This window comes from Burkholderia sp. Bp9140, assembly GCF_003853425.1.
In the GTDB taxonomy this organism is placed as follows: domain Bacteria; phylum Pseudomonadota; class Gammaproteobacteria; order Burkholderiales; family Burkholderiaceae; genus Burkholderia.
Genome location: NZ_QTPQ01000054.1, coordinates 1 through 49,290 on the forward strand (window position 1 = coordinate 1; position 49,290 = coordinate 49,290).

41 protein-coding genes, 1 tRNA gene, 1 pseudogene and 2 riboswitches are annotated in these 49,290 nt (G+C 65.2%); of the genes and pseudogenes, 21 read left to right on the plus strand and 22 right to left on the minus strand.

From position 1 onward, the window contains the following. Positions 1 to 209: 209 nt before the first annotated feature. The 3 genes from eat to eutC all read left to right on the plus strand — a co-directional run bounded on the left by eat (position 210) and on the right by eutC (position 3,922). On the plus strand, positions 210 to 1,622 hold the full coding sequence (gene eat / locus DIE21_RS32840; RefSeq protein ID WP_124501580.1) for an ethanolamine permease: 1,413 nt from the start codon (positions 210 to 212) through the stop codon (positions 1,620 to 1,622). Between the two features lie 111 nt (positions 1,623 to 1,733). Beyond that, positions 1,734 to 3,131, plus strand: a complete 1,398-nt coding sequence (locus DIE21_RS32845; protein ID WP_124501581.1) for an ethanolamine ammonia-lyase subunit EutB — start codon at positions 1,734 to 1,736, stop codon at positions 3,129 to 3,131. Further along, positions 3,128 to 3,922, plus strand: a complete 795-nt coding sequence (gene eutC / locus DIE21_RS32850) for an ethanolamine ammonia-lyase subunit EutC (RefSeq protein WP_124501582.1) — start codon at positions 3,128 to 3,130, stop codon at positions 3,920 to 3,922. Before DIE21_RS32845 ends, eutC begins: the two co-directional genes overlap by 4 nt. Before the next feature lie 30 nt (positions 3,923 to 3,952). On the opposite strand, the gene DIE21_RS32855 is transcribed toward eutC, so the two are convergent. Continuing rightward, entirely contained in the window at positions 3,953 to 4,837 is an 885-nt protein-coding gene (locus DIE21_RS32855; RefSeq protein WP_124501583.1) for a LysR family transcriptional regulator, read from the minus strand. Positions 4,838 to 4,983: 146 nt separating this feature from the next. Between DIE21_RS32855 and DIE21_RS32860 the strand changes: the two genes are divergently transcribed. Further along, on the plus strand, positions 4,984 to 6,591 hold the full coding sequence (locus DIE21_RS32860) for an MFS transporter (protein ID WP_124501584.1): 1,608 nt from the start codon (positions 4,984 to 4,986) through the stop codon (positions 6,589 to 6,591). 247 nt (positions 6,592 to 6,838) lie between these two features. Here DIE21_RS32860 and DIE21_RS32865 read toward each other — a convergent pair whose 3' ends face one another. Further along, the gene (locus DIE21_RS32865; RefSeq protein WP_124501585.1) at positions 6,839 to 7,267 is read right to left on the minus strand and encodes a pyridoxamine 5'-phosphate oxidase family protein; all 429 of its coding nucleotides are present in this window, start codon (positions 7,265 to 7,267) and stop codon (positions 6,839 to 6,841) included. Positions 7,268 to 7,585: 318 nt separating this feature from the next. Here DIE21_RS32865 and DIE21_RS32870 point away from each other — a divergent pair, with 318 nt between their 5' ends. The 3 genes from DIE21_RS32870 to DIE21_RS32885 all read left to right on the plus strand — a co-directional run bounded on the left by DIE21_RS32870 (position 7,586) and on the right by DIE21_RS32885 (position 11,207). Next, entirely contained in the window at positions 7,586 to 9,112 is a 1,527-nt protein-coding gene (locus DIE21_RS32870) for an aldehyde dehydrogenase family protein (RefSeq protein WP_124501586.1), read from the plus strand. Between the two features lie 333 nt (positions 9,113 to 9,445). After that, positions 9,446 to 9,988, plus strand: coding sequence for a hypothetical protein (locus DIE21_RS32875; protein WP_124501587.1), 543 nt, complete (start codon positions 9,446 to 9,448; stop codon positions 9,986 to 9,988). Positions 9,989 to 10,172: 184 nt separating this feature from the next. Next, entirely contained in the window at positions 10,173 to 11,207 is a 1,035-nt protein-coding gene (locus DIE21_RS32885; RefSeq protein WP_124501588.1) for a helix-turn-helix domain-containing protein, read from the plus strand. 60 nt (positions 11,208 to 11,267) lie between these two features. On the opposite strand, the gene DIE21_RS32890 is transcribed toward DIE21_RS32885, so the two are convergent. Both DIE21_RS32890 and DIE21_RS32895 read right to left on the minus strand, forming a co-directional pair. Then, positions 11,268 to 12,362: a glycosyltransferase family 9 protein gene (locus tag DIE21_RS32890; protein ID WP_124501589.1), complete on the minus strand. Its 1,095-nt coding sequence runs from the start codon at positions 12,360 to 12,362 to the stop codon at positions 11,268 to 11,270. Then, positions 12,359 to 14,062: a thiamine pyrophosphate-binding protein gene (locus DIE21_RS32895; RefSeq protein WP_124501590.1), complete on the minus strand. Its 1,704-nt coding sequence runs from the start codon at positions 14,060 to 14,062 to the stop codon at positions 12,359 to 12,361. The genes DIE21_RS32890 and DIE21_RS32895 overlap by 4 nt, the downstream gene beginning before the upstream one ends. A 408-nt stretch (positions 14,063 to 14,470) precedes the next feature. On the opposite strand from DIE21_RS32895, the gene vapB reads away from it, so the two are divergent. Continuing rightward, on the plus strand, positions 14,471 to 14,707 hold the full coding sequence (vapB, locus tag DIE21_RS32900; protein WP_124501591.1) for a type II toxin-antitoxin system VapB family antitoxin: 237 nt from the start codon (positions 14,471 to 14,473) through the stop codon (positions 14,705 to 14,707). Next, positions 14,707 to 15,108: a type II toxin-antitoxin system VapC family toxin gene (locus DIE21_RS32905; protein WP_124501592.1), complete on the plus strand. Its 402-nt coding sequence runs from the start codon at positions 14,707 to 14,709 to the stop codon at positions 15,106 to 15,108. The genes vapB and DIE21_RS32905 overlap by 1 nt, the downstream gene beginning before the upstream one ends. A gap of 67 nt (positions 15,109 to 15,175) precedes the next feature. On the opposite strand, the gene DIE21_RS32910 is transcribed toward DIE21_RS32905, so the two are convergent. The 7 genes from DIE21_RS32910 to DIE21_RS32940 form a co-directional block, all read right to left on the minus strand. Next, on the minus strand, positions 15,176 to 16,564 hold the full coding sequence (locus DIE21_RS32910; protein WP_124501593.1) for an L-serine ammonia-lyase: 1,389 nt from the start codon (positions 16,562 to 16,564) through the stop codon (positions 15,176 to 15,178). A 30-nt stretch (positions 16,565 to 16,594) separates the two neighbouring features. Next, positions 16,595 to 17,731, minus strand: a complete 1,137-nt coding sequence (locus tag DIE21_RS32915; protein WP_124501594.1) for an alginate lyase family protein — start codon at positions 17,729 to 17,731, stop codon at positions 16,595 to 16,597. Positions 17,732 to 17,883: 152 nt separating this feature from the next. Next, a complete protein-coding gene (gene gcvP, locus DIE21_RS32920) occupies positions 17,884 to 20,811 on the minus strand; it encodes an aminomethyl-transferring glycine dehydrogenase (RefSeq protein ID WP_124501595.1) in 2,928 nt (975 codons plus the stop codon). A gap of 61 nt (positions 20,812 to 20,872) precedes the next feature. Continuing rightward, positions 20,873 to 21,253, minus strand: coding sequence for a glycine cleavage system protein GcvH (gcvH, locus tag DIE21_RS32925; RefSeq protein WP_124501596.1), 381 nt, complete (start codon positions 21,251 to 21,253; stop codon positions 20,873 to 20,875). 114 nt (positions 21,254 to 21,367) lie between these two features. After that, the gene (gcvT, locus tag DIE21_RS32930; RefSeq protein ID WP_124501597.1) at positions 21,368 to 22,486 is read right to left on the minus strand and encodes a glycine cleavage system aminomethyltransferase GcvT; all 1,119 of its coding nucleotides are present in this window, start codon (positions 22,484 to 22,486) and stop codon (positions 21,368 to 21,370) included. Between the two features lie 84 nt (positions 22,487 to 22,570). After that, positions 22,571 to 22,703, minus strand: a riboswitch (glycine riboswitch). 31 nt (positions 22,704 to 22,734) lie between these two features. After that, a riboswitch (glycine riboswitch) is annotated at positions 22,735 to 22,839 on the minus strand. Between the two features lie 120 nt (positions 22,840 to 22,959). Then, positions 22,960 to 23,331, minus strand: coding sequence for a hypothetical protein (locus DIE21_RS32935; protein WP_124501598.1), 372 nt, complete (start codon positions 23,329 to 23,331; stop codon positions 22,960 to 22,962). A gap of 215 nt (positions 23,332 to 23,546) precedes the next feature. Then, the gene (locus tag DIE21_RS32940) at positions 23,547 to 24,599 is read right to left on the minus strand and encodes an oxidoreductase (protein ID WP_124501599.1); all 1,053 of its coding nucleotides are present in this window, start codon (positions 24,597 to 24,599) and stop codon (positions 23,547 to 23,549) included. Positions 24,600 to 25,039: 440 nt separating this feature from the next. Between DIE21_RS32940 and DIE21_RS32945 the strand changes: the two genes are divergently transcribed. Further along, positions 25,040 to 27,127, plus strand: coding sequence for a UvrD-helicase domain-containing protein (locus DIE21_RS32945; RefSeq protein ID WP_124501600.1), 2,088 nt, complete (start codon positions 25,040 to 25,042; stop codon positions 27,125 to 27,127). 97 nt (positions 27,128 to 27,224) lie between these two features. Here the strand turns inward: DIE21_RS32945 and DIE21_RS32950 are convergent, their stop codons facing one another. After that, complete coding sequence (locus DIE21_RS32950) at positions 27,225 to 28,124, minus strand: cytochrome c5 family protein (RefSeq protein WP_124501601.1); 900 nt, start codon at positions 28,122 to 28,124, stop codon at positions 27,225 to 27,227. Between the two features lie 261 nt (positions 28,125 to 28,385). Here DIE21_RS32950 and DIE21_RS32955 point away from each other — a divergent pair. The 8 genes and pseudogenes from DIE21_RS32955 to DIE21_RS32990 all read left to right on the plus strand — a co-directional run bounded on the left by DIE21_RS32955 (position 28,386) and on the right by DIE21_RS32990 (position 37,019). Then, a tRNA-Arg gene (locus tag DIE21_RS32955) sits at positions 28,386 to 28,461 on the plus strand. A gap of 141 nt (positions 28,462 to 28,602) precedes the next feature. Continuing rightward, positions 28,603 to 29,610, plus strand: a complete 1,008-nt coding sequence (locus tag DIE21_RS32960) for a site-specific integrase (protein ID WP_124501602.1) — start codon at positions 28,603 to 28,605, stop codon at positions 29,608 to 29,610. A 442-nt stretch (positions 29,611 to 30,052) separates the two neighbouring features. Then, positions 30,053 to 30,463 (plus strand): hypothetical protein, encoded by a 411-nt coding sequence (locus tag DIE21_RS32965; protein WP_124501603.1) that lies wholly within the window; start codon positions 30,053 to 30,055, stop codon positions 30,461 to 30,463. A 1,162-nt stretch (positions 30,464 to 31,625) separates the two neighbouring features. Further along, entirely contained in the window at positions 31,626 to 32,255 is a 630-nt protein-coding gene (locus DIE21_RS32970; protein WP_124501604.1) for a hypothetical protein, read from the plus strand. Between the two features lie 2 nt (positions 32,256 to 32,257). Beyond that, a pseudogene (locus tag DIE21_RS32975) lies at positions 32,258 to 32,439 on the plus strand (transposase); the annotation flags it as partial. Between the two features lie 199 nt (positions 32,440 to 32,638). Next, a complete protein-coding gene (locus DIE21_RS32980; RefSeq protein WP_124501605.1) occupies positions 32,639 to 34,360 on the plus strand; it encodes a VPA1262 family N-terminal domain-containing protein in 1,722 nt (573 codons plus the stop codon). A 164-nt stretch (positions 34,361 to 34,524) separates the two neighbouring features. Continuing rightward, positions 34,525 to 35,022, plus strand: a complete 498-nt coding sequence (locus DIE21_RS32985; protein WP_124501606.1) for a hypothetical protein — start codon at positions 34,525 to 34,527, stop codon at positions 35,020 to 35,022. Next, complete coding sequence (locus DIE21_RS32990; protein WP_124501607.1) at positions 35,019 to 37,019, plus strand: hypothetical protein; 2,001 nt, start codon at positions 35,019 to 35,021, stop codon at positions 37,017 to 37,019. The genes DIE21_RS32985 and DIE21_RS32990 overlap by 4 nt, the downstream gene beginning before the upstream one ends. On the opposite strand, the gene DIE21_RS32995 is transcribed toward DIE21_RS32990, so the two are convergent. Next, positions 37,013 to 37,633 (minus strand): recombinase family protein, encoded by a 621-nt coding sequence (locus DIE21_RS32995; protein WP_124501608.1) that lies wholly within the window; start codon positions 37,631 to 37,633, stop codon positions 37,013 to 37,015. The genes DIE21_RS32990 and DIE21_RS32995 overlap by 7 nt on opposite strands. Before the next feature lie 415 nt (positions 37,634 to 38,048). Between DIE21_RS32995 and DIE21_RS33000 the strand changes: the two genes are divergently transcribed. The 3 genes from DIE21_RS33000 to DIE21_RS33010 are packed head-to-tail and all read left to right on the plus strand — an operon-like array spanning position 38,049 to position 41,425. After that, complete coding sequence (locus DIE21_RS33000) at positions 38,049 to 38,723, plus strand: VWA domain-containing protein (RefSeq protein ID WP_124501609.1); 675 nt, start codon at positions 38,049 to 38,051, stop codon at positions 38,721 to 38,723. Then, positions 38,720 to 39,481 (plus strand): PP2C family serine/threonine-protein phosphatase, encoded by a 762-nt coding sequence (locus tag DIE21_RS33005; RefSeq protein ID WP_185642892.1) that lies wholly within the window; start codon positions 38,720 to 38,722, stop codon positions 39,479 to 39,481. Before DIE21_RS33000 ends, DIE21_RS33005 begins: the two co-directional genes overlap by 4 nt. Further along, positions 39,482 to 41,425, plus strand: coding sequence for a helix-hairpin-helix domain-containing protein (locus tag DIE21_RS33010; protein ID WP_124501611.1), 1,944 nt, complete (start codon positions 39,482 to 39,484; stop codon positions 41,423 to 41,425). 22 nt (positions 41,426 to 41,447) lie between these two features. On the opposite strand, the gene DIE21_RS33015 is transcribed toward DIE21_RS33010, so the two are convergent. The 9 genes from DIE21_RS33015 to DIE21_RS37435 form a co-directional block, all read right to left on the minus strand. Then, positions 41,448 to 42,020, minus strand: coding sequence for a hypothetical protein (locus tag DIE21_RS33015; protein WP_124501612.1), 573 nt, complete (start codon positions 42,018 to 42,020; stop codon positions 41,448 to 41,450). Between the two features lie 437 nt (positions 42,021 to 42,457). Beyond that, the gene (locus DIE21_RS33020; RefSeq protein WP_124501613.1) at positions 42,458 to 43,930 is read right to left on the minus strand and encodes a J domain-containing protein; all 1,473 of its coding nucleotides are present in this window, start codon (positions 43,928 to 43,930) and stop codon (positions 42,458 to 42,460) included. Between the two features lie 538 nt (positions 43,931 to 44,468). Continuing rightward, positions 44,469 to 44,915, minus strand: coding sequence for a hypothetical protein (locus DIE21_RS33025; protein ID WP_148092768.1), 447 nt, complete (start codon positions 44,913 to 44,915; stop codon positions 44,469 to 44,471). A gap of 215 nt (positions 44,916 to 45,130) precedes the next feature. Beyond that, positions 45,131 to 45,307, minus strand: a complete 177-nt coding sequence (locus tag DIE21_RS37430; RefSeq protein ID WP_185642894.1) for a hypothetical protein — start codon at positions 45,305 to 45,307, stop codon at positions 45,131 to 45,133. An 85-nt stretch (positions 45,308 to 45,392) separates the two neighbouring features. Continuing rightward, entirely contained in the window at positions 45,393 to 45,686 is a 294-nt protein-coding gene (locus DIE21_RS33030; protein WP_124501615.1) for a hypothetical protein, read from the minus strand. A 12-nt stretch (positions 45,687 to 45,698) separates the two neighbouring features. Next, a complete protein-coding gene (locus tag DIE21_RS33035; RefSeq protein ID WP_124501616.1) occupies positions 45,699 to 46,541 on the minus strand; it encodes a hypothetical protein in 843 nt (280 codons plus the stop codon). Positions 46,542 to 46,731: 190 nt separating this feature from the next. Continuing rightward, positions 46,732 to 47,289, minus strand: a complete 558-nt coding sequence (locus DIE21_RS33040; protein ID WP_260432578.1) for an inovirus Gp2 family protein — start codon at positions 47,287 to 47,289, stop codon at positions 46,732 to 46,734. A gap of 400 nt (positions 47,290 to 47,689) precedes the next feature. Then, entirely contained in the window at positions 47,690 to 47,962 is a 273-nt protein-coding gene (locus DIE21_RS33045; protein WP_124501618.1) for an AlpA family transcriptional regulator, read from the minus strand. A gap of 541 nt (positions 47,963 to 48,503) precedes the next feature. Further along, complete coding sequence (locus tag DIE21_RS37435; RefSeq protein ID WP_185642895.1) at positions 48,504 to 48,650, minus strand: hypothetical protein; 147 nt, start codon at positions 48,648 to 48,650, stop codon at positions 48,504 to 48,506. Between the last annotated feature and the right edge of the window lie 640 nt (positions 48,651 to 49,290).

Sequence of the window (49,290 nt, forward strand, 5' to 3'; positions counted from 1 at the left end):
CCGCACACCGCACACCGCACACCGCACACCGCACACCGCACACCGCACACCGCACGCCGACCGCCGACCGCCGACCGCGGCCGGCGTTGCGGTCAGCGAAACGTCAGTCGTCATCTTTGCCGAATTTCGATAACACGTCGTTTAATGACTCTCTAGCATCGATTCTCAGTCGCGCGGGCCGGCAGGCCGGCGCCTTTCAGGAGAATCCGATGAAAGCAGAGTCGAATGGCCGGCCCGCCGCCGGCGCCAAGTCGTCCGGCCAGCCCGTGCTGCAGCAGACGCTCGGGACCTGGCAACTGTGGGGCATCGCGGTCGGCCTCGTGATTTCCGGCGAATACTTCGGCTGGAGCTACGGCTGGGCGAGCGCGGGCACGCTGGGTTTCGTGATCACCGCGCTGTTCGTCGCGGCGATGTACACCACCTTCATCTTCAGCTTCACCGAACTGACGACGTCGATCCCGCACGCGGGCGGCCCGTTCGCGTATGCGCGCCGTGCGTTCGGCCCGACGGGCGGCTACCTGGCCGGCGCCGCGACGCTCGTCGAGTTCGTGTTCGCGCCGCCCGCGATCGCGCTCGCGATCGGCGCGTACCTGCACGTGCAGTTTCCGGGGCTCGAACCGAAACACGCGGCGATGGGCGCGTATCTCGTGTTCATGGCGCTGAACATCGTCGGCGTGCAGATCGCCGCGACGTTCGAGCTGGTCGTCACGCTGTTTGCGATCTTCGAGCTGCTGGTGTTCATGGGCGTCGTGTCGCCGGGCTTCGCGTGGAGCAACTTCATGAAGGGCGGCTGGTCGGGTGCCGATCATTTCAGCGTCGGCGCATTCCACGGGATGTTCGCGGCGATTCCGTTCGCGATCTGGTTCTTCCTCGCGATCGAAGGCGTCGCGATGGCCGCCGAGGAGGCGAAGAACCCGAAGCGCTCGATCCCGATCGCGTACGTGGCCGGCATCCTGACCCTCGTCGTGCTGGCGGTCGGCGTGATGGTGTTCGCCGGCGGCGCGGGCGACTGGACCAAGCTCGCGAACATCAACGACCCGCTGCCGCAGGCGATGAAGTACATCGTCGGCGCGAACAGCGGCTGGATGCACATGCTCGTGTGGCTCGGGCTGTTCGGGCTCGTCGCGTCGTTCCACGGGATCATCCTCGGCTATTCGCGCCAGATCTTCGCGCTGGCCCGCGAAGGCTACCTGCCCGAATGGCTCGCGAAGGTGCATCCGCGCTTCAAGACGCCTTACCGCGCGATCCTCGCGGGCGGCGTGGTCGGGATTGCCGCGATCTACAGCGACGAGCTGATCCAGTTCGGCGGCCAGACGCTCACCGCGAACATCGTGACGATGTCGGTGTTCGGCGCGATCGTGATGTATATCGTAAGCATGGCGGCACTGTTCAAGCTGCGCCGTTCGCAGCCGAACATGGCGCGGCCGTTCCGCGCGCCGCTGTACCCGTTCTTCCCGGCATTCGCGATCGTCGCGGCCCTCGTTTGCCTCGGGACGATGGTGGTTTTCAACGGGCTGGTGGCGATGGTGTTCGTCGCGTTCCTCGCGCTCGGCTACGCGTACTTCCTCGCGACCCGTTCGCAGCGCGCGAGCGCGCCGGCCGACGTGCTGCTCGAGGAATGAGCCTGGCGAACCCGAACGGCCGTTCCTGACGGCATCCGGCGCGCCCCGTCGAACGGGCGCGCCGTCGGCGTTCGGCAAGGATGGGAAAGGACTGGCAAGGAGATTCGAACGATGTCCTATACGGAGACGATCGGCCCGCGCACGTACCGCTTCGCGGACCTGAAGACGCTGCTCGCGAAGGCGAGCCCGCTGCGCTCCGGCGACCAGCTCGCCGGCGTCGCGGCGGCGAGCGAGGAGGAGCGCGTCGCCGCGAAGATCGCGCTCGCGGGCGTGCCGCTGAAGGCGTTCCTGAACGAAGCGGTGATTCCGTACGAACACGACGAGGTCACGCGCCTGATCCTCGACGATCACGACGCGGCCGCGTTCGCGGAAATCTCGCACCTGACGGTCGGCGACTTCCGCAACTGGCTGCTGTCGCCCGCGGCCGACGGCGCCGCGCTCGAGCGGATCGCGCCGGGCCTCACGCCCGAGATGGTCGCGGCCGTGTCGAAGCTGATGCGCAACCAGGACCTGATCGCGGCCGCGAGGAAGCGTCGCGTCGTCACGCGCTTTCGCAACACGGTCGGGCTCGCCGGCCGGATGTCGGTGCGGCTGCAGCCGAACCACCCGACCGACGACGTGAAGGGCATCGCCGCGTCGATGCTCGACGGGCTGATGTACGGCTGCGGCGACGCGATGATCGGCATCAACCCGGCGACCGACAGCCTCGCGGCGATCGTGAAGCTGCTCGCGATGATCGACGCGTTCCGCGAGCGCTACGGCGTGCCGACGCAGTCGTGTGTGCTCACTCACGTGACCAACACGATCGCGGCGATCGAGAAGGGCGCGCCGGTCGACCTGGTGTTCCAGTCGATCGCGGGCACCGAGAAGGCGAACGCGAGCTTCGGGATCTCGCTCGCGCTGCTCGGCGAGGCGCGCGAGGCCGCGTTGTCGCTCGGGCGCGGCACCGTCGGCAACAACCTGATGTACTTCGAGACGGGCCAGGGCAGCGCGCTGTCGGCGAACGCGCACTTCGGCGTCGACCAGCAGACCTGCGAGGTGCGTGCGTATGCGGTGGCGCGCAAGTTCGACCCGTTCCTCGTGAACACGGTGGTCGGCTTCATCGGGCCCGAATACCTGTACGACGGCAAGCAGATCATCCGCGCGGGGCTCGAGGATCATTTCTGCGGCAAGCTGCTCGGCGTGCCGATGGGCTGCGACATCTGCTACACGAATCACGCGGAAGCCGATCAGGACGACATGGACACGCTGCTCACGCTGCTGGGTGCGGCCGGCATCAACTTCATCATGGGCATTCCGGGCGCGGACGACGTGATGCTGAACTACCAGAGCACGTCGTTTCACGACCAGCTCTACGTGCGCGAGGTGCTCGGCCTGCGCCGCGCGCCCGAGTTCGAGGAATGGCTCGAGACGATGGAAATCGCCGACGCGCACGGCGCGCTGCGCGCGGCAACGTCGCGCGTGCCGCTGCTCGCGGGCGCGAACGACTGGATGGGGATTTCCGCATGAGCGACGCCGTGGAAAAGAACCCGTGGGCGCAGCTGAAGTCGTTCACGAATGCGCGGATCGCGCTCGGCCGCGCGGGCAACAGCCTGCCGACCGCGCCGCTGCTCGCGTTCAACCTGTCGCACGCGCAGGCGCGCGACGCCGTGCACCAGCCGCTCGACGCGGACGCGCTGCGGCGCGAGATCGAGGCGGCCGGCCTGCTGCCGACGCTCGGCGTGCAGAGCGCCGCGCCGGACCGCGACCACTATCTGCGCCGGCCCGATCTCGGCCGCAAGCTGTCGGACGACAGCCGCGGGCTGCTGGCCGGCTACGGCGCGGCGCTCGACGATGCGCCGGACGTCGTGTTCGTGGTCGGCGACGGGCTGTCGGCGTTCGCGGCCGCGAAACAGGCGCTGCCGCTGCTGCGGGCCGTGTGCCCGCGGCTCGACGCGGACGGCTGGCGGATCGGGCCGGTGGTGGTCGCGACGCAGGCGCGCGTCGCGCTCGGCGACGAGATCGGCGAGCTGCTGCGCGCGCAGGTCGTCGCGATGCTGATCGGCGAGCGGCCGGGGCTCAGTTCGCCGGACAGCCTCGGCGTGTACCTGACCTGGGCGCCGAAGGTCGGCTGCCACGACGCACTGCGCAACTGCATCTCGAACGTGCGGCCCGAAGGGCTGCCGCATGCCGCCGCCGCGCACAAGCTGCATTACCTGATGACGCATGCGCGCCGGCTCGGCCTGACGGGCGTCGGGCTGAAGGACGACAGCGATGCGCTGTTGCCGCAGGCGGAAGCGGAGCGGATCGGCACGGAATGACGGGGCGACCGTGCGGCGCGCGCCGTTCGTCTACTTGAACAGCCGCTCGCACAGGAAGTCGACGAACACGCGCAGCTTCGGCGACAACTGCCGGCTCGACGGCCACACGATCGAGAACTGCCCCGGCGCGATCCGGTAGTCGTCGAGCACGGTGACGAGCGCGCCCGTGTCCAGCGCGTCGCGCGCGAGGAAGTCGGGCATGTAGCCGATGCCGAGCCCCGCCATGACCGCGCCGCGCAGCGCTTCCATGTTGTTGCAGGTCATCGCGGTGCGCAGCTTCAGCGGCGTGCCGTCGTCGGCGGCGAGCGCCCAGTCCTGCAGCTTCCCCGTGGTCGGAAAGCAGTAGCGCACGCAATCGTGCGCTTCGAGATCGTGCGGCGCCCGCGGCGTGCCGGCCTGCGCGAGATACGCGGGCGTTGCGCACAGCACGAACGCGAACGGGCCGAGCCGCCGCGACATCAGGCTCGAATCCGACAGCGGACCGCTGCGGATCACCGCGTCGAAACCGCCTTCGACGACATCGACCATCCGGTCGTTGAAATCCAGGTCGAGTTCCACATCCGGATAGCGCTGCCTGAATTCGGGCAGCACCGGCAGCAGGAACCGGTAGCCGATCACCGGCAGGCTCACGCGCAGCTTGCCGCGCGGGCGTTGCGCGGATGCCGTCACGGTCGCTTCCGCGTCGCGAAAATCCTCGAGGATCCGCTGGCAGCGTTCGTAGAAATGGCGGCCTTCGTCGGTCAGCGTGACGCGCCGCGTCGTGCGGTTGAACAGGCGCACGCCGAGTGACTGCTCGAGCCGCGCGATCGTCTTGCCGACGGCGGAGGCGGAAATGCCGAGCGCACGGCCGGCCGCGACGAAGCTGAGCGCTTCGGCGGTGCGGACGAAGGCGGCGATGCCGTTCAGGTTTTCCATCGACGGGAGTGGGTTGGCAGGAGGCGGGTCATTGCGGAATTCTAGTTCGTTATATCCGGAGTCTTGCGTGGTTTTTCGATAATTGAATCGGATTTATCTTTTATCGCGCTTGAGGCGCATCCGCGCCCCCTTTTCGAGGAGCGATGATGGATCACCCGTTTTCAGCTGATTCAGCCCGGTCGGCGCACCGGCGCGCATGGGTGCTGGCTGCCGTCTGCATGGCCGCCGTCGCGCTGCCGCTGTCGTTTTCGGGCGGCGCGGTCGCGACGCCCGCGATCGGGCGCGACCTGCACGGCGGCACGGTCGCGATGAACTGGATCACCAACGCGTTCATGCTCGCGTTCGGCAGTTTCCTGATGGCGGCGGGCGCGCTGGCCGACCAGTTCGGCCGCAAGCGCGTGTTCGCGATCGGCGTCGGCGGTTTCACGCTGATGTCGGTCGCACTCGCGTTCGCGCCGTCGATGCGCGCGGTCGACCTGCTGCGCGCCGCGCAGGGGCTCGCGGCGGCCGCGGCGCTCGCGGGCGGCACGGCCGCGCTCGCGCAGGAGTTCGACGGCGCGGCGCGCACGCGCGCGTTCAGCCTGCTCGGCACGACCTTCGGGATCGGGCTCGCGTTCGGGCCCGTGCTCGCCGGCGCCCTGATCGCGCACTACGGCTGGCGCGCGATCTTCGTCACGGGCGCGGCGGCCGGCGCCTTGTCACTCGCGGTCGGGCTGCCGCGCATGCACGAGTCGCGCGATCCGCACGCGACGGGGCTCGACTGGCCCGGCACGGCCGCGTTCACCGCCGCGCTCACGTTGTTCACGTTCGGCGTGATCGAGGCGCCCGCGCGCGGCTGGACGCATCCGCTCGTCGTCATGCTGCTGGCGGGCGCGGCGCTCGGCGCATGCGCGTTCGTCGCGATCGAGACGCGCGTCGCGCGGCCGATGCTCGACCTGTCGCTGTTCCGGATTCCGCGCTTCGTCGGCGTGCAGGTGCTGCCGGTGTCGACCTGCTGCTGCTACATCGTGCTGCTCGTCGTGCTGCCGCTGCGCTTCATCGGCATCGACGGCTTCAGCGAGATCGGCGCGGGCTGGCTGATGCTCGCGATCTCCGCGCCGATGCTCGTCGTGCCGCTCGTCGCGGCGACGCTCACGCGCTGGCTGTCGGCCGGCGTGATCTCGGGGCTCGGGCTCCTGCTCGCGGCGGCGGGCCTCGTGTGGCTGGGCGCCGCGCTGCGCGGCGGCGCGGGGCCGGCGGCGATCGCGCCGATGCTCGCGATCGGCGTCGGAGCCGGCATGCCGTGGGGGCTGATGGACGGGCTGTCGGTCAGCGTCGTGCCGAAAGAGCGCGCGGGGATGGCGACCGGGATCTTCAGCACGACGCGCGTGGCGGGCGAGGGGATCGCGCTCGCGATCGTCGGCGCGGTGCTGGCGACGCTTGCGCACGCCGATTTGCGGCAGGCGGTGGCGGGCACGTCCGATGCGACGCTGCGGGCGGCCGCGCGGCTCGCGACCGGCGACCTCGGCGGCGCGGCGGCCGTGTTGCCGGGCGTCGAGCGTGCGGCGCTGCTCGCGAGCTATACGCACGCGTTCGATCGGCTGCTGATCGGGCTTGCGGTTGTCACGGTGCTGTGCGCGGGCGTGGTGTTCGCGTTTCTCGGTGCGCGGCCGGCGGTTGCGGAAGGGCGCGGCGATGACGGTGCGCCGCCGCATGGCGAAGCGCCGGCGCGACGCCGCAACGAACCGGCGTGTGCGCAGGCAAACGGGCGGTGAGCTGTGTATCGGAAATTGCAGACAGCGCCCGCCTATCCTGCGATCACGCGTATTCGCGTACTGACGATCGGCCCCGCGCGTGGATGATCGTTGAGCGTTGAATTGCCGCGCATGCGTCTATCGGCGATGGCGTTGAAGTGCGCCTGTATCGACGACCCGCCCGGCGTATCACGCGGCACAAGCGGCCGCAGCGTCGCGCCGGCTCGTGCATGCCCGCTCTACTGCTGCGACGGCATGGCGCCGCGTATCACGCCAGCGCGAGCGGCGGCAGCGCCGCATCGGCCCGGGCCTGCACGCTGTCCACTTCAACGACCACATGGCGCAGCGCATCCGGCCACAGATGCGCATGGCTTCCCGCCGCCTCGTCGATCGTCGCGCGCCCCTGCACGAGCCACGTCGTCTGCCCGACGAAATCGACGAACAGCAGCGCGATCGCCGGATTCACGAGCAGGTTGCCGATCGTGTTGAACAGGTTGTTGCCCGCGAAGTCGGGCAGCACGAGCGTACGGCGATCGGGCAGGTCGACGAGCGGGGCGAACGAACCGTCCGCGCGCGGCTGCCGGCCGCGATACGAGCAATCGCTGTCGCCCGCCGCGTTCGCGGTCGCGACGATCAGGAATGCCTGTGCGCGGATGAACGCGACGGCGTCGTCGCTGAGGGGGCCGGGGTCGTTCATGGTGTCGGTCGGCGCGTGGCCGCTGCGTGCGGATCCGCGTTCCGCACGCAAGCGACATGCCACGCGGCGCGCGGGGCGCGCAGCGACGCGTGCACGGGTGCGCTGTGAAAAAACCGAACACCCGCCGCGCCGCTGTGCCGTCGCGGTGTTCAGAATCGGTACACTCGTTGCCCGTGCGCGGGTACCGCGCCCGGCGGGCGGCCGGACGCACCGCTCCTGTTCCATTCTCGCCCGGTGTGGCACGCATGTTGCGTAAACCGAGGCAGCGCGATCCAACCGGCGCTGCATTCACACAAGCACGATGAACAGGAGACATGTATGAACCCGTTTGACCTGAAGCAACTGGGCCTCGACGTCGAATATCCGTATCGTCAGCAGTACGACAACTACATCGGCGGCAAGTGGGTTCCGCCGGTGAAGGGCGAGTATTTCGAGAACGTGTCGCCGATCAACGGCAAGCCGTTCTGCCGCGTGCCGCGCTCGGGCGCCGACGACATCGAGCTCGCGCTCGATGCCGCGCACGCCGCGCGCCGCAAGTGGGGCAAGACGTCGGTCGCCGAGCGCGCCAACCTGCTGCTCGCCGCCGCCGACCGGATGGAAAAGAGCCTGAAGCTGCTGGCCGTGGCCGAGACGATCGACAACGGCAAGCCGCTGCGCGAGACGATGGCGGCCGACCTGCCGCTCGCGGTCGACCACTTCCGCTATTTCGCGGGCTGCATCCGCGCGCAGGAAGGCGGCATTTCCGAGATCGACGACAACACCGTCGCCTATCACTTCCACGAGCCGCTCGGCGTCGTCGGCCAGATCATCCCGTGGAACTTCCCGCTGCTGATGGCCGCGTGGAAGCTCGCGCCGGCGCTCGCGGCCGGCTGCTGCGTGGTGATGAAGCCGGCCGAGCAGACGCCCGCGTCGGTGCTGGTGCTGATGGAGCTGATCGGCGACCTGTTCCCGGCCGGCACGATCAACATCGTGAACGGCTTCGGCAAGGAAGCGGGCGAGGCGCTCGCGACCAGCAAGCGGATCGCGAAGATCGCGTTCACCGGCTCGACGCCGGTCGGCAAGCACATCCTGCGCACGGCGGCCGAGAACCTGATCCCGTCGACGGTCGAACTCGGCGGCAAGAGCCCGAACATCTTCTTCGCCGACGTGCTCGACCAGGACGACGCGTTCCTCGACAAGACGCTCGAAGGCCTCGCGATGTTCGCGCTGAACCAGGGCGAAGTGTGCACGTGCCCGTCGCGGATCCTGATCCAGGAGTCGATCTACGAGAAGTTCATCGAGAAGGCCGTCGCGCGCGTCGAGCGCATCAAGGCCGGCCACCCGCTCGACCTGCAGACGATGATCGGCGCGCAGGCGTCGCAGCAGCAGCTCGACAAGATCCTGTCGTACATCGACATCGGCCGCGGCGAAGGCGCGCAATGCCTGACGGGCGGCGAGCGCACGGCACCGGCGGCCGACCTCGGCACGGGCTACTACGTGAAGCCGACGATGCTGCTCGGCAACAACAAGATGCGCGTGTTCCAGGAAGAGATCTTCGGGCCGGTCGCGTCGGTGATGACGTTCAAGGACGAGCAGGAAGCGATCGAACTCGCGAACGACACGTTCTACGGGCTCGGCGCGGGCGTGTGGACGCGCAACGGCACGCGTGCGTACCGGATGGGCCGCGAGATCGAGGCCGGCCGCGTGTGGACCAACTGCTACCACCTGTACCCGGCGCACGCGGCGTTCGGCGGCTACAAGCAGTCGGGCATCGGTCGCGAGACGCACAAGATGGCGCTGTCGAACTATCAGCAGACGAAGTGCCTGCTGGTCAGCTACCAGGCCGAGGCGCTCGGGTTCTTCTGATCGCCGGAGCAGGTGGCGAAGTGCCGGGGCCGGCCGGGCGGCAGCGCAACGCTGCCCGGTATGGCGGCCGGTTCCGGACGGCGGCGACGCGTCCTGCGCCGGCTTTCCGCGGAAGGTGCGACGGCCGGGCGATGGCTGTCCGGCCGCCGGGCGGTGTCCGCGGCGAGGCGGCAATGTGCTGACGACCGTTCGTCCGGTACTTCGCCGTGTTCGCGTTTCGAGATTCGATACGAGGCGTCGGCCGTGCGTCGCTGGCGGCCGGCCTCGGCAACCGCTCCGGCCGTCGCGCGTTCGCGGCCGCATTGCGCACCGATGGCCCCGACGGAAACCCGCATGGCAGAACCGCCCCGATCCATTTCGCGTCACCCGGTGTTTCACGCGGGCGAACTCGACGCCCATCACCGGTTCGGCGTCGCCGACGAAGCCGAGCGGATGAGCGACGTCGTGACGACGCGGCTGAGCATCGGCGTGCGCCAGTTCGTCGAATCGCAGCCGTTCATGTTCGTCGGCACGACGTGCGGCGGCGCGGCGCGCGTGACCTGCGACATCGTGCAGGGCCTGCGCGACGCGAACGGCGATCTGTGGCCGGTCGTGCGCGTGATCGACACGAAGACGCTGCGCTTCGCGCTGCCGACGCACGGCGACGGCAACCGGATCGATGCGCTCGCGTGCGACGGCAGCGGCGTCGGGCTGCTGTTCATCGATTTCGTGCGCGGCATCCGCTACCGGATCAACGGCCTCGCGACGTTGCGGACCGATCTGCAGGAAGCGGACGCGGCGCCCTGGCGGGCGGGCAGTCCGATCGTCGAACTGGCGGTCGCGCAGGCGTACGGCAACTGCGGCACGCGGGTCGTGCGGTTGAGGCCGGGCGCGTAGCGCGTGGCCGGGCCCCCCGGCGGCGCAGGCCGCACCCGCGCGGTGCGCGGAACGCCGCCCCCGGGTGCGCCCGCATGGCGCGCATCGGCCGCACGGCGTGGAATGACGGGCTTGTCGCCGGACCGCGCGGTTCGGCACGGGACTTGCGTGATGGACGCGGTCCCGGGCAGGTGAGGAGAACACGATGGATCAACGAGTGGAGTGCATGGCCGAGCCGACGGCCGAAGACACGCGATGCAGCGCGCAGGGTGACGACGCGCTGGCCGGCCAGGCCGTGGTCAGCGTCGCGCACGATGCCGACGAGCAGGCGCGCAACCTGATCGGCTGGCGGCAGACCTACGACCAGCTCGCGGCCGGCCGCTTCGTCGGCACGCTGACCGAGCTGCCGCTCGACACGATGAAGCTGTTTCGCGAATCGACCAGCCACCTGCTGCGGCAGGCGTGCGAGGTGCGCGGCGACGCGTACTGGTTCGGCATCCCGCTGGTCAGCGACGGCACCGCGCGCGTCGATGCGTGCCGCATCGGGCCCGGCGCACTCGCGTTCCGGCCCGGCAACGTCGAATTCGAACTGCTGACGCCCGCGCAGTTCTCGATCTACGGCGTCGTCGTGCGCGGCGACGTGCTGCGCCGTTACGCGGAGGAAGTCGAACGCCGCGCGCTCGACGAGCGGCTGTTCACGCAGCGCGTGATCCAGGTCGGCGATACGCGGCTCGCGCGCCTGTGCGCGCTGCTCGGCCGCCGGCTCGACGGCGCGGCGGCCGTGGGCGGGCCGCTGCCCGACGCGCAGCGCGACGACCTGCAGGCCGAGGTGCTGGCCGCGCTGTTCGACGCGTGCGCGCAACCGGCGGACGACGGTGCCGGCGGCGCGCCGTCGACGCGGCGCTGGATCGTCGAGCAGGCGCGCGACTACGTGCTCGCGCACCGCACGCGCCCGGTCGGCGTGCCCGAGCTGTGCGAGCAGTTGCTCGTGAGCCGGCGCACGCTGCAGTACTGCTTCCAGGACGTGCTCGGCATGGCGCCCGCGACCTACCTGCGCACGCTGCGGCTGAACGGCGCGCGGCGCGACCTGTGCGGGCGGGCGGCCGGCTCGGTGCAGGACGTCGCGGAGGCGTGGGGCTTCTGGCACCTGAGCCAGTTCGCGACCGACTACCGGCGGCTGTTCGGCAAGCGGCCGTCGGAGACGCTGCGCGATCGTGCCGTGATGGTGACGGCCGGGTGAACGGGGCGGCGGCGCGTGGATGCCGCCGCGCGTTCGATCTTTCAGGCGACTTCCGTTTTTCTATTCGGCCGCGGCGGCCGCTTCGCGTGGCGCCGGCCACGGCAATGCATCCCAGTCGATCGCCCGGTAAGCGGCCTCGACCGCCGCGAGATCGTCCGGCCGCTCGCTGCGATGCAGCCCATGCAATTCGGCCGGCACGTCGAGCGCGACCGGCACGCAGTGCGGATAGTTGCGCACGCGCAGCGCCGGCCCGATCGTCGTGAAGCAGCCGAGCGTCGGCACGTCGAAGCCGTCCGCGAGATGCAGCGCGGCCGTGTCGGGCGCGAACAGCACGCTGGCACCCTTCACCCAGGCAATGAAGCGCGCGGTGTCGGTCGCGTCGCGGCTCGCATCGACGTAGGCGGGATGTGCGACGGGGCCGAACCCGACCACCGGCAGCCCGTAACGCCGCACGAGTCGCGCCACGAATGCCGCGCGCAGCGCGGGCGGCACGCTGCGCACCGCGGTGCTCGCGGCCGGGCAGAACAACACGTATGGCCGCTGCCATTCGGCCGGCAGCGCGGGCAGCCGCAGTCGCGCGAGCCAGCGATTGCGCTTCGCCGCGGCGGGCACCGTGGCCGGATCCACGCCCAGTGCGTCGAGAAAGAAGTCGATCATCGGCTGCCGCGCGAACGCGGGCCAGTACAGGTGATTGCCGAGATCGATGCACGGCGCGTGCGCGGGCAGCGCGTCGACGGCATACGGCAGCGCCCGCGACGGCGCGACGACGTCGGCCGCGAGCGCATACAGCGCGTCGACGTAGCGCGGCGCGCGGGCCGGCCGGTACAGCGTGAAGCGCAGGCCGGGATGCATCGCGCGCAGCGCGGCGAGGGCGGTCAGCCCGATCACCGAGTCGCCGAGCGCGACGCCCATCCCGTTGATCACGTGCACGTCCGGCGTGCGGTCGTAGTCGAGCCGGAACGGCCGATGGACGGCATGCAGCAGGCCGAGCGCCGGCGCGGCCGGCACGTAGCCTTCCGCGCGATCGCTGCCGTGCTCGAGGTCGTAGGGCGCGACGAGCGTACCGTCGGGCGCGAGCAGCGTGCCGCGGTAGACGAGCGCATCGTCGTGCGACAACGCGAGGCCGGCCGGTGCGGCGCACATTCCCACGGTCATTCGCCGCGTGCGCGGCGGCCCTGCTCGCGGATCTGCTCGAGCGTCGCGGCCGGCGTGCTGGCGTCCTGCGGGATGCGGATCTCGATCAGCGCCGGCAGCCCGCAGGTCAGTGCACGTTCCAGTGCCGGCGCGAAGTCGGCGGTGCGCTCTACCGTCTCGCCATGCGCGCCGAACGCGCGCGCATACGCGGCGAAATCGGGGTTCGTGAGCCCCGTGCCGTGCACGCGGCCCGGGTAGTTGCGCTCCTGATGCATGCGGATCGTGCCGAAATGCCCGTTGTTGACGACGATCGTGACGATGTTCAGCCCATACTGCATCGCGGTCGCGAGCTCGTTGCCGGCCATCATGAAGCAGCCGTCCCCAGCGAGCGCGACGACGGCCCGCGCCGGATACAGCGACTTCGCGGCGAGCGCGGCGGGCAGCCCGTAGCCCATCGCGCCGCTGGTCGGCGCGAGCTGCGAGCGGAAGTGCCGGTACGCGAAGTGGCGATGCAACCAGATCGCATAGTTGCCGGCGCCGTTGGTCAGGATCGCGTCGTGCGGCAGGCGCTCGCGCAACTGCACCATCACGTCGCCGAGCTGGACGTCGCCGGACATCGGCAGCGGCGCATGCCATTCGCGGTACGCGCGGTGCGCATCGGCGGCCGTGCCGGCCCACGCGGGGGGCGCCGGCGGTTCGAGCGCGGCGAGCGGCGCCGCGATCTCCGGCATCCCCGACACGATCGGCAGGTCGGCCGCATACACGCGGCCGAGCTCGTCGGCGCCCTGGTGCACGTGGATCAGCGTCTGGCGCGTCTTCGGGATGTCGAGCAGCGTATAGCCGCCCGTCGTCGCTTCGCCGAGGCGCGGGCCGAGCACCAGCAGCAGGTCGGCGTCGCGGATCCGCTTGCCGAGCGCGGGATTGATCCCGAGGCCGACGTCGCCCGCGTAGTTCGGATGCGCATTGTCGAAGGTGTCCTGGAAGCGGAACGCGCACGCGACCGGCAGCTGCCAGCGCTCGATGAAGGTGCGCAGGTTCGCGCATGCGTCGGGCGTCCAGCCGCTGCCGCCGACGATCACGAACGGCCGCTCGGCGCGCGCGAGCCGTTCGCGCAACTCATCGAGCTGCGCGGCCGACGGCGACGCCGCGACGCGTTTCGCGGCCGGCACGACGGGCTGCGACACGCACGCTTCGGACAGCACGTCCTCCGGCAGCGCGAGCACGACCGGGCCGGGGCGGCCGGACGTCGCGACGTGGAACGCGTGGCTCAGGTATTCGGGAATGCGGCGCGGGTCGTCGATCTGCGCGACCCATTTGGCCATCTGGCCGAACATCCGGCGGTAGTCGATTTCCTGGAAGGCTTCACGGTCGAGGTGCTCGCGTGCGCACTGGCCGACGAACAGGATCATCGGCGTCGAGTCCTGGAACGCGGTGTGCACGCCGATCGACGCATGGGTCGCGCCGGGCCCGCGCGTGACGAACGCGATGCCGGGGCGGCCGGTCAGCTTGCCGACCGCCTCGGCCATGTTCGCGGCCGCCGCTTCGTGCCGGCAGACGACCGTCTGGATGCGCGCGGTGTCGTCCGCCAGCGCGTCGAGTACGGCGAGGAAGCTCTCGCCGGGCACGCAGAACACGCGTTCGACGTGATTGGCGAGCAACGCATCGACGAGCAGGCGCGCACCGGTGGTGGCGCGCGGCTCGAGATCCTTGGAATGCGACATGGGCTGCCGTCTCCCTGGGTAGCGGGACGTACAGCTTACGCCCGTTGGCGGGCCGGTGAAAAGTGCCGGAACGTGGATGGTTCGGGTCGCGCGCCCCGGCTTCGGATAGCCGAACGGCCAGCTTGTGCGCGCTTGCACGACGGTGGAAAGTGAGCGCTACGGATGTCGGGCCGGGCGGCTGTCTCGATGCTGCATGCCCGACGGCAGTGGCCGTGATGCACGATATCTACCGCCGGCTCGCCTGCCGGGGGAGGTGAGGCTGGATTGGTGTGTCGCTGTTGGCCGGCGAATCGATGTTGGCGGATCGATCAGAATTCCACGGGAAGGCGTGTTATGTACACACATGGATTTACATTGCGCGTCGCGCTGTATAATGTACATCCTGTGTACATCCGGCGAGAGGTCGACATGCATACCACGAGGGTATTTCGGAACGGCAACTCGCAGGCCGTGCGAATTCCTGCGGACCTTGCTTATGAGCGCAGCGATATCGAACTGGAAATCGAGCGCGTGGGTGACGAAATCCGTATTCGGCCGACACGGCGGCCGTTGACCCACGTACTTGAGAAATTCGCGAAATTCGGACCGGATTTCATGGTCGAAGGGCGTGGCGACCAGGAGCAAGCCGATCGCGAGGGGTTGTGATGCCGCGCTATATGCTCGACACCAACATGTGCATCTATCTGATGAAGAATCAGCCTGAGCAGGTGGCGAAACGATTTGCGCAGTGCTACACGGGGGAGGTCGTGATGTCGGCGATTACGTATGCCGAGCTCGAGTACGGCGTCGCCGCATGTGCGAGTCCTGCGCGGGCGCGTCGCAATCTTGCCGCGCTGATCGACGATATTCCCGTTGCTCCGTTCGACGTCGCGGCTGCGCAAGCGTACGGTCCGGTCCGCGACGCAACCCGCGAGCGGAAGAAGGATCATCTCGACAAATTGATCGCCGCGCATGCGGTGTCGCTCGATGTGGCCCTCGTGACCAACAACGAGCGGGATTTTGTCAGCTACCCGGGATTGCGGCTGGAGAACTGGCTGAACGATTAATGTCCGCTGCTGCGTCCGACGGTAATGCGGGATATCGATCCGCCCCGCATTGCCGCCGGATCCGGCATCAGCACTCGACGATATTCACCGCCAGCCCGCCGCGCGACGTTTCCTTGTACTTCGTCTTCATGTCGGCGCCCGTCTCGCGCATCGTCTTGATCACCGAGTCGAGCGACACGTAGTGCGAGCCGTCGCCGCGCAGCGCCATGCGCGCCGCGTTGACGGCCTTCACCGACGCCATCGCGTTGCGCTCGATGCACGGGATCTGCACCATCCCGCCGACCGGGTCGCAGGTGAGGCCGAGGTTGTGCTCCATCCCGATCTCGGCCGCGTTCTCGACCTGGCGCGGCGTGCCGCCGAGCACGGCCGCGAGCGCGCCGGCCGCCATCGAGCACGCGACGCCCACTTCGCCCTGGCAGCCCACTTCCGCACCCGAAATCGATGCGTTGAGCTTGTACAGAATGCCGATCGCGGCGGCCGTCAGCAGGAAGTCGATCACGCCCTGTTCGTTCGCGCCCGGCGTGAAGCGCGTGTAGTAGTGCAGCACGGCGGGGATGATGCCGGCCGCGCCGTTGGTCGGCGCGGTGACGACGCGGCCGCCGGCCGCGTTTTCCTCGTTGACCGCGATCGCGTACAGGTTGATCCAGTCGACCATCGACAGCGGATCCTGCAGCGCCTGTTCGGGGTTGCCGGTCAGCGCGCGATACAGCTGCGGCGCGCGCCGCTTGACCTGGAGCGGGCCGGGCAGGTTGCCGTCGGCGTCCGGGTTGCCGATCCCGCAGCCGCGCGACACGCACGACTGCATCACGGCCCAGATCTTCAGCAACCCGTCGCGCGTCTCTTCCTCGGTGTGCCACGCGCGCTCGTTTTCCCACATCAGCTGCGCGATCGATTTGCCGGTCGACTCGGTCAGCGCAAGCAGCTCGGCGCCGGTGCGGAACGGGTGCGCCATCTGCTCGGCCGCGCTCAGCACCTTCGTGTTCGGCGCGCCGGCCGTCACGACGAAGCCGCCGCCGACCGACAGGTAGGTGCGCTCGACCAGCACGTCGCCGTTCGCGTCGGACGCGCGCAGCTTCATCCCGTTCGGGTGCTCGGGCAGCGCCTGCCGGTAGAACGCGATGTTCTCCTTCAGCACGAACGGCACCGGATGCGTGCCGAGCAGCGCGAGCTTCTTCGACTTGCGGACGTCTTCGAGCCGCGCGTCGATCGTGTCGGGAACGACGGTGTCGGGCGCGTCACCGAGCAGTCCGAGCATCACGCCGCGGTCGGTGCCGTGGCCCTTGCCGGTCGCGCCGAGCGAGCCGTACAGCTCGACCTTCACATTGGCCGTCGCGTCGAGCAGCCCGTCGTGCTCGAGGCCCTGGACGAACATCAGCGCCGCGCGCATCGGTCCGACCGTATGCGAACTGGACGGGCCGATGCCGATCTTGAAGAGGTCAAACACGCTGACTGCCATTTCGATTCCTGCCTTGCTTTAAGAATAATGCTAGCGCGCCTGCAATGGCAGGCACGCGGCCAGCCACGCCGGCGGCATGACGGATAACTGCCGCGCGACGCGGGCATAGCGCCCGTCGAGCCGCGCGGCCAGATGAAAGAGTTCAGTGGCGTTTTTCGGGTCCCACTGCCCCGCGTAGCCCGGCAAGCCGGCTTCGCGGCGCTTCGCGTCGAACGGCACCGGCGAATTCACGAATTCCTCGTGCGTCTTCTCGCCGAGCGCGTACGGCACGAGCCAGTCGAGCGCGGCCGCGAGCGTCGCGCCGTTCGCGCCGCGCTCGCGCAGCCAGTTGCGGTTGAAGCGGCGCGCGGCGAGCGCGGCCGTCACCAGCGGCTGCAGGTCGTACACCGCGTAGTGCAGCGCATCGCGTTCGTCGAAATCCCAGGTCTTGCCGTCCGGGCCGATGTTGTCGGCGAGATGCTCGACGAACAGCCGCTGGGCGGCGTTCATCATCCTGCGGTCGCCGAGCGTGAACGCGGACAGCGCGATCAGCTTGATCCGGTGGCTCTGCCAGTTGTTGCGCCACGTGCCGGCGAGCGGGCGCTTCTGCGCGTCGATCTGCGCGACATAGCCGGCGCCGAGCTTCGCGATGAACGCCGCGGTCGCGTTGCGCGTCTTGACCGGCAGCGCGCTCGCCGTCATGTCGTACGCGACGATCAGGCTGTCGAAGCGCGTCTCGTCGATCGGGTTGAAGCTCGGCTGGTAGGTCGACACCCACGCGGACAGGAAGCGGTCGACGAGCTGCAGGTAGCGCGGCGCATTCGTCACGCGCCACGCGAGCGCGGCGTCGCGCATCAGCTCCATGTCCTTCAGCGCGTCGGCGCTCTGGTCGTGGATGCCCTCGTGCGGCAACGTGCCCTCGGTGTGCACGCGCGGCATCGCCTTCGGCTGCTCGCCGATGCGCGCGTCGACGCTGCGGATCAACGCCTGCACCCCCGGCTCGGCCTGGGTCGTCTCGCTCGCCTGCAGCGCGGGCGCCGCGCAGAAATTCATCGCCGCGCGCGCGCTGCCGGCCGTACCGAGGCCGGCGGCGGCAAACGACAGCGACGCGACGAGCAGCGGCATGAAGCGGCGCGTGCGCGGCCGCTCCTGCGTTGCACCATGGCCCGGAAACATCGGACGCACCATGCGGAACTCCTTGATTGGCTGGATCGCGTGTGATGTTAGCCGGATTGGCGGACGCGCGTGAACCGGATGACCGGGCGGCGAATGCAAAAACCGCACGCAACCTGCGGTTGCGTGCGGTGTGGTCACGACCGGACTCCGGCGCGCGGCGGGCGTTATGCGTATTCCGACATCGGCACGCACGAGCAGAACAGGTTGCGGTCGCCGTAAGCGTTGTCCGCACGGCCGACCGGCGGCCAGTACTTGTTCGTGCCGAGCGAGGCGACCGGGTACGCCGCCTGCTCGCGCGAGTACGCGTGCGGCCATTCGTTCGCGGTGACGACGGCTGCCGTGTGCGGCGCGTGACGCAGCGGGTTGTCCTCGCGGTCGGCGCGGCCTTCCTCGACCGCGCGGATTTCGTCGCGGATCGCGATCATCGCGGCGATGAAGCGGTCGAGTTCTTCCTGCGATTCCGATTCGGTCGGTTCGACCATCAGCGTGCCCGGCACCGGGAAGCTCATCGTCGGCGCGTGGAAGCCGTAGTCCATCAGGCGCTTCGCGACGTCGTCGACGCTGATGCCGCTCGTGTCCTTGATCGGACGCAGGTCGAGAATGCACTCGTGCGCGACCAGCCCGCCCGGGCCCGAGTACAGCACCGGGTAGTGCGGCGCGAGGCGCTTCGCGATGTAGTTCGCGTTGAGGATCGCGGTTTCGGTGGCGGCGGTCAGGTTCTTCGCGCCCATCATCGCGATGTACATCCACGAGATCGGCAGGATCGACGCCGAGCCGTACGGCGCGGCCGATACCGCGCCGATGCCTTCCTCGCCGCGCGCGTAGCCGCTCGAACGCTGGTTCGGCAGGAACTTCGCGAGGTGCGCGCCGACCGCGACCGGGCCGACGCCCGGGCCGCCGCCGCCGTGCGGGATGCAGAAGGTCTTGTGCAGGTTCAGGTGCGACACGTCGCCGCCGAACTGGCCCGGCGCGGTCAGGCCGACCATCGCGTTCATGTTCGCGCCGTCGACGTATACCTGGCCGCCATGCGCGTGGACGATCTCGCAGATCTCGCGGACGTTCTGCTCGAACACGCCGTGCGTCGACGGATACGTGATCATGATCGCCGCGAGGTCGTTCGCGTGCTGCTCGGCCTTCGCCTTCAGGTCGTCGATGTCGACGTTGCCCTGCGCGTCGCAGGCGACGACCACGACCTTCATGCCGGCCATGTGGGCGGACGCCGGGTTCGTGCCGTGCGCGGACGCCGGGATCAGGCACACGTCGCGATGCGCTTCGCCGCGCGATGCGTGGTACGCGTGGATGATCAGCAGGCCCGCGTACTCGCCCTGCGAGCCGGCGTTCGGCTGCAGCGACACGGCCGCGTAGCCGGTGGCCGCGACGAGCATCTGCTCGAGCTGGTCGATCATCTCGCGGTAGCCGGCGGTCTGCTCGGCCGGCGCGAACGGGTGGATCGCGCCGAATTCGGGCCATGTGACCGGCAGCATTTCCGACGTCGCATTCAGCTTCATCGTGCACGAGCCGAGCGGGATCATCGAGCGGTCGAGCGCCAGATCCTTGTCCGACAGGCTGCGCAGGTAGCGCAGCATTTCGGTTTCGGAATGATGGCGGTTGAACACGTGGTGCGTCAGGTACGCGCTCGTGCGCTCGAGGCCGGCCGGCAGCGCGGCGACGCCGGCGAGGCCCGCATCCAGCGCGTCGACGCCCGGCGCGGTGCCGCCCGCGGCCTGCGCGAACACGGCGAGGAGATCGGCGAGGTCGTCGCGGGTCGTCGTTTCGTCGACCGACACGCCGACTTGCGTGTCGCTCACGCGGCGCAGGTTGATGCGCGCGGCCTTCGCGAATGCGTGGACCTGCGCGGTGCGCGAGCCGGTGTCGATCGTCAGCGTGTCGAAGAACGTGTCGTTGACGGTCGCGAAGCCAAGCTGCTTCACGCCGGCGGCGAGGAGCGCCGCGATGCGGTTCACGCGCAGCGCGATCGTCTTCAGGCCGTGCGGGCCGTGGTAGACCGCGTACATGCTCGCCATGATCGCGAGCAGCGCCTGCGCGGTACACACGTTCGACGTCGCCTTCTCGCGGCGGATGTGCTGTTCGCGGGTCTGCAGCGCGAGGCGCAGCGCGGGCTTGCCCTGCGCGTCGACGGTCACGCCGACGAGGCGGCCCGGCATCTGGCGCTTGAATTCGTCACGCACGGCCATGTAGGCGGCGTGCGGGCCGCCGAAGCCCATCGGCACGCCGAAGCGCTGCGTGTTGCCGACCGCGACGTCCGCGCCCCATTCGCCGGGCGGCGTCAGTACGGTCAGCGCGAGCAGGTCGGCCGCGACGACGACGTGGCCGCCGGCCGCGTGGATCGCTTCGGTGAGCGCGCGGTAGTCGCGCACGTCGCCGTTCACGCCCGGGTATTGCAGCAGCACGCCGAACGCGTTGGCCTGCGCGGCGTCGGCCGCCGGGCCCGTCTTGACCTCGATGCCGATCGGCAGCGCGCGCGTGCGGATCACTTCGAGCGTCTGCGGCAGCACGTCGTCGGCGACGTAGAACACGTTCGACGCCGGCTTGCCGGTGCGCTGCAGCAGCGTCATCGCTTCGGCCGCGGCGGTGGCTTCATCCAGCAGCGACGCGTTCGAGATCGCGAGGCCCGTGAGGTCGGCGACCATCTGCTGGAAGTTCAGGAGCGCCTCGAGGCGACCCTGGGAAATTTCGGGCTGGTACGGCGTGTAGGCCGTGTACCACGCCGGGTTTTCGAGCACGTTGCGCAGGATCACGGCCGGCGTGTGCGAGTCGTAATAGCCCTGGCCGATATACGAGCGGAACACCTGGTTCTTGTCCGCGAGGGCGCGCAGCGCGGCGAGGGCTTCGGCCTCGCTTTTCGGTTGCGCGAACGGGCCGAGCGGCAGCGCTTCGGCACGGCGGATCGAGGCCGGGATCACGGCGTCGATCAGCGCGGCGCGCGACGCGAAGCCGAGCGTGTCGAGCATGGCCTGCTGGCTGGCGGCATCGGGGCCGATGTGGCGTTCTGCGAACGCGTCGTGCGTTTCGAGCGCGGCGAGCGAGAGGGGCGTGCGGTTCATCAGGCGGTCCGGGTGTTCGAGCTTCATGGCGTGACTCTGGTCCCGCGCGGGCCGGCTGGCCGGCCGCGCACGGTTCGGGTAAGGAAAATTAGTCGATCAGCTTGCTGTAGGCGGCAGCGTCGAGCAGGGTGTCGGTCGATGCGTCGGCCGCGAGCTTGATCTTGAACAGCCAGGCGTCGTACGCGTCGCCATTCACCTCTTCCGGTGCGTCGGCCACGTCCGTGTTGATCGCGACCACTTCGCCGGTCACGGGCGAGTAGATGTCCGACGCGGCTTTCACCGATTCGACGACGCCGATGGCGTCGCCTGCCTTGACCTGCGTGCCGACTTTCGGCAACTCGAGGAACACGATGTCGCCAAGTGTGTTCTGCGCGTGATCGGTGATGCCGACCGTCAGCGTGCCGTCTGCCTCGGTGCGGATCCACTCGTGTTCGTCGGTGTATTTCAGCTCGGCCGGGACGTTGCTCATCGGATGCTCCTGGATAAAAGATGTGTTCGTTATGCTGGCGCGCCGCCGGGACGCGCCGGATGGGGTTGCGCCGGGCGCCATTTCCCGGCTTTCCGGGAGGCGGGCCCCCGGTCGTTACGCAGCGAGGACCTTGCCGTTGCGCACGAACGGCAGTTTTACCACGCGCGCGGGAAGTTGCTTGTCTCGAATCTGCACATGAATGGTGTCGCCGACCTGGACGGCCGCCGGCACGCGCGCGAACGCGATCGATTCCTGCATCGACGGCGAGAACGTGCCGCTCGTGATCTCGCCTTCGCCGTGCGGCGTGACGACTTTCTGGTGCGCGCGCAGCACGCCGCCCGCCTTGCCGTTTTCCTTCAGCAGGATCAGGCCGACGAACGCGGCGCGCGTGCCGTCGCGCTCGAGCGCGGCGCGGCCGACGAACTCGCGCGGCGCCGACAGGTCGACCGTCCACGCGAGGCCGGCGTCGAGCGGGGACACGGTCTCGTCCATGTCCTGGCCGTACAGGTTCATGCCGGCCTCGAGGCGCAGCGTGTCGCGGGCGCCGAGCCCGCACGGGCGCACGCCGTTTTGCTGCAGCGCGGTCCACAGCGCTTCGACGTGCACGGCCGGGACGATCACTTCGAAGCCGTCTTCGCCGGTGTAGCCGGTGCGCGCGACGGTGAGATCGCCGAACGGCGTGCCGGCGACCTGCGCGGCGTTGAACGGCTTCAGTTCGCTGGTCGCGGCGCGCGCGGCGGGCACCGTCGTCCAGACTTTTTCGCGGGCGTTCGGGCCCTGGACGGCGACGATCGCGAAATCGCGGCGCGGCGCGATGGTCAGGCCGTAGCCGCCTTGTTCGTTGAGCTGGTTGAACCACGCGATGTCCTTCTCGGCCGTGCCGGCGTTGACGACGACGCGGAAGAAGTCTTCGGTGAAGTAATAGACGATCAGGTCGTCGATGACGCCGCCCTGCGGATTGAGCAGGCACGAGTAGAGCGCCTTGCCGGGGGTCTTGAGCTTGCCGACGTGGTTCGCGATCGCGTGCTCGAAGAACGCGCGCACGCGGCTGCCGGTGAAGTCGACGACGCACATGTGCGACACGTCGAACATGCCGGCGTCGGTGCGCACGGCTTCGTGTTCTTCGATCTGCGAGCCGTAGTTGACGGGCATGTCCCAGCCGCCGAAGTCGACCATGCGGGCATTGAGCGCGCGGTGCGCGGCGTTGAGCGGGGTGTGATTCAGGGCAGTCATCGAGGCCTCAGGCAAGGCGCTTGCGCGCGGGTCAGAACGGCCATGTGCCGACCGTCGCGGCCATGGCCTGCGAAGCGATCCGGTACATGCCCCTCTGTCCTCGATACCTGAGAGATTGCGTTGCGGGCAAGGCCGGCGAACGCGCGCCCCTTCGGTGGGCAGCTTGCCCGCGCTGCATGTGCGCAACGGGCTACTGCCGCTCTCCAGAGTGCGGGGAGTGCGGCCCGCGCAATGCGCGGACGGGATTCCCCGACGCGGTCGGTCCTTTTGCCTGAGAGTTTGCGGGTGTGCCCCTTCGGCGGCGCGACCGGCGTTGCTAGCTACGCGGTCACACGCTCTCCCGACGCGTGCGGGCGACTGTACGCGAGCAGGTGGGCATTGTCAATTTGAGCAAAAGCATGTCGCTTCGCGACATGCGGCGGCGCGGGCCGCCGCCGTTTTTTGCCGGCACCGGCGCAGGCCGGCATGGCGGGTCATTGCTCGCCGATCGCGCGCGCGGCCGTGTCGAGTTCCTGGTTCAGCACGCGCTGCTCGTCGCCGGACAGGCCGCCGTTGTGCTGGGTCGACATGTCGTTCGCTTCCTGGCGGATCACGTCGAGGCGGTGGTGCAGCTGCGCGCCGTACGGCGGCGGGTAGTAGCCGCCGTTGACGCGTGCGTCGATCCGGCGGTGCAGGTTGTCGATCCGGACCTGGACCTCCTGCAGGCGGTCGTTCGCGACGACCTGCGGATTCGGTCGCGGCGGGGGCGGGGGCGCCTGCCGGACCGGCCGCTGCGGCTGCACGACACAGGCCGCGAGCGAGGAAACCAGGACGCAGCATGCCGCTGCGCGAATCAACCGTTGCATTACATTCTCCTGACGGTTTGGTGTCGGATCGACTTTTCGAGAAACGCTTCAGACCGGACGACCGCTGACTTTCGTTCCCGCACCATTTGTAACGGAATGTTCGGGAGCGTGCCGCCGGGGCGGCTCACGCATGGCCGCCGCCGGCGTGCGGCGCGGCGCGGGATGACGCGGGAGGGCGGCTGCGGCCGGATCGGCGCCGACCCGGCCGGCGGCCGTCAGACGGTGCGGCGCACGAACGGCACCCGGCGGCCTTCGTGCTCGCTCTGCGCGGCGAGCTCGATGATCGTCATCACGTCGACCGCGTCCTGCGGCGTGACCGGGAACGGCGCGCCGTCGTGGACCGACGCCGCGAGCGTGCGATAGAACTCCGCATACTGGCCGTCGAGCGTCGGCACCGGCCGCTCGAGCTCGACGTCGCCGTCGAGCGTGCGCAGCACGCCGGGCGGGTTGCCGCCGCCGAACTCGACGTGGTCCGGCGTGAGACCGGCCTTCAACTGGTCTTCCTGCGTGTCGAGCCCGAACTTCTGGTAGCTGCCGCGCGTGCCGTGCAGCGTGAAGCGCGCGGGCTCGATCGCCGACAGCGCGCTCGCGTGCAGCGCGACGTCCTTGTCCGGATAGCCGAGCAGCAGGTGCACGAAGTCGGGCGCCGTGCCGTTGTCGCGGCGCGTCTTGACCGTGGCGCTGACCGTTTCCGGCAGCCCGAACAGCGCGAGCGCCTGGTCGATCAGGTGCGGGCCGAGGTCAAGCAGCAGGCCGCCGCCGCGTGCGGGCTCCTCGCGCCAGCGCGTGCGCGGCGTCGGCCGGAAGCGGTCGAAGTGCGACGCGAAATAGGTGAGCCGGCCGAGTTCGCCGGATTCGACGACGCGGCGCACGGTGAGGAAGTCGCCGTCCCAGCGGCGGTTGTGGAACGGCGCGAACAGGCGGCTGCGCGCGTTCGCGAGCCGCGCGAGCGCGAGCGCTTCGTCGGCGGTGAGCGTGACGGGCTTGTCGACGACGACGTGGCGGCCGGCTTCGAGCACCTGGCGCGCGAGCGTGAAGTGCGTGTCGTTCGGCGTGGCGATCACCACGCAGTCGATGTCGTCGAGGCGGAGCATCGTATCGAGATCGGGGACGATGCGCGCGCCCGGATACGCGGCGCGTGCGCGATCGGGCTGCCCGGTCGCGATCGCGGCGACCTCGGTGCGGCCGCTCGTGGCGATCACGGGCGCGTGGAACGTCGCGCCGGCGAAACCGAAACCCATCAAACCAATCCTGAGCAATGACGACATGGCAATCCCTGGCTGCGAACGAAACGAAAGGATGGCGCGCCGTGGAGGCGCGAGGACGACCGGCTATTTTGGCATGGCGCGGCGGCCCGCACCGACGCGTTCGGCAAAACGCACGGCAGGGTGCGGCGCACGCGCGGCCGCGGCCGGCGTTTGGCGCGGCACGGGAGCGCACTGCGCGCGGCCGGCCGTGGGACCGGTGCTGCCGCGCCGACGTGCGTCCATTGTGGCCGATCGGGCCGTGGATGGGGCCGGATTGGCCGATCGGGCAGGGCGCGAAACGGCCAGCCTGCCCGCGCGGCCCCGTCCGGCGGGGCTCGCGAAAAGCGCGCCGCCGACGTGTTAACATGCGCGTCCTGCCCGCGTGTCCGCCTGCATCCCAGGCCTGCCGCGCGCCGCATCCTCCCGGCGTTCCGCCGTCAACCGCAACATCATCCGCCATCATGTCCGCAGGCCTCAACCCCGCTCAGAACGAAGCGGTGCGCTACCTCGACGGTCCCTGCCTCGTGCTCGCCGGCGCGGGCAGCGGCAAGACCCGCGTGATCACGCAGAAGATCGCGCACCTGATCGAAGCGAAAGGCTTCGAGCCGCGCCACATCGCGGCCGTTACGTTCACGAACAAGGCCGCCGCCGAAATGCGCGAGCGCGTGTCGAAGCTGCTGGAGGGCAAGACGCTCACCACGCCCGGCAAGGAAGGCCGCAAGGTGCCCGTCAACCAGCTCACCGTGTGCACGTTCCACTCGCTCGGCGTGCAGATCCTGCGCCAGGAAGCCGAGCACGTCGGCCTGAAGCCGCAGTTCTCGATCATGGATTCGGACGACTGCTTCGGGATGATCCAGGAGCAGATCGGCACCACCGACAAGGGCCTGATCCGCAAGATCCAGAGCACCATTTCGCTGTGGAAGAACGGCCTGATCATGCCCGAGGAGGCGATGACGATCGCGGCCAACGAGGACGAGCACCAGGCCGCGCTGGTCTACCGCAACTACGTCGCGACGCTGCATGCGTACCAGGCGGTCGATTTCGACGACCTGATCCGCCTGCCGGCCGAGCTGTTCGCGAAGAACGAGCCGGTGCGCGACCGCTGGCAGAACAAGCTGCGCTACCTGCTGATCGACGAATACCAGGACACCAACGCGTGCCAGTACGAGCTGCTGAAGCTGCTCGCCGGCCCGCGCGCCGCGTTCACGGCGGTGGGCGACGACGACCAGGCGATCTACGGCTGGCGCGGCGCGACGCTCGAGAACCTCGCGCAGCTCGGCAAGGATTTCCCCAGGCTGCACCTGGTCAAGCTCGAGCAGAACTACCGGTCGACGGTACGGATCCTGACTGCCGCGAACAACGTGATCGCGAACAACCCGAAGCTGTTCGAGAAGAAGCTGTGGTCCGAGCACGGGATGGGCGATTCGATCACCGTCACGCCGTGCAACGACGAGGAGCATGAAGCCGAATCGGTCGTGTTCCGGCTGTCCGCGCACAAGTTCGAGCGGCGCGCGCAGTTCCGCGACTACGCGATCCTGTACCGCGGCAACTTCCAGGCGCGGATCTTCGAGCAGGTGTTGCGGCGCGAGCGGATCCCGTACGTGCTGTCGGGCGGCCAGTCGTTCTTCGACAAGGCCGAGATCAAGGATCTGTGCGCGTACCTGCGCCTGATCGCGAACGCCGACGACGATCCCGCGTTCATCCGCGCGGTCACGACGCCGCGCCGCGGGATCGGCAACACGACGCTCGAGGCGCTCGGCTCGTTCGCGGGCCAGGCGAAGGTGTCGCTGTTCGAGGCCGTGTACATGGGCGGGATCGAGGCGCGGCTGTCCGCGCGGCAGGTCGAGCCGCTCAGGATGTTCTGCGACTTCATCCAGCGCCTGACCGATCGCGCGGACAAGGAGCCCGCGACCGTCGTGCTCGACGACATGATGGAGGCCATCCATTACGAGGCCTACCTGTACGACGCGTTCGACGAGCGGCAGGCGCAGTCGAAGTGGCAGAACGTGCTCGAATTCCTCGAATGGCTGAAGCGCAAGGGCACCAAGCCCGAGACGGAAGCCGTCGACGGCGAGGCGGAAGGGTTCCACAACGCGGACGGCCTGGCCGATACCGGCAAGAACCTGCTCGGCCTGATCCAGACCGTCGCGCTGATGTCGATGCTCGAAGGCAAGGACGAGGATCCGGATGCCGTGCGGCTGTCGACCGTCCATGCGTCGAAGGGGCTCGAGTATCCGCACGTGTTCCTGGTCGGCGTCGAGGAGGGCATCATGCCGCACCGCGGCGGCAGCGAGGACGACGGCCCGATCGACAGCGAGCGGATCGAGGAGGAGCGCCGGCTGATGTACGTCGCGATCACGCGTGCGCAGCGCAGCCTGCACCTGAACTGGTGCAAGAAGCGCAAGCGGGCGCGCGAGACGATCGTGTGCGAGCCGTCGCGCTTCATCCCGGAGATGGGGCTCGACGAAGCGCCGCCGCCGACGCCGGAGGAAGCGCCGATGACGCCGAAGGACCGCCTCGCGAGCCTGAAGGCGTTGTTGCAGAAGTGATGCGGCGTGTTTCGGCGCGCTGACGCCCGGGCGATCCGGATAAACGAAACCCCCGCGATGCGCGAGCACCGCGGGGGTTTTTCCTGGCCGGCTGGCGTTACTTCGCCGCGTTGACCATGTAGTCGACGGCCGCCTTCACGTCGGCGTCGGACGCGCTGGCCCCGCCCTTCGGCGGCATCGCGCCCTTGCCGTGCAGCGCGTAGTTGTAGACCGTATCCATCGATTCCTTCAGGCGCGGCGCCCAGTCCTCCTTGCTGCCGAACTTCGGCGCGCCGAGCACGCCGGCCGCGTGACACGCCTGGCACACCTGCGTGTACAGCGCCTTGCCGGCCGACGCGGCGTCGGCGCTGGTCGGCGCGGCCGCGGGCTTTTCGCCGGCCTTCGGAATCGCGGCGATCGCGGCCATCGCGGCGGCGGCCTGCGCGTTCGATGCGTCGGCGCCCGATGCGCCTGCCGCACCCGCCGCGCCGCTCGCTGCCGGCGCCGCGTTGGCGGCCGGAGCAGCCGGTTCGGGGAAGTTCGCGCCGTCGTTGTTCGCCAGGTAGACGATCGCGCGCGCGATTTCATAGTCGCTGACGTCGTCGGGGCTCGTGCCGCCGCGCGGCGGCATCGCGCCCTTGCCCGACAGCGCCGTCTTCAGCAGCGTGTCGAAGCCCTGCGAGATGCGCGGCGCCCAGTCGTCCTTGTTGCCGAACTTCGGCGCGCCCGCGGCGCCCGTGCCGTGACAGGTCACGCACACGGCCTTGTAGACTTCCTCGCCGGTCTTGTACGTGCGGGGCGCATTGGCGTCCTTCACGTCGACCTTCGCGATCGGTGCGATGCGCGCGGCGACCTGTTCGTCGGATAGCGCGTCCGTGCCCGCGCCCGAACGGAACGCGTGGTTGGCATAGGTGGCAAACAGGACGATCAGGGCGATCGGAATCGCGAATGATGCGATGACGACGGCAATCAGCTGCCCGGGGGTTTTGACGGGAGATTCGTGGGGTGCTTCGCTCATGCTTGCCTCGTCTCCGTGAATAGGAATTGTGAGCGCGGTGCAACGGCAAAATGGCAGTCCAATGAAGCACGGACGATTATAGACGGAACGTTTACATCACGGCGAGCGGCGCGAGGGCGCGTGTTTACCCGCACGAATGGGGGCCTGACGGGGATTCGGCGGGCAAGGTGGACGCGTCATGGGAAACCGGGTATCCTTGCCGTCTTGCCAATGGTGGGCGGCCGGTTTATTGGGGTCGTTTCACTGTCGTCATTGTCACACGCGCCCGTAGCTCAATGGATAGAGTACTGCCCTCCGAAGGCAGGGGTTGCTGGTTCGATCCCAGCCGGGCGCGCCAAAAACAAGTCGTAAAATCAAGGGCTTTTGCGCAGCTCGGGCGGCGCCGCCAAAGATTTCCGGCTTCTTGCAGCAATTCTGCTGCAGTCATCCCCCGTACTCGCACCTATACCCTGTTCCCCAACCAGATAAGGAACAGGCGATGGCTTCCATCACCCACCGCGGCCCCCACCAGTATCAGGCCCAGATTCGCAAGAAGGGCTACCCCAGCCGGACCGAAACATTCGAGACCCTCGAGCAGGCCCAGAAGTGGGCTGCCGCCGTTGAGGCCGAGATGACGCTCGGCACCTTCATCGACCGGTCCGTCCTGGAACGCACGACGTTCGGCGACCTGCTGGCCCGGTATGCGAAGGAGGAGACCCCCAAAAAGCGTGGCTCGCAAACCGAAGTGGTCCGCATCCGCGCGCTGCAGAAGCACGTTCTCGCCGCCCGGCCGCTGGCGACGCTGCGCAAGGTCGACTTCGCGAACTACCGGGACGAGCGCCTGAAAAAGTGCTGTGCCGAAACTGTCCGCCGAGAACTGGTCATCATCTCGGCCGTTTTCAGGACCGCCCGGGAGCTGTGGGAGTTGCCGATGGGCAATCCGCTCGACGGCGTCAAGTGGCCGGCGAAGGGACAGCATCGCGAGCGACGGCTTCGGGGCGATGAAGAAGCACGGCTGCTGGAGGCGGCGGGCCAGAGCAAGACGCCGGCACTGAAACTCTGCATCATCCTCGCGATTGAAACCGGCATGCGGTCCGGCGAGATGGTCAAACTCGACTGGCAGCAGATTGACCTCGCACGGCATGTCATCCGCCTCAATCTGACCAAGAACGGGGACCCGCGCACGGTGCCGCTGTCGGAGCGGGCGGAAGATGCCATTCGCGCACTTTCGCAGCAGGCCTCGGGACGGCTCACGACCTTTCACGACGCGCGCGGATTGCGCAAGGCGTTCGCCGTAGCCTGCAAACGCGCTGGCATCGTCGGGCTGCGTCCTCACGACCTGCGGCACGAAGCGGCGTCACAACTTGCGCCGAAAGTCGAAACTGCGACGCTGGCGAAGGTGATGGGCTGGCGCACCTTGCAAATGGCCATGCGCTACTACAACCCCACCGACGAGGAACTTGTGGCGGCAGTACGGAAGCCGGCTGTCGACGCAGTTGCGAACTAATGGAAAATGTTGTGGCATCCCATCTCAAGCAAGGTATTGGTGAGATGGGATGCCACGATGTGCACGTTCTGCGCCGCTGCTTGTGTTGGCTGATGGCGGATAAGTTTTGCAGGCATGTCCACCACGACAACGGTGCGACAAGCCCACGCGGCTGCTACTTCGGAAAACGCTTGACGGTGCATGAGTCGCCAGACGATACTTTTTAGCCACCATTAAGTCTCCGCTGTCGGCACACCCCAAGTCCGGCAGGACACCGCCCTCGCTTATTGCCGGGTCGCGTGTCGTTACCGTGGGCCTGCTAGTCTGAGCAGCCAACCCGCGATTTGTGCGCAGTCGCCTAACTGCAACTTCAAGACGATTGTCTTGAAATTCGAGGCGATATGGATTCGCACGCCTGTCCACGGCAGTGGGCGGGTCCGTACGACACATTGCGACTGGGAGCATGACTATGGTGCATTTGAGATTGGTGGCCGGGACCGACGTTGCGGGCGTACCGGGCACGGAAATGAGCATTGAGCCTTCGGAGGCAGCTACTTCACGCATAGAAGAGAAGGCCCGTGAAGCTCTCCGAAACCTGAAGTTGCCAGGCCAAGAGAAAACCGTCGGTGAACTCAGGGATGAGTTGTCACGGCGCTGCCGCAATCGGTCTCCAAGAGGCTCTAGGCAGTGGGCACTGTACGACCGGCTCCTGGACCTACTGCATCCGGCCGGGATATTTCTCCGTCATATACAACCCGACACGCGGAACTGGGACATCGAGTTCCGCTGCGTCGTCGGCTGGCCAGACGAACTGGTAGCGGCACATCCGGAGTTCAAGCCCTATGCGTTCGTGCTCGAAGACCTCGAGTTTTGAAAGCCCCGCCGCTGGGCGGGGCTGAGTGAGTTATCTCCGAGACCACTGCGTTCTAGTTTCAATGCCGCTGCTCCACCCGCCAGGGCAGAGGGTCGGGCGCGATGCCGCCAAGCATCGCGTCCGGCATAGACTGCAAACGGGCCGCCAAGCCCTTCCCATCTTGGGTACATACACCTTTCAACCGCTGGCAGTTTTCAAGCGCCCCAACGGGGCTCGCGTCATGCTTGATTGATTAGGTCTCGCATTCGGCTCGGGCTTTACTATCCGCCGCTCCCTCTCTTGCGCCGTCCCAGGTGCCACCCTGGTCAAATGGCCGTCAGAGATTCCCACGTTAGCTCAACGCGTCAAACCCACGATTTGAGATATGGAGCCTCAGGTTTCGGAAGTCGCATACGCTTCATGGCCGACGGCCACTTTCGCCCTACGATGTTCCATAGCATCGGGTTACCGTCCCGAAACCTTCACCGGCTCATCACCCCGGCGGGGCATATCTAAGGGTCTTTACTCAGATGGGGGACTCGCACCCCCAATTACAGGCTTAAGCTATCCAGAGACCCACGCATTTCCGCGCGGTGCCGAGCAGTCCAGGTTTCCCCTCGTGCCCCTGCGCCATTTCTGACGCCTCATCAGCCCACCTGCCGAGACCGGGTAACGCCGTTCGCTTCCGAACGCCCCCCAGTGCGGATTTTCACCGCTTCACGTTGAACGGGGTTCGGTCTGGTTGCCCAGACTCCCGTGTCCGTGTCGCCCAACTTCTTCGGATTGGGTCGAAGGATGGCTGTCGCCATCCAGCGCCCGTTGCAGCCCTACCAGCCAGCGTTACCCGGCATAGAGCTACGGCGGTTTGCGACGACTTGGCGAGTCGTCGCGTGGAGTTTCCCCCGGTGTATGTATGTGTGCAGTTGGCGGTCTGCCTGCTGGCTCCTGATGGGGCAGGGGCCACCAGGCAGACTGCCATGCGTGCGGTCACGCGCCGGCCTTCGCCGGCATGTTTCCCTTCGCGCTGCATCTTGCCTATGCGCGTATAGCATCATCGCGTGGCATGGCGGGGGGCATTTCTCGGAACATCATTACGTGTGCCTGCGTTGTGCCGCTTCACACCGCAAACACACGCTCCTTTTTTGCTATACGCCGGCATGACAACTCTTCGGAGCTTTTCCTCATGCCTGCTTCTACCCCGATTGCACGCAGCAAGACGGCCGCGCTCGCGCGCGTGCTCGACGTCATCCCAAAGGGCTACTACCGATACACGCAGGGCATTGTGTCCGCGAGCAAAGCGGAATCGCTGGCCCGCAAATTTCACCTGCGGTATGGCATCGGCAGCACCCCAGCGCAACGCGTGACGAAGCGAAAGCGCGGGCTGGTCAACGCGCTGCTTGTGATGTACTGGCCCGATGGGTGCCAGCAGGTTGAGTGGCTGATGCTCGCGACGGACGGGCAGGGCATGGATGGCGAGAAGCTACGCGACATCGCAGGCAAGCCGCGCTTGGCGTGGCTGGAGTACGAGCTTGCGCGGCGGCCGGAGCGCGGCCGGACGGTATGGACCTGGCGGCGACCGGCGGAGGAGATGGCGGAGCACTATGCGCTCATCGCCGAATTCAGCAATAAGCGACACGTCAAGTCGTTGGGCGCGCTGCTGCAGCGCCTAGCCAACCAGCCGGGGTTTCACGGTGTGCGGGAACAATCGAAGCGACTTTTTGAGGAGGCGCGCCGGCGCGGTCACGCGGCTGACCTCCCCCATTTGTTCTATGTGCAAAAGGTGTCGCATGGGGAAGGGCTGCGCTTGGGGTAGCGCCAACGCTGAATGCGTGCATCGAATCGTTCAACGGCAAATTCGCGATGAATGCCTTATCGAGCACTGGTTCACGACGCTCGCCCACACGCGGGCTGTCATCGCGGCATGGCGCCGGGACTATAACGAGCAGTGCACTGCACTGAACTACCGTTCGCCATCAGAAATTGCAGCGAAACATTGAGCAATAGCGGATGCTCCTGCCGCTTTCTAGCAACTGGTTTAAAGGGGCTTTGCTGGAGCCGATTGGCTCTGCTGAAGGGGACCGGTCACAAGTCGCCCAAAAATCTCTCAAAGGCTTACTATCCTGTCTGTTGGCACTTAGGAGATAGTCTTGGCTTTTGCAGTCTGCTTGCCCGAATAACCTCGTTTAAGAATCAAACATGACCACAGCTGACTTGCCGCCGTTTGTCGATGATTTTGACTACGCGGTTGTTCGACTATCCACATTCCAAGCCACAAGAGACAGCCAACCGAGACTGCTATTCGGCACTGTGACTTTGTTGCCATCCGACAGGCCTGCGCCAGAAAGCATGACCGGTGTTGACAGTAAGAGCCTGAAGGGGACAAGCGGACGAGTTTATTTTCGCCGCGTCGTTTTGCGGGCTCGCGAAGCACTTTCGTGGTATAGGTCCGCGGGAAATGGACAGCTACTGACTCCCGTTCCGGCGCAGCAGGACGAAATCGAACTGAGATTGGATGGTCGCGAGCTAATAACGTCGGACTTTGAGGACGACCCGTCCTGGCCGACGCTCGGCTATCCTCTGCCAGGTGATGTCTTTTCCGAGTCAAACGACCTTGAGAACCCTGCTCCTTTTGCGGCCAACTCCGCGTCTCGAATTCATCGGCGATTCGGCGAGCGAAGAGGCTACGAAACACTTCTAGGCAACCAAGACGTCATTGATTTCCTTGCACATCGCCTACACGTCAATCTGGCGGACTTTCCTGAGTATCTCGGTAGCTTGGCGCTGGTCGTTCCGGACCCAATCATTGAGCGAATAGAAAATTTTCTCATTCCCGAGAAGGATGACCAGCCTGAGAAGTCGTTGTTTCGGTTGGTCGCCCGTCCTGGGAAGCGGCTTGACGGGCTAACAATGACACTCTTCGAGCGGCATGTACGGATGCTTTCCGGTTTCATGTCCGTCAACATACCCAACGATGGTGTGCTGACGCTCGAACAAACCGAGAAGTTGGCTGCGAGCGGCTACGTAATCACGCATCCCGTGCATGGCGTCCTGGCTGTGCAGCAACCAGTACACTTCATGCGTCAAGTAAACTTCTCAATCAACACTGTGGGACGTGAGAGGAAGGTCAGCGTTCCAAGCACGGATGGGAAGAAAGTGGCCCCGACGTCTTACAGCGTTCGCGAAATCAATGATGTCAGTCAAAGGACGGTTGGTCACGGACTTGAAGAAACCGGACGAGGCAGAGTGTTCGAAGCAATGGCAATGCGAAAGACGAAGGCCGCAGCTCGCTTATACGACCAGCATTGGTTTGAGGATGGTCAACGCGAAGAGGCCCTCAGATTCGTCCGCTCGCTCGTTGCAGGTGCGCGGGAACGGGTCATCGTAGCCGACGCATATTTCGGCTTTCTGCAGATACTGCAGTACTTACCGGCGATAGCTCGTCCTTCCGTGCCGGTAACGGTACTTACGTCGAGGCTCGCCTTCGAATCTACAGATGGCTCTGACGACATTGTGGCGCCGCCCCCTACGGAAATCCCTAAAGACAAATTGGAAGGTGCCAGCTCTAACCGCCGTCCAGGGGCGAAAGCAGAAAGCGAACGCACACGACTGGAATACTTTGAAGGTTGGTTATCTAACTTGCGCGAAAATGGCGTCACCAGTCTTGACGCGCTCATATTGCGTGGCTCACCGCCTGCGCTTCACGACAGATTTCTGGTCGTCGACGAGAAAGTCTGGTTTCTTGGGAATTCGCTCAACGCCTTAGGGTCTCGGGCGTCGATGATTCTTCGCGTACCGGACGGAGAAGACGTTGTTCGTCGCCTGCTAAAGATGGCAAGTGCGGCCACGCCATTTCCTGAGTATGTTTCGGAGCGGCGCGCATTCCTGGAACAGAAACGCTCAGGCACGGCAGAATCATGAAGTCTAACGCGCCGCCGATTGTTACTGCTCCGCAGCCTGCCTCACCTGCCTTACGGCCCGAATTGCTATTCGCGGTTCAGGATGGTTACGGGAATCCTCACCCGACGAGCGACTCGGACCGTTTTCCTCGGCTCGAAGCTATTAGGGCTCGATATTCCGCGAAGGTGCTGAAGGCATTGGACGCATTCGCTCTCGCGATGGTCGATGCGCAACATCGCGTGTGGATTCTGGACGGATACCTCCTGCAGCCGGACGTTGGCTCCGCCGAAGCCCGGATTGAGCTTCTTTGTGACTGGATGCCTGTAGGGTTTGCGGCCAACGACGTCAAGCTGCTGACACGGAGCCAGACACCAGCAGTGGACGCCGAACATGAGCGTGCCTTTGCCGAACACGCAAGACGTGTCAATGAGCACGTTGTAAAGCGCTCGACCGACCTAGTCATTCAGACAAAATTCACGCTCGCGCGATATTACGGGTACGTGCATGACCGATTCGCAATCATTGACGACGAGCTATGGCATTTCGGTGCCGCAGTCGCCGGCTTGCACCGGGAACTCAGCGCAACCACGCGTGGCTGGCATGTCAACGACTGCGACGCTGAGAGGTTTTTTCAGGAAGCCTGGAATGCCGATTTGAACGAAAAAGCAAGGAAGCTGATATGAAATGGCCATTGGAGCGCCTTGAAAGTCAACGCGTAGCCGACAGCGACGAAGATGTGTTGGGACTTCTTCGCGACGTGTATGGCAGCTTTCCCGCGCGCGACTCCGACGTATTCGAATCTGTCGTGGGGCAAATTATAGGCGCCAACGCACAGGACCTCGATGCGCAAGTGTTGCTCAACAGGCTCGCCCGGATTCTGGAGTCTGTAAGTGATGGAACCGAACGAGGGATTTCCTCATACGCTGAACATGCGCTGTTGGCGTTCGCGTGCGTCGAGGCGCTTCGACGCGATGCGTCAATGAACAGCTGGCGCGTGGTCGTCAAGCTTTCCTGCCATTCGTACTCGTTAGAACACCTGTTTCCAGACGCCTGTATTGTCGCAGCCGAAGGCGAAGAGGAGTTCAAACTCCGCGTTGTCGGGCTCCTCGACGAAGTTCTACTAGGCGCTTCGGATAGCGCGCCGATAACATCCCGGTCGGGCAGACAAGAGCAGTTTCAAGCTCTTAGGGAAGCATGGACGGCCAATCCCACCCTGTCCAATATCTGGTGGGGACTGCGTGGCTCCGAGCCACTTCGATACACCGACTACACTGCGGCCTTCCGTGTACTGAGTCGCTTGGATATCAATGCCTTTTTGAATGCGCTCGGTCGTTTCGATGAGCCGTACTCAGTAGATTCAGCGTTAACAGCCGCGGGAGCCGCGTTCAAATTCTCGATATGGTGTGCACTTGTTCAACATGCTCCATCTGCATTCGACGAGCGCCGCGCCTGGAACAAGTCTACGGTCATTCCGCTATTGCTTGTCATGGCTCGAAATCAAATTCTGTTTGCCCGCAACAAGGTACGTCCGGACTCAAGCGAGCTTGAGGCTGCTGAAGCAAAGCAGGATGTTGATGAATTGGTGGATGCCGTTGTCCATCAACTTCGCGCCCGTCCCGATTGCGGCTCCATAGTCTACCGTTGGGCACCTTGGTTGATGCGACAGTTGGTCATGGCGGTTTCTGGCACACCAACGGACGACCCCAACCGTATCACCTCTAACGGCTATGCAGATAGCCGAATGATTGAAGCAATTGGGGAGCAATTCGATAAATCGGTATGGAGCCACCGGTATCCGTCTGATGCCGAAGGTTGGGAGCCGTGGTGCTTCCAGTCACTGTTGACCACTTATGCGTTCTCGGGAAAGTGTGAGACACCGACTGTTCACGCCTTTCTTCGAGAATGGCATCTGACGCCTGAGGACTGGCAAAGCTCACGCGGCCAAGAGTTGCGTGAACACGCGGCACTCATGACAGCCTTGGGCCACACGTTCATTCCTGCCTACGGCGCCCAATTGCTCGCTTACCCGATGGTTGCGTCCGACGATGCGTTCGAGCACTGGGCGACACTGTGGCGACACACGGCGGTTTTGCGAGAAATCATCGAGTTCGACGACCTTTCGCCGGTGGCCGACACATGGCGCGGAAGGTATGATGCCGCGCAACTCACGATGCTAGCATTTAGCATCGGGCTATCGATGCTTGATAGCTCATCACAAGGCAACGGGCCGATTCCGGTTAAGCAGGACTTGGCGCGGGCTCTATACGCCTCGCTCGCTATCGCGGCACGAGAGATGCTACACATTGACCGCCTCAATCGCAGCTTCTGGATTGCGGCGGTTCGGCAAATCGCTGTTCGGCGTCTCATTTGGGAGCAACGCGAATCCGTCGCAGCCGGTTCCCAATCTTCGATGCCTTTTTCGAGCGACACACGTCCTACGTTTGGAGACTTCCTACGAGCGTTTAGTAGCGATACCGTTGAGCTGCTCAACCTTCTATTGGTGGCGCTGCTGAACGTCCCCGAAGAGGAGGTACGCCAAGCAATGCGAGACACCTCAATCGACCTGAACCGGGAGCTGTCTATAGCTCACGGCCTGGCTAGAAGCGATAGTCGTCGGTATCCGTTTTCTGCGGAGCAGTTAAAGAAATTGGCCGCGCTAACGGCTCTTGAGTGTCAGTAAAGCTGACACTCCTTCTCCGGGGCCGAGGTGTTACCGGCCACTAAGACGGGCACCTCGCGCTTGCTTGCAGCTATTAAGTTGTACAGCGTTGAGCGCGATACGCGGAAGTGCCGGCTGATTTCGGCGACCGACATGTCCCGGTTCTTCATCATCGCCAGGGCTGCTTTGCGTCGCTTCGCGTCCAGGGCGGGCGGCCGACCACCATGGCGGCCACGCGCGCGGGCTGCCTCAAGTCCTGCCAGAGTTCGCTCGCGGATGAGTTCGCGCTCGAACTCGGCCAGTGCTGCGAACATGTGGAAGACGAGCTTCCCGGTGGGGGCTCCGGTGTCGATTGACTCCTTCACCGACCTGAGCTTCACACCCTGCTCGTCGAGTTCACCGACGATGCGGATGAGGTCCTGGAGATTCCTCCCCAGCCGGTCCAGTCTCCAGACGACGAGCGTGTCGCCCTCGCGCAGCGCCTTCAAGCAGTTCACGAGTTCTGGCCGGTCGGCAGTTTTGCCGCTCGCCTTGTCTTCATAGAGGGTAGTCGCACCCGCTGCTTTCAGGGCATCGCGTTGAAGGTCGAGGGTCTGCTCGACTGTGCTCACGCGAGCGTATCCAATAATTGCCATGCTGCACCCAATTCCAGAGGTTGATTGGTGATGGGAATGTTCGACATCTGGAGGGGTATAGCGTGGTGTTCCGACCATGAAGGCGTGCGGTCTACATAAACTCACCGTTTCCTGGACAGCCGACCTCCTTGGATACACAGACCGGCAGCGAGCCCGGCTGTGTTTGAAGAGCTTGCTTTGCCGCAGTTACGCAACGGCGTTAGCGTTCAAATAAGTTCAGGCGCCACCGTGCGGAAGTATTGGTGTCCCCACAAATTTCAGCAAAATCAACTGTATATGCGCGTCGTCACAACTATACTGCCCTTCGCTGCGGTACTTTGCTTATAACTTGCGGATGGCGGCCAGGAAAACAACTTTTCCGCACTCGTCAGTGTGGCTATGATTGCCGACATGCCATGCATATGGGGAGAGAGCGATGCCGGAGAACGAGTTTGCCGTCCAGGTGCCGTTCGGCACCGATAGTTTTGCGGACAATCCCGAACCACGCTGTCCTTGTCTGCTGCTGCTCGATACCTCGGCCTCGATGAGCGGTGCGCCGATAAACGAGCTGAACGCGGGGGTAGTCGCATTCAAGGACGATTTGGCGGCCGACACGCTGGCCATGAAACGCGTAGAAGTGGCTGTCGTCACTTTTGGGCCGGTGCAGGTTAAAAACACCTTTCAGACGGCACCTAACTTCATTCCGCCCCATCTGGACGCAACAGGCGACACGCCGATGGGCGTAGCCATTAAACAAGGGCTCGAGCTTTTGCGCCAGCGTAAAGAGGAATATCGCGCAAACGGCATTGCGTTTTATCGCCCCTGGGTCTTTCTCATCACGGACGGTGCGCCAACTGACGAATGGCATTCGGCTGCTGCCCTTGTACGTGAAGGCGAAAATTCGAAGTCTTTCGCGTTCTTCGCGGTCGCCGTTGGTAGCGCCAACATGGACGTGCTTCGGCAGATTTCCGTGCGCGACCCGGTGAAGCTCAACGGGCTGAAGTTTAGGGAGTTGTTCCAATGGCTCTCTAACTCGATGAAGTCTGTGTCGCAATCGACCCCCGGCACGGCAGTGGCACTTCCCCCGCCTTCTGGATGGACCGTAGTGTGACCTGGAAAGCCGTCAGCGCCAGCGCCGTTGGCACCGCGCATGCCTTGAACGGCGGACACTGCCAGGACACGTGCGTCGTCGAAGTGGTACCGGGCCCGGACCAGGCGCCCTACCTTGTCTGCCTTGTTTCGGATGGTGCCGGTAGCGCACGCTTTGCCGCGCGGGGCTCGGACCTGGCGTGCTCGACCGCGATGGCCAGCATCAAGGCGACGCTGCGACGCGGGGGCGGCCTGAGTAAGGGGAGTGTTGTTGATTGGCTGAATGCGGTCCAGGAGGCAGTCGGGGAAACCGCGGCTGCCACCGACGCGGCTTGTCGCGACTACGCCTGTACGCTCCTGGGCGCCGTCGTCGGCGACAACGACGCGCTGTTCTTTCAAATCGGTGATGGCGCGATTGTGGTCTCAAATCACACGGCCCAAGGGGCCGTATTCTGGCCAGACGCAGGCCCGTACGCGAACATGACGCACTTCGTGACAGACGAAGATGCGCTTGTGCATCTCTACGTCGAGATGGCTTCTGTGCATGTTGAGGAGATTGCGCTCTTCAGTGATGGACTCCAGCGACTGGCTTTGGCGTTTGACAGCCGGATGCCGCATCACCCTTTCTTCGACCCGATGTTCGCCGTCCTGCGCGGCAAGAAGCCGGAGGAGTGCGAGGCGCTGGGCACGCAACTTTTGCAGTTCCTCGGCGACCCAAAAGTCAACGAACGGACTGACGACGACAAGACCCTGGTTCTGGCCACCCGCAGGACGGCATAAATGGAGCTTTACGACGGGCAAGGCCGGCGCGTCACATTAGGCCGGGTGCTTGGCAGAGGAGGAGAGGGCTCGGTTCACGAGGTGCCGTCCATCAGCCCGCACCTGGTTGCCAAGGTCTACCATAACGCCATCTCCCAGGATAAACAGGCGAAGCTGCGCGCCATGATTGCGCGCGCGGACGACTGGCTCAAGGAGGTGGCGGCTTGGCCACTGCAAACTCTCCATCCCGCGGTCAACGGGCCAATTCGCGGTTTCCTGATGCCAAAAGCGGCTCAGGCTGAGCCGCTTCATCACCTTTACGGGCCGGGGCACCGAAAGCAGCGGTTTCCCGGCGCCGATTGGGCTTTCCTAGTAAACGCCGCACGTAACGTGGCGTCTGCATTCACCGCAGTCCATGCAGCTGGCTGTGTGATTGGCGATGTCAATCCGAACTTGGTGTTTGTCGGGCGCAATACGCTTGCGCGCCTCATTGACTGCGACTCATTCCAGATTCCCAATGGGAGTACGCCGTTTCTATGCGAAGTTGGCGTACCGCATTTCACGCCCCCGGAACTCCAGGGATTGTCCAGTTTCAGGAACGTGCTGCGCACGCCGAACCACGACAACTTTGGACTAGCGCTGCTTGTTTTTCATCTACTCCTGATGGGGCGACATCCATTTTCCGGGCGCTACTCTGGCAACGGGGATATGCCTCCAGAAAAAGCCATTCAGGAATTCCGATACGCTTTTGCCGTTCCCGCAGGAAGCAGGGGCATGCTTCCGCCGCCAAATACGGTCGGACCAGAAAGTCTTCCGCCCGTCATGGCGGCAATGTTCGAACAAGCTTTTACGGAAAGCGGAGCCCAGGCAAGCGGCCGACCGACAGCGGTGAGTTGGGCTGCCGCCCTTGACGGACTCAAGGGGCAACTTCGAGCATGCGGCACGGAAGCCGTTCACAAGTATTACGGCGGGTTGGGTAGCTGCCCCTGGTGTGAGTTGGAACGCCGTGCTGGCATTATCTTTTTTATTGGTCTCATCCCCTCAACCACGACACCTGGAGCGGCGCCGTCGACGTTTGACATGGCGCGAGTATGGGCAGCTATCTTGGCCGTGCCGTCGCCCGGCACGGCTCCGGCGCCTGTCTTCACTAGACCCAGCAATCTGACGCCTAAACCTTTACCACCCGACCTGAAGAACGCAAAAATGTGGCGAGAAGCGCGCCGCTGGGCCGCTGGGGTCGTGATTCTCGTGAGCATCATCGTGGTCCCGCAATATCTGGTGATTGCGCTGGTGGTTGCGGCATTACTTTTCTTTGGCGGAAAAACAAATTCGCGGGAGCAGACGCTGCGTAAGAGTGCACTGGACAACGCGAAGAGGGTCGCCTCGGCCGCGTGGTCGCAGTGGAGCAGCGTTGCCACAGACAAGGCGTTTCAAGAAAAGCTCGAAGAATTCAAGCAGATGCGCCGCGAGTATGAGGACCTTGCTAACCGGTTTGCCAGCGACAAACTCAAGTTACAGACAAATGTCCGTGAACTGCAACTTCGCAAGTACCTCGAGAATTTCTTCATCTCGGACCATGATATTCCGGGTATCGGGCCCACGCGCAAGGCAACGCTGGCCTCGTTTGGCATCGAGTCGGCGGCGGACATTTCCTGGAACCAAGTCCGGTCCGTCAAGGGATTCGGTGAGCGTTTGACGCACGAACTGGTGAATTGGCGGAAGCGGCTGGAAGCGCGCTTCGTGTTCGACCCGAGTAAGGGCGTCGACCCGGCAGATGTCGCAGCGTTACAGCAACGTTATGCGCAACTTAAACGACAGCTCGAAGTACCGTTGTCATCCGGACCAGAACAGCTCAAGCAGGTACGGCTCAAGACCGAGCAGCAGAGAACGCTGGTGCGGGAGATGGTGCTCAACGCCGACCTGCAGGTCGCCCAGACTGAGTTAGATTACAAGGCGACCCATTAAACCTCATGGGCCTGGCCGAGAGCTATTCGGAAACGGCAATACTTTGGCCGATATCTTCATTGGTCAGGCGTGCTCCGCATCGCTCGAGCCTCTGGCCACGCTGCCATTGAGCGAGTTTTGCCTTGTCAGCGACAGTGAGCGGGATGAGCCGCGTGTAATCGGACAGGTAGACATAGCCGCCGTCCGGGGCGATTGCACCCAGCCAGAACGCTTCACAGCGCGCTTTTGCAGATGGGGGCGCCGTGGATGCCGGCGGCTGAACCGGACCAACGGCGGCGGCAGGCGCCTCGGGTACGGAAGCCGCAGGTGCGGAAGGGAATGACGGGCCGGGTGCACGCGATGCTGCGGCCGCAGCCTCCTGGGCGGCTTCGTTGTCATCTTCGGCAAGCCAGTCACGACGACAACTCCATTGGAATGCCGGAGTTGAGCAAACTCGGCGATTCTCACGATGCTCGGCTTGCCGCACGGCAACAGCCTGCTCCCGCGTCAACCGGTTATGGTTGCAAAGCGTGGCATACACGCCTTGAATGCAGGTGGCGTAATTTGCGCGACGCTCGGCGTCGTCAACGGCTATGACTTGCTCAGGCGTGAGCAAGTCGTGTCGGCACATTGCTGGGTACCTTCCGTTGCTGCACGTCGCATAGTTTTGCGCAAGTTCCGCTTGTCTGACGGCCACTGCCTGGTCCGGCGTGAGCAAATCATGTCGGCACATTGCCGGGTACCTTCCATTGCTGCAAGTCGCATAGTTCTGTGCAAGCTCCGCTTGTCGGACGGCCACTGCTTGGTCCGGCGTGAGCAAATCATGTCGGCACATTGCCGGGTACCTTCCGTTGCTGCAAGTCGCATAGTTCTGCGCCAATTCCGCCTGCCGAGCGGCCTCGGCTTGCTCTGGCGTAAGCAGGTCATGCCGGCACAAAGCTGGATATCGTCCCGAAAGGCATGTTTCCAAGTTGCGGTCGTATTGCGCGAGCACTGGGCGCGACCACGTCCCGAGCGTGACCAGAAGAAGCCACAGCAGAGCAGCAAGCGCTCTCATGATTGGTTTCCTTGGGCGCCAAGGGTAGGCGTCGAGGCGCCTTCGTTTTCGTCTAGGGCGTATGTCTTGCCGTTATATCGCGCCATGAACGTGTCATGAACCGGCACTACCAACCCGCTGGCGTTCTTCCGAGTGCCGGAAACCGTCAGCTCAAGAGGGTAATAAGCGCTCTTGTTGTCGCGTACAAAACGCACTGAGACATCGAACTTCTCGCAAGCGCTTCTCTGATTCTCGCATTGGGCAGTTGCGGTGTTATCCGAACCTGTAGTGACCTCTGCAAGCTTCCGGATGCCTTTCTGTTCGATGCTGAATATGCTGATGGAACTGTCCGTTTCGCCCTGGCCGGACCACGCGTGTCGAAAGACCAATCCAGCGCGTTTCTTGCCAATTTCGACGAGTGCGACTGTCGATAGGTCGTAGGTACCCCACGCTCCCATCGCGCCGAGGTCCTGCAGCGGAGCGGCGACAGTCTCCTCACCCGTCCTCGCTCGGGTGGTGATGACGGCCGACACAATGGTGGCGCATGCATGGCAGTCGTAGGACTGGGACTGAACGGGCACGGACTGCAATAGGTAGAGAACCCGCGTCCCGAAGGGGAGCGGCACGCGCAAGGCGACTTTCGTACTGAAGAAACCTTTGTCAGCATCAGGCAAGAATTCGCCAGCTGGAAGATGGAAGGAATCCTTGGTGCGCACTGCAGTTCCGCGCACGGCATCCAGTGTTTGCAAATCCGGCTCTGAGGAGAGGAAGGCATAGGGCTGAGGTCCCACCGGGGTAGCGGGCGGGACACTTGCGGGCGCAAGTGCGGACGCGACTGATATTGTCGCTGGTGCAGTAGTTGTCGCGACCGACGCCGCAGTTTCTTGGGGCGTGGTCCGCGGTGACGACTCCTTGTAGGCGTGGTAGACCAGGCCGGCAAAGCCGGAAGCCGCGAGCAGTGCGACGAACACCCGGCGAAAATCGGTTCGACGCGCGCCGAGCGCCTTGCCTGCGGCGTAGCCCGTGGAGGAGCCAGCGTTTGCGGTCGGCGTAGCGCGTTGCTGGCCTGTCGCAGCGCTACTCGCTGGGAACATGGCACCAATTGCTTCCGCTATGGCGACCGGACACTGGTGCGAACGCAGCATGTTCTGAATCAGCGCACCCGTGTAGCCCTGGCTGCGCAGTTCGATGGCCCATTCGACCATGCTGTTAACAAACGTTTCTTCGGGGTCACTGGTTTTCGCGGACGCAGCAGAGAATTGGAATGACCCTACCGGGTGGCGCCGGACATCATAGACTCCACGCGCCGTTTCGTCCGAAAGGACCGAATAGGCTTCGGCAAGCTGAGCAAAACGGTGGACGGCATCGGATGGATTGTTCTCGCCATGCGCGGGATGGACCTTTGCGGCTGCATACCGGTAAGCCGATTTGATTTCGGCGGTCGAGGCATCCTCGCGAACACCGAGCACGCCATAGTAGTTTTCCGTCATGCTTTCCCCCGGGCGAACTACGCTTTGCTGGCCGCTGGACCATTTCGTATATGCAGCAGTTTACCGGGTCCAGCGGGCGTGGGCGTCACCAAAAATCGCGCGAACGCTGCCAGTAGGGGGGCGTAAAAACCGATAAGAGCGTGGGATGCCGGATTCGCCTAGATGTCTCCACACTGGTCCGGGTCTACTCGTCCACTGGAGACGGATGGCTTGGTATTTAGCTTCGATACCCGAGCAATGGCTGAGGTGCCTCTTTCCGCGAGGACTTTCCCGGCATCGTTGCCGTTTCCAGCTCACATTAGTCCAGCCGATTGTCGTGACGGGTGGGCGAGCCGAGCGAGTCGTTCCAGGCAGAACCGGACGATGGACCTGCCGCGACACCATGCTGTGCGCGGCAGACGCTGTTCTGGTCGAGGCAATGGTTTGAGCAGTCGCAATTGAGGGCGAGCTGCAGCGTACCCTTGCGTGGAGCCAACGGGGGCGGTAGCCGGCCACGCGCAGGTCCAGACGAAAAGAGCCCGCACATGGCGGGCCCGAGTTAATAGAAGCTAACGACGACGCGACGCGAAGTCTCATCGCGCAGCAGGATGTAGAGGCGTTCCTCTTCCGCTGGTTCCTTCAGTCTGAACGCGAGCTTCAGCGCACCTCGAGACACCGTCACCACATACTCCTGATAATCCAGGTCGCACGTCCATCCAGCCTTTTCAAGCCCGAGCATCGCGCCGTGTGCGCCATGCACCTTGGCAAAAAGCGAGTCCCACGAGAGGAGGGATGGGTTTTCTCTCGACAACGCGAGCAGTTTGCCCTCCGCATCCCGCTCTATTTCCAGCCGCTCCCGCCGCGCACCCGTCCACGGATTGAACTGCCACACCACACGATGCTGCCTGCGCCAGGCGTCCGCCGAATTCGGCACCGGACCTGGCTCACCCGAAAACGGGCAGAAAAGCATTTTCCGTGTTTGCACCTCGCCTCCCATGTTCCTCACGCAGGAACGACTCCTGCAAAGGCGTATAGGCGCGGCCAGGAGGGATGACGGCTTCCCGCTGAACCGATATTCGAAGGCCCGGGTGACAGCACCAGCGCCTACCGCAGCCTACGGACCCACGCGAGGCGAGCCACTGCTCTTTTTTGGGGTCGCGCATATGCCGTTTTGCTGCGGGTTCTCCGCGAGGCTGCCGCAGGACTTACGGAAAATTTTCGTCAATCAAGCTCGTCCGCCAGATGCGACAGCATGGCGCCGAGCAGCGCGGTTTCCGCAGCTTCCTGCTGCTCCGTTGTTTCAGCCGTCTTCAACGCCAGTTCCGCGGCCTCGATTTCGGCAGTCGTTGGCAGGATGCGCACCTGGTCGAGCCAGGCCGGATTCGCTGGATTCGTCACGACTTCTTCCTTCGTTGATAGCGCTCGCGCGCCAGGCTCGCCGGCTGCGGCGCCTGTTTCAGTCCGTGTTCTGGCGGCTCGCCGCCTAGTGGGTCTTCGCCCCGGTATGCGCGCCATGAACGGCAGACGCTGCGGGCGCGCCGGCCGGTGCGGTGGGGTGCCCGGCGGCGGCAAAGAGGCTCAGGAGCCCGTACGCCATCGCAATGAACACCGCAAACCCCAGCAGGCCGCGAATGAGCGGCCAGAGCGCGGCGAAAAAGCCGGCGAAGAACTGGCCAACGCTGCGGAGGCAGGCTCCCAGCGCGCGCTTGGCGCCGCTGTAGAGGCGGCGGTTCAGCGGCTCCATTTCCGGGTACGGATACTTCTTCTTGCTGCTCATGGATGGGTAGGCTTAGTTGTTCGTGCCGTACACGTTGCCGTGCACGTCGATGACCGTGCCTTCAATCATCGGCAGGCCCGAATGCGGGTTCACCTGCGGCAGCGTCGTCACCGGCGCGACCGGGTAGTTGGCGTCATCGCGGCCGGTGTCGCGAGTGTTGTTCCAGCGGCGACGACCCGCACCCTGAACGTGGCGTGCGACAGCCGCTTCCTGGTCAGCCTGCGCCTGCGCGGCCGCGTCGGCTTCCGCCTGCTGTTCCGCGGCTTCCTGACGGCGGTATTCGACCACCTGGAAGTCCTTGTACATCTTCAGGACGCGCTTGATGTTGACTTCCTCCGGGGTCAGCCCGAGGCGTTCGCACAGGATTCGCGTCGCCGCGTAACGGCCGCGGTCGAGGTCCTTTTCCTTCGCGAGCTGGCGGGCAATGGCCGAGGTCAGCTGGCGGTCAAGCAGCACGCCGAGCAGCACGTAGGCGGGGAGTCCCCACAGGGCCTGGGCCCAGCCGAAAACCAGTGCGGCGCCGACGTAGGCCAGCACCGGCAGCACGAAGGTCGCGAGCTGGCGCAGCACCTCGAAACGCACCCGGCCGAGCGGGCGATGCGGCACCGGCACCTCGCGCCAGTAGGCGCGGTTCTGCTTCAGCCCCATGAGGTCGTTGGCGAGGCGCAGCAGGTCGTAGTCGACCACCGTGGTGAGCGGGTCAATCTTCGTGCGCACTGTCTTTTGCTTTTCCATTTTCATGCTCTCTTCTACCGGCTCAGCGTAAGAGCAACTATTGGCGGCCGGCTCGACGTGCACCTTGACGGTCGACGGATTGCTGCTGCTCACACCTTCACTGGCGACCAGCGAGAGCACGGACACACTAACGTAGCAGACGTGTTTGACCTGGTCAAAACAAATATTAGGAGTACTTGACAAGTGAAAATTTCACGATATACGAGGTGTTGTTTTTTGGGGGGGAATGGCCGGCGAACCATCCCGACTGCCAATTTCCCCGTGGGCTGAATGGATGAGACGGCTCGGACCGGGCGAAGATGGACGGGTCTCACCGTGCCTCACATAGCTCTTCACCAGGCGTTCCCGCTGATACTGCCTCGTCGCGCATCGCCCATCCTCGAGGCGTCCAGCGGTACGGCGACAGGTGAATCTCGCCGGTCTCCGTGTTCACCCATCCTCCCCCCGAACAGCGGCGAAGGCTGGTGCCGCGGGACACCAACGCCTGCAGCCACCGGGGCAGACCCGCGTGCTGCACCGCTGCCTTGCCGCGTTCATCCAATCCTCCGCAACCGAACAGGCGCGCGGCTTTCGGCAGGTGTGCCATGCATTTGAACTTGGCCATATAGCGGCCCCAGCGCTTGACCTGCTTGCAGCAGGCGGTCCACGTGGCGCCCCACGGCCACCATTCAGTGAGTTTCGCCTTGTTCAGGGAAAAATCGCGTGGTAGCCACAGCATCAGGTGGTAGTGAAGTCGACCGCCGCGCTCGAGCACCCAAGCGTAGGGCAGTGCGTGGCCACGGCGCTTGAGCCCTTGACGCACCCGTGCAAGAAAGTCGCTGATGTGCCGAGCACAAAAGGAGGTGTCGTTGCTGAAAGTGAGCGTCATTGCGACGGCGCGCAATCCAGCCGTTTTGGCCAGGCGGCGCTGCTCCCTGATGACTCCCAGTAGCCTTTTGCGGGCCCTGGTTTTCCGCTTCTGCGTGGAGACCGTCGCACTTGTTCCAATCTTTCTGACAAGTTCAGCAAAGCGAGTTGCGGATGCGACAGTGGGGCAAGGGCGACGGGTAGCCGTCGGTGAAACGGGGGACATGGCACACCTTGTGTGTGTGCCGCTTCAGCCAGGTAGCTGTCCTCAATGCACAAATATTTCCTCCGCGTGCTGATATGCGGCGGATTCATGGATGTTCCGCGCTTCTATACTCCCGCGTCAGTGAGCATAGGTGCGCTTCGGCGCCCCCCGCCCCGGTTGCTGCCGGGGCGTATTTTTGGGGGCTCTGACGTAACGTTCAGTAAGCGCGGCGCGCCGCGACCTGTTCGGCCTTGGTTGGTCTGCCGCGGCGCCGGGCGGCCGGTGCTGCTGCAAAAGCCGGCGGCTGACCAGGGGGGGGCGCCTTGCTGGCCAGCCAGGCGTCGACGTCTGCTGGCTTGAAGCGGAGCAGCCGCCCGAGCTTGATGCAGGGGGGCAGGTCGCCGCCTTTCGAATGCCGGTTGTAGATGGTCTGCACGGCGAGGCCGAGTTTCTCGGCGAGCGCCTTGGGGGTGAGAAGTTGAGGTTCCACGGTGTCACGTTTCCGGGCAAGCAATCACATGACTGCACGGAGTATATGTGTGGGCCGTGAGGATGATTCCGTGTTTTTACCGGACGTTCCTCGCGCGGCTGCAGACGGGTTCGCCTTGCTGCAATTTTGCTGCAGTGACTGCGGTAAATCAGGTTAAACTGGAGTAACTCAGGGTAAGGCAAGTCCTTGATTTTGCTGGGTCGAACCAGCAACCATACGCTTGGGCGACGCCCTCCGAAGGCAGGGGTTGCTGGTTCGATCCCAGCCGGGCGCGCCAAGCCTAGTCAGGCTTCCAGCGGTTTCCTTCCCTCGTCGGACGGTCTCATTGCAGCTAAATTGCAGCTAGCGTCGGTACCGGCGGGCTGTAAGCGGCGAAAACTGGTGCGCGAGGTGGTTCGCCGACAGTTGCGCTTATCCCCATCGTTTTTCATCCGCCAAGTTTCTTCTGCGCCTGCAACTGCGGGCGACGTTGGCTCGCTCACGTGTGCCGTAGATCGTGCCAGCAGAAGTCGCTGATGCCCGCGCACTTCGGTACTTTCTGTCACGCCGCCGTCACGTTCTGATAAATGGTCTTACCGTGGTAGACGAACACGCTGTCGATGAACTCCGGTGCGTGCTTCGTTGCGAACTGGTGCCGCAGAATTGCGATCGCTGCGCCTGACAGCGGCGCTGTGATCGCCTTCTTCACCTTTGTGTGGTCGCGGTGGAACTCGGCCTGCGGGCTTCGCTCGACAGCGTGGTTTTAATGCACCTCGCCGCCCGGCGCTTGCGGCGCCGGGTTCCGAGCGTCTCTGGAGGCGCAGGAGTCGTGCGTTTGGATACGCATTGACGCGGTTTGGTGCAGAGGAAGGCCGGTGGCTTGACTCATGAAACACATGCTTGTGAAGACCAAGGGCCGTGCCATCCTGACCGGCTCCTCCTCAGTCGGCTAGTTCTCGGAGCCGAGTTCTGGTTTTGCGTAGACTCGGGGAGCGGGTCGCTGCGCGTTCCGGCTGCCAGGTTTCGCGCACCCAGCGACAGAGGATCGGGTTATATCCCAATCCCTGAGAGGCGACACTTCCCTGCTTTGCCACAAGTTCTTCGCGAACGTCACGCGGCGCGCGCTCAGCGAAGCGTAAGAGCGCTTGCTTCGGGTCCGGAAGGCTGTCCGGATCGCTCGGTAGTTTTGGTGCTCGGCGTCCTAGCAGGGTGAGCATTGCCTCATGGTCCGCAAGTAACCATGACTCTATCTCGCGGACGGCGACACGAAATGAACCTGTCCGCGTTTTTGTGGGCGAGGCGGTTGAACGGCACGTTATCCGCGCGCCTGCATAAATCGCTCTCCGAAC

Coding starts and splice junctions, on each gene's coding strand:
- eat (WP_124501580.1), top strand. CDS start 210: ATGAAAGCAGAGTCGAATGGCCGGCCCGCCGCCGGCGCCAAGTCGTCC.
- DIE21_RS32845 (WP_124501581.1), top strand. CDS start 1,734: ATGTCCTATACGGAGACGATCGGCCCGCGCACGTACCGCTTCGCGGAC.
- eutC (WP_124501582.1), top strand. CDS start 3,128: ATGAGCGACGCCGTGGAAAAGAACCCGTGGGCGCAGCTGAAGTCGTTC.
- DIE21_RS32855 (WP_124501583.1), bottom strand. CDS start 4,837: ATGGAAAACCTGAACGGCATCGCCGCCTTCGTCCGCACCGCCGAAGCG.
- DIE21_RS32860 (WP_124501584.1), top strand. CDS start 4,984: ATGGATCACCCGTTTTCAGCTGATTCAGCCCGGTCGGCGCACCGGCGC.
- DIE21_RS32865 (WP_124501585.1), bottom strand. CDS start 7,267: ATGAACGACCCCGGCCCCCTCAGCGACGACGCCGTCGCGTTCATCCGC.
- DIE21_RS32870 (WP_124501586.1), top strand. CDS start 7,586: ATGAACCCGTTTGACCTGAAGCAACTGGGCCTCGACGTCGAATATCCG.
- DIE21_RS32875 (WP_124501587.1), top strand. CDS start 9,446: ATGGCAGAACCGCCCCGATCCATTTCGCGTCACCCGGTGTTTCACGCG.
- DIE21_RS32885 (WP_124501588.1), top strand. CDS start 10,173: ATGGATCAACGAGTGGAGTGCATGGCCGAGCCGACGGCCGAAGACACG.
- DIE21_RS32890 (WP_124501589.1), bottom strand. CDS start 12,362: ATGACCGTGGGAATGTGCGCCGCACCGGCCGGCCTCGCGTTGTCGCAC.
- DIE21_RS32895 (WP_124501590.1), bottom strand. CDS start 14,062: ATGTCGCATTCCAAGGATCTCGAGCCGCGCGCCACCACCGGTGCGCGC.
- vapB (WP_124501591.1), top strand. CDS start 14,471: ATGCATACCACGAGGGTATTTCGGAACGGCAACTCGCAGGCCGTGCGA.
- DIE21_RS32905 (WP_124501592.1), top strand. CDS start 14,707: ATGCCGCGCTATATGCTCGACACCAACATGTGCATCTATCTGATGAAG.
- DIE21_RS32910 (WP_124501593.1), bottom strand. CDS start 16,564: ATGGCAGTCAGCGTGTTTGACCTCTTCAAGATCGGCATCGGCCCGTCC.
- DIE21_RS32915 (WP_124501594.1), bottom strand. CDS start 17,731: ATGGTGCGTCCGATGTTTCCGGGCCATGGTGCAACGCAGGAGCGGCCG.
- gcvP (WP_124501595.1), bottom strand. CDS start 20,811: ATGAAGCTCGAACACCCGGACCGCCTGATGAACCGCACGCCCCTCTCG.
- gcvH (WP_124501596.1), bottom strand. CDS start 21,253: ATGAGCAACGTCCCGGCCGAGCTGAAATACACCGACGAACACGAGTGG.
- gcvT (WP_124501597.1), bottom strand. CDS start 22,486: ATGACTGCCCTGAATCACACCCCGCTCAACGCCGCGCACCGCGCGCTC.
- DIE21_RS32935 (WP_124501598.1), bottom strand. CDS start 23,331: ATGCAACGGTTGATTCGCGCAGCGGCATGCTGCGTCCTGGTTTCCTCG.
- DIE21_RS32940 (WP_124501599.1), bottom strand. CDS start 24,599: ATGTCGTCATTGCTCAGGATTGGTTTGATGGGTTTCGGTTTCGCCGGC.
- DIE21_RS32945 (WP_124501600.1), top strand. CDS start 25,040: ATGTCCGCAGGCCTCAACCCCGCTCAGAACGAAGCGGTGCGCTACCTC.
- DIE21_RS32950 (WP_124501601.1), bottom strand. CDS start 28,124: ATGAGCGAAGCACCCCACGAATCTCCCGTCAAAACCCCCGGGCAGCTG.
- DIE21_RS32960 (WP_124501602.1), top strand. CDS start 28,603: ATGGCTTCCATCACCCACCGCGGCCCCCACCAGTATCAGGCCCAGATT.
- DIE21_RS32965 (WP_124501603.1), top strand. CDS start 30,053: ATGACTATGGTGCATTTGAGATTGGTGGCCGGGACCGACGTTGCGGGC.
- DIE21_RS32970 (WP_124501604.1), top strand. CDS start 31,626: ATGCCTGCTTCTACCCCGATTGCACGCAGCAAGACGGCCGCGCTCGCG.
- DIE21_RS32980 (WP_124501605.1), top strand. CDS start 32,639: ATGACCACAGCTGACTTGCCGCCGTTTGTCGATGATTTTGACTACGCG.
- DIE21_RS32990 (WP_124501607.1), top strand. CDS start 35,019: ATGAAATGGCCATTGGAGCGCCTTGAAAGTCAACGCGTAGCCGACAGC.
- DIE21_RS32995 (WP_124501608.1), bottom strand. CDS start 37,633: ATGGCAATTATTGGATACGCTCGCGTGAGCACAGTCGAGCAGACCCTC.
- DIE21_RS33000 (WP_124501609.1), top strand. CDS start 38,049: ATGCCGGAGAACGAGTTTGCCGTCCAGGTGCCGTTCGGCACCGATAGT.
- DIE21_RS33010 (WP_124501611.1), top strand. CDS start 39,482: ATGGAGCTTTACGACGGGCAAGGCCGGCGCGTCACATTAGGCCGGGTG.
- DIE21_RS33020 (WP_124501613.1), bottom strand. CDS start 43,930: ATGACGGAAAACTACTATGGCGTGCTCGGTGTTCGCGAGGATGCCTCG.
- DIE21_RS33030 (WP_124501615.1), bottom strand. CDS start 45,686: ATGAGCAGCAAGAAGAAGTATCCGTACCCGGAAATGGAGCCGCTGAAC.
- DIE21_RS33040 (WP_260432578.1), bottom strand. CDS start 47,289: ATGACGCTCACTTTCAGCAACGACACCTCCTTTTGTGCTCGGCACATC.